A 54,017-nucleotide genomic window follows, 5' to 3' on the forward strand; every position below is an offset into this window, starting at 1 on the left:
AATAAATTGAAGGATTAAGAGAGGGGCATATTAATATGCAATCATTTAAGGCCGGAAAATATATTACATATGTTGCAATTGCTATATTACTTGTAGTCGCTATTATGTCTCCTTATGAATTACCTAAAAAGATTGGCTTTATTATAGGTGTTCTTATTTTAGGGGTATGTGCACTTGGTACTAATAAACTTTACGAACGGATATTCCTTATATGGAAGATATAACTGTAACTCAAAAAATGCACGATTTTAGTAGTATTGTAGGTTATGATGAGTATACAGCCAAGGTAGGTGCGGAATATAGTTCGCGCAAGTATGAATTGCTTTTAGAGAAAATTGATGTTCCGGATATTATTCCGTATTTCAGTGATCACGATATAACAATCCGCTTAGAATTGGGAGTAGGGACTTATGGGTATAAGCTTCACATGGGTCAAGAGAAAGGTTTTTATGCATCATACGAAGGTTTTGGAGGAGGTTTTTTCTTGAAACCTGAAAAAAAGGAGTAATCACACATGTTTAAACAAGGACGTATTTTGATGTATATTTTTACCGCGGTTTTATTTTTTTCTTCATTCTTTTTTCCGCAGCCAATGGAAAAAAGGTTTTTAACAGCTATTGCAGCATTGATTATTGGTGGAATAGGTATTGGAATTTCCTATCTATTAGAAATTTTGAGTAACAAGTCGAATATATCTAAAAAGAACGGAGAATGACGATGGAGCTTTTCCCGATTGGTTCAGTTGTGAAGCTAAAAGATCTAAACCAACCTGTTATGATTATTGGAAGAATGGTCATTTCAGCAGATAAACTTGATTTTGATTACGTAGGGGTTCTTTATCCGGTTGGTTATTTAGGCGATGAAAAAGTGTTATGCTTTAATCATGATAAGATTGTAGAGGAAATACATAGAGGGTATTTGAATGAGAGTGAATTAATTTTACGTGAGAGATTAGTAGAATTGTAAAAATATTGAAAAATACATATTGATTTTAAAAATACGATAGGGGAAACAAAATGGGAAAGATAATGAGAACTATAGTAATCATTGGCATACTTGTTCCTCCAGTGCTGCTGTGGAGTGCACCTGGTATTCCTTTAAATGATAAACTGCTGTTTACAGGTTTACAACTAACTGTAGGATTCACCACAGTAGTAGCGTTAGAGATTATATTTAAAAATCGAAAAAAGAAGAGGGCAAAATAGAGATAGATTGTATGGAATAACAGCTGAAAATATGTAACATGTATTATTAATCGTTTTACTTGGGAGGTGACCTACTGGTTGCCTCTTTTAACGTTATGCTTATAGTTTTATCTGAAAAAGAAAAAAGGAGCAATCAAGCATGTTTAAACAAGGGCATATTTTAATGTGTACTTTTACCGCAGTGCTATTTTTTCTTCCTTCTTCTTTCCACAGCCAATGGGGAAAAAGGTTTTAACAGCTATTGTTGCTCTAATTATTGGTGGAGTAGGTATTGGAATTTCCTATTTATTAGAAAATTTCAGTAGCAAGTCGAAAAATATATCTAAATAAGAAAAGAGAATAACGATAAAGCGTTCCTAATTGGTTTAGTTGAAAAGATAAAAGATTTAAATTGTTTTTTTATGTTATAGAAATTAACAAGCGTTAAGAAGTAAATACGTAGTATATCGTATAGTAACGGCAAGCGGAGTACATGTGAATAGATATTAGTTAAGAAGAGGCTACTTATAATAGGCAGCCTCTCCTGCGTGTATTATGCATTATTATCGATACATCGTCCACATCCCAATGTCTTTAAACCCTAGTCGTTTATAAATACGTCCAGCAGCTGGATTGTTATAAAACAAACAAAGCGTTCGGCCTTCATTCGTAAAGTCTTGAATCATTTTTTGTAATATGAGCGAAGCGTATCCGCTTCCGCGATAATTCGGATGTGTACATACGCCAACTACCATAGCGGATAATGAATTTTCAGCGGAAGTAGAGGCGGATGCAATAATAGCACCGTCTTTTTCAATATAATATGTGCGTCCTGTATTTGTTTTGAGAGCTTGTCTTAATATTTTCTCTGATTCATTAGCAACTGGAAATTCAGCAATGTTACCTCGCAATTGCATAATTCGCTCTACATCATCTAGTGTGGCAAGTTTAATTGTTTCTTGGATAGGCGTGCTAGGTAAGTTGTTGTCATTTAGACATTCGCAAAAATACATTTCATTTTTGGCGCCTAATTGTAGACTTGGAGAAGTTTCAAACCTTTCTACAATAGTTGACTTGCCAGAGAGTTTAAGCGGTTTATATGCGGAAAGAAGTGCCTCATAATCAAGGGTAACAAAGTCTTCTTTACTATATGGTATAAATGAATCGTGGAATCGGAGTAGAATTGATTTTAATGTCCCATTCTCTTTAAATACTCCCCATAATTCTTGGAAATCTGTGTCATAACCGAAAGCTTCAATATCTCCAATAATAAACAAGTTAATGGCTGCTTCTTCTTTTAGGTAAGCGAATACTTGTTCATGATCTTTCTTTGTTAATTTTCGCATCATAAAGAATCGACCTCTTTTTTTATTTTTCTAAATATTACAACTTAAGTTTTTTGAAATCAATATAAAATTTTATGTTTAGTTCACAAACTTTCGGAAAAACTAGGAAAGATATGACAAAGGAGGTTATGAACGGTGGATCATCCAATTCAAGGGTTAATGAAAGCAGCAATGGAAAATTTAAAAGAAATGGTTGATGTAAATACGATTGTTGGAGAGCCTGTTCAAACGGCTGACGGTGGTGTGGTGTTAACGGTTTCTAAAGTAGCGTTCGGTTTTGGAGCAGGAGGTTCTGATTTCCAAACGAATGATGGACAAAGAGCGAACGGTAACCCTGCATTTGGTGGCGGTAGCGCGGGTGGTGTTTCGATTACACCAGTAGCATTTCTTGTGGTGAATAAAGATGGAGTAAATATTCTTCATTTACAAAATGCGACACATTTAGCAGAAAAAATGATTGAATTAGCTCCACAAACAATTGATAAAATTCAATCGATGTTCCAAAAAGAAGAAAAGAAAGAGGGAAATCATCATCCTCAAAACCCTGATGAAATCCTTTAAAAACGCCTGCTTATGAGCAGGCGTTTTTTCTTGTAATCACTATGTAATAAAACACATGAAATTGTAAATAGTTTTTGAAGTTTTTTCTATGTTTCTAAAATTTTTCATGTTAAAATATGCTATAGAATTGAAACATATAAAACGAAGGTGGCTAGGTGCTTTGTCTGGAGGATCTGACCAAGTAAAGAATATGATATATATTAATGGTAATCGTCGAGGTCATTGTTTTATTACATCAGGAATTACGTTTAAAGAGTTTGCGAGTAACATCCCTTCACCGCTTCATCAAGTGTTGCTTTTGAAGCACAACTTTGAATGGACGGATTTTCATTATCATACTTTATTTGAATATGTTGAGGAAGAAAATATACATAAGTTAATTCAAGCAGAGATTGATGAATTTGATGAATTTTGTTGGGTAGATTTTGATGATGCAAGCGATTTAGATGAATTAGAGCCGAAAGAAATTGCAGAATTATTATATTTGGCTCACAAAAAAGAACCACTTGCAAGAACATTCTTTCCGTTACTGAAAAATAGATTTGTTTATTTTTCACATGATGACGGATGGTACAACAAAGTGTATTATCGTAGAATTGCCGATTTTGTAGGAATGTTAAGTAAAGTCATTCCGTATAAACTCGGTGCTTTCGGTAAGAAACGTTTTTCTTTCTTCCAAAAATCAAAAATTTTCCCAGCAATTTCAAAAGAATTGATTATGGGACTTATTCCACTAATGGAAGATGGTCTTTACATAGATCTAGCAGGGAAGATTGAGTCAAGAAGAGGTCTTGAAATTCCGGTATATGTAGTTGGTTCGTATGAAAGTACGGATGAGGTGCTAGATAATATCGATGAATTGAAAGAGGAAGCAACAGAAACAGGTTGGCTCATTTTTGATAAGAAAGAACAAGAGTGGCAATGGGTTGTTGACTAAGAAAACTTGGCGCATGAAGTCAAGTTTTCTTGTCATTTGAAAGGAGTACAAATGAAGAAATATTATACAATTGTGGGTATTGTAAGTATTATTCTCGTGGCAATATTACTTATAACTTGTCCGAAAGAATCAGATTTTAAAGTGTATGTAGAGGATAAGTATGCGTTGAATTGTAATGAGAGTAGTTTTGAATGCACGCAAAATGTAGATGGTAAAAAAGAAAAACTACAATTTGAAAGTACAGATGCACGAAATGGTGTATTCTTTATGACTGTAAAGCAAACATTTAAAACAGAAGCTGGTGTTTCAAAAGAATATAGCGGAGTAGGAATGTTTGGTACATTTCTTTTTGTTTCAGAGAAGACTTTCTAGTAATAGAAGGTCTTTTTTTTATGCTTATGTTCATATAGATGAAGTAAGACAACCATAGGAGGGATAGCGATGAAGAACACATGTATCGTTTGCGGTGGTGAGGAGTTTTTTTCCTCAACATTATATGCACGTACGAAACAAGATTGGGCATATGCACCAAACATGTATCGGTTTGAAAAAGTATTTATTGAGCATAGGGATGAAGAAAATTATCCAGTGTTTCAAGAAATTACAGCGAAACATTGTTGTGGATGCGGTCATATTATGTTGTATCATGAATGAACACACCAAGTATAACTTGGTGTGTTTTTTTAAAACGCTGACAAAGCAAGCGGATAAAGTAAAGTAAATAAAACAGAAAAACTACCAAAACCAATTGCTGTATATCCAAGTGTTCTTGCCCCGAAATTGACAGCTAATAGGCCAACTAAAATTGCTAGGGAGCCGAGCGTAACTGGATAAAAAGCAATGGAGAATAACGAAAGAAATAAAGCGACATAGCCTACCATTGCGCCGGTATTTGTACCTTCTATCTCATTTGCAATTTCTTTACGCTTATGTCTAATTGGAATGCCAGCTGGTGATATTTCAGCAGCATACTCTTCGTTTTTTTCACCACTTTTAAAATGATGATTTCTCTTTCTTCGCATGTACATCCCTCTCTTTCAATTGGGTGTACCTATAGTATCTTTCATAAAGAGAAGAACATGAGTATGAGTTAAACCCAAGTAAAGCAAAAATTGGAGAATACGTATTCCATCGTTAACATATCCATTTCCTATTGAAGATAAAGTGCGGGATTTTTTCCATCACGACTGATTATCAGCCAGCAACAATTGGATTTTTATAAGCAGTTCTCTTCCATTAACTGGTCCGCATCCATTGAATTCTGAGGTAGGTGTCTTACTGCAAGCGGGATAAAACAGGAATTTTGGAAAATGATGTAGAATGAAATGAATGATAATACGTGAAGGTAGGGGAATGTATGACAACATTTAATTGGCATGAATCAGCAGAGAAGAAATGGGATAGTAGTGCGGAGTTTTGGAATAAAAATAGTCAGGAAATGTGGGATAGCGGGAGTAGGAGCACAATTATTCCGTTTTTTGAACAATACGTAAAGAAAGAAGCACAAGTGCTCGATGTTGGTTGTGGTGATGGGTACGGTACATATAAATTAAGTAGCGCAGGCTATAAAGCAGTGGGAGTAGATTTATCGGAAGTGATGATTCAAAAAGGTAAGGAGCGCGGAGAAGGACCAAATTTATCTTTTATAAAAGGAGATTTTTCTGCATTACCATTTGAAAATGAGCAATTTGAATCAATTATGGCAATTAATTCTTTAGAATGGACGGAAGAGCCATTACGAGCGTTAAATGAAATAAAGCGTGTGTTAAAGAAAGATGGATATGCATGTATTGCAATTTTAGGACCGACAGCAAAGCCACGAGAGAACAGTTATCCTCGCTTGTATGGAAAAGACGTTGTTTGTAATACGATGATGCCTTGGGAATTTGAACAGTTAGCGAAAGAACAAGGTTTTAAAGTTATAGATGGCATCGGCGTATATAAGCGCGGAGTAAATGAGAAGATGTTAGGTCAACTACCTACAGAGTTACAACAATCGTTAACATTCTTATGGGTATTTATGTTAAAAAACGTATAAAGAAATGAAAGAATTTTTAGGAGGTAAATAAGTGCAGAAAATACAAAAAACTGATACAATATCATCAGAACCAATTAAAGGGGGACTAGGGTATATGACAACTACTACAACAGTGAAATCCGATATTGAAATCGCACAAGAAGCGAGTATGAAGAAGATTCAAGAAATTGCAGCTGATTTAAATATTTTAGAAGATGAATTAGAGCCATACGGGCATTATAAAGGTAAGTTATCTCTTGATATTTTTAAGCGCTTACAAGATGAGAAAGACGGTAAAGTTGTTTTAGTAACAGCAATTAACCCAACTCCAGCTGGAGAAGGTAAATCAACAGTAACAGTTGGTTTAGGTCAAGCTTTTAACAAAATTGGTAAGAAAACAGTAATTGCACTTCGTGAACCATCTCTTGGACCGACGATGGGATTAAAGGGTGGAGCAGCAGGTGGCGGTTTTTCACAAGTCGTACCAATGGAAGACATTAACCTTCACTTTACTGGAGATATCCATGCGATCACAACTGCCAATAACGCATTAGCAGCGTTTATTGATAATCATATCCAACAAGGAAACACACTTGGAATTGATACGCGTAAAATTGTTTGGAAACGCTGTGTTGACTTAAATGATCGTGCCCTTCGTAACGTAGTAATTGGTCTTGGTGGACCTGTACAAGGTGTACCACGTGAAGACGGTTTTGACATTACAGTCGCATCTGAAATTATGGCCGTATTCTGCCTTGCAACAGATATTCAAGACTTAAAAGCGCGTCTATCTCGCATCGTAGTTGCTTATAACTTTGCAAATCAACCTGTAACGGTTAAAGATTTAGGTGTAGAAGGTGCGTTAACGCTATTATTAAAAGACGCATTAAAACCAAACTTAGTACAAACATTAGAAAATACACCAGCTATTATTCATGGCGGACCATTTGCGAATATTGCTCACGGTTGTAACAGTGTTATCGCTACGACAATGGCAGCAAAATTAGGTGATTATGTTATTACAGAAGCTGGATTTGGTGCTGATTTAGGCGCTGAGAAGTTTTTAGATATTAAAGCTCGTGCAGCTGGCATTAAACCAGAAGCAGTTGTTATTGTTGCGACGATTCGTGCGCTTAAAATGCATGGTGGCGTAGCAAAAGATCAATTAAAAGAAGAAAATGTAGATGCATTAGCAAAAGGTATGGAAAACTTACAGAAGCATGTTGAAACAATTCAAAGCTTTGGTGTGCCTTTCGTAATTGCAATTAATAAATTCATTACAGATACAGATGCAGAAGTTACATACTTACAAGAGTGGTGTAATGAGCGTGGCTATGCAGTATCCTTAACAGAAGTTTGGGAGAAGGGTGGCCAAGGCGGAGTTGACCTTGCTGAAAAAGTACTAAAAGAAATCGAAAAAGGTGAAAACAACTACGCACCACTTTATGAATTAGAATTACCATTAGAAGAAAAAATTCGTACAATTGCTCAAAAAGTGTATGGCGCAAAAGATATTGAATTTGCTCCGAAAGCACGTAAGCAATTAGCTCAATATGAAGGAGAAGGTTGGAGTAACCTACCAGTTTGTATGGCGAAAACACAATACTCTCTTTCTGACGATGCAACAAAATTAGGTCGTCCATCTGACTTTATCGTTACAATTCGTGAGTTAAAACCATCTATCGGTGCAGGCTTTATCGTTGCGTTAACAGGTACAATGTTAACAATGCCAGGTCTTCCAAAACAACCAGCAGCACTTCAAATGGATGTAAATGAAGATGGAAAAGCAGTAGGTTTATTCTAAAAGGTTGTAATTCATCTCGTTTATCTGTAAACTATATATACATCAAGTGGCGCCTTTCCATCGAAAGGCGCCTGTTTTTTGGAGGAAATTATGTTTGATCCAACTGCTTTTGACAATTTAAAAGTAATCGTAGAAGGTGCTGTGTATGATTTTGATCTACATGGAGATATTCTTGTAACAGATCGAAAAGATATGATGGACCTTGCCTCATTAAGTCGTATATATCATATCTCATTTCAATTAACAGAACCGTTCGAACCATTAGTAGAAGCAACATTTTCATTATCTGTGGATGCAAAGAACTTGTCTGGTGAAATACTAGAAGTGCCTCAGTTTACACCAGGTTGTGAAATGAAGCTAGCATTTTCATTCCCGTTAGAACAACCAGAAGTAGGATGCGAAGAAATTGAAACTTTAATGCGTTCTATATGGGGAAAAGAAAGAATGATTATGCAGAAAGTTTCATACGAATATAATAAGCAAGCGATTTCATATCATAATAAGGTAGAGGTTCTATTTCAAAAAGCGATTACAGAAGACCATGTTGATGATTTAATAGCTGTTATTTCACACATGATAGAAACGGTGCGAACAATACAGCATTTTCTTCAAAAATAGAGATAAAGGAGAAAAACAAATGATAAAAGATATGCAACCATTTTTACAAGAAGCTTGGGAGAAGGCTGGTTTTAAAGAATTAACTGAAATTCAAAAACAAGCGATTCCAACTATTTTAGAAGGACAAGACGTTATAGCTGAATCTCCAACTGGAACAGGAAAAACATTAGCGTACTTATTACCCCTTTTACATAAAATTAATCCTGAAGTAAAACAGCCACAAGTTGTTATTTTAGCTCCAACGCGTGAACTTGTAATGCAAATTCATGAAGAGGTTCAAAAATTTACAGCAGGAACTGAAATTTCAGGTGCATCTTTAATTGGTGGTGCAGATATTAAGCGCCAAGTTGAAAAATTAAAGAAACACCCAAGAGTAATTGTCGGTTCACCAGGCCGTATTTTAGAATTAATTCGTATGAAAAAGCTAAAAATGCATGAAGTAAAAACAATTGTATTTGATGAGTTTGATCAAATTGTAAAGCAAAAAATGATGGGTGCAGTGCAAGATGTAATTAAATCAACGATGCGCGATCGTCAATTAGTATTCTTCTCGGCGACAATGACAAAAGCGGCAGAAGATGCGGCACGTGATTTAGCAGTTGAACCACAATTAGTACGTGTAACACGTGCAGAATCAAAAAGCTTAGTTGAGCATACGTATATCATTTGTGAGCGACGCGAAAAAAATGATTACGTAAGAAGAATTATGCATATGGGCGATGTAAAAGCAGTTGCTTTCTTAAACGATCCATTCCGTTTAGATGAAATTACTCAGAAATTGAAATTCCGTAAAATGAAAGCAGCGGCTCTTCATGCAGAAGCAAGTAAACAAGAGCGTGAAGCAACGATGCGTGCTTTCCGCGGTGGAAAATTAGAAATCCTACTTGCTACTGATATTGCAGCACGTGGAATCGATATTGACGATTTAACACATGTAATTCACTTAGAATTACCAGACACAGTAGACCAATACATTCACCGCTCAGGACGTACTGGACGTATGGGTAAAGAAGGAACTGTCGTATCTCTTGTAACTCCACAAGAAGAGCGCAAATTACTACAATTTGCGAAAAAACTAGGCATCGTATTTACGAAGCAAGAAATGTTCAAAGGAACATTTGTAGAATCGAAGCCACCAGCACCAAAGAAAAAGAAACCAGCATTTACTGGGAAGAAAAAGCCTAGATAAATGATGGAGAAGGCGTAACTATTTGTAGTTACGTCTTTTTTATTTGCAATTGAATAATACAAGGAGTTTTATTAATGATTATTGAAATGTATCTATTATCACTTTTTTAATCAACATATGTACAAGGAAGTAATATAAAAAAAGTCGAATATTAAACTGATGCGAAATGATAAAAAGAAGGTTCATATATGGATAGGAAATTAGGAATGTTTTTGAATACGAAACATATTGAAGTAAACGAAGGAATACAAAAAGCAAGGGAATGGGATTTAGAATATATTCAATTATATGCTATGAATAAAAACTTCAACTTAGCTAATATTCCAGTGGTAGAATGGACTGCTTTAAAGAAAAGCTTATCTTTTAATGGAATAAAGATTCCATCATTAGCAATTAGTTTTGGAGAAAATGGAATTACAGGAACAGAAGTTGACAGTGCAATAGATCAGATTAAATATATTACTGACAGAGGTTTGGAGCTGGGAGCAAAGATCATAACAGCTCATATTGGGAAAGTTCCAGATGATGAAAAAAGTGAGTGCTATGATAAAATGATACGGGTTTGTTATGAGATAGGAGAATTAGCATTCAAATTTGGGGGAGTCTTTGCTATTGAGACAGGATCTGAAAAAGCAATAGTATTAAAACGATTTTTAGAAAATGCAAACTCGAAAGGACTAGCTGTTAACTTTGACCCAGCAAATTTAATAAGTGATGTAAATGAAAATCCGTTAGAAGGTTTATTACTATTAAAAGATTATATAGTACAAACTCATATTAAAGATTGTAAAGAAGTGAAAAGTAATAGTTCAAGTAAGTATATAGAAGTAGCAGTAGGAAATGGTGAAGTGGATTTCGATATATTCTTCAAAGTATTAGATGAAATTGGATTCGACGGATATAACATGATTGAAAGAAACAATTATTTTGACGAACTGGATGGGATGAGTCAGTCGATAAATTTTGCAAAGAAGTACATACCAACTCAAAAGGAATAACGATACCAGCTGTAGAAAGCTACATAGAATGTAAAAAAACAATAGGAGGAATACAAATGATTCATAAAGTAGGACAAATTATGTTATATGTAAATAATCAAGATGAGGCAGTAAATTTTTGGACGGAAAAGGTAGGGTTTCATGTAGTTGCAGAGGAAGATAACAAGCAAGGAATGAGATGGATTGAAATTGCTCCAACTAACGGTGCTGAAACGAGCATTATATTACATAATAAAGAAGTTATTTCGAAAATGAGCCCAGAATTAAATCTTGGTACACCGTCCTTAATGTTCTTCTCAGAAAATCTGGATCAATTATATGCAGGTTTAAAAAATAAAAATGTTACTGTTGGAGAAATGGTAACTATGCCTTCTGGTAAAGTGTTTAACTTTGCTGATAGTGAAGGGAATTATTTTGCGGTTATGGAGAAGAACCAATAATAATATTGCTATGTGAAAATCCCCCTCAAATATATTGAGGGGGATTAAATCTTTGAAGTGGATTTTTCATGAGAGAGTTGTTTAATAAAAAATGCACCTTTTTCAATAGCGGTTTCAATGTAACCGACAATTTGATTAAACGTAAACACCTGTAAGTCTTCATGCAAATGTTGCTCAGGATACAACATATCTTCAAAAAGATACTTTCGAAAAGCTAAAACGTTTTCTTTAGAAACCTCTTCAATATCCACAATGTGAGCCTCTTGATTGAGAAGAGAGAAGAGCTGTTGTTCTTGATCGTAATGATGAAGCAACTTTGCATTTAACAGTTTAAAATCGTTATAGTACAGGGGTGCGATGGTTTCGTCATTCTCTATTCTATTTTTTAGCCATGGTAGAAAAAAGCCACTTAGCCAATTATCATCGGCAATGAGGTGGGTATAATAGCCTAAAATAAAGGGGGAATCTATATGTGCTTCGTATTTATGAAAGAATGAATCATAATCTATTCTTCTCGTATAGTTCTTCGTTGTACCAGCGTAAAAGTGTGAAGTACCTTTTTCTTCTGCTGAATGAACCGCATCAGGGGCTACCCCTCCAAGTAAGAAAGAAGTTTTATCTTGAATACATAGTTTCTCAGCAATACCGTTAGCGATAATAACATGCATAATTCGTGATCCCATGAATGCCACCTCTGTTTCAAGTATTCATTTCAGGAAGAAGACTGAACAGTTAGTATTACTTTCCCTGTACTTTTTCTACTTTCGACCCATTCATGTGCTTTCCCTGCATCTTGAAGGGGAAAAGATTTTGTAGCTTTCATTTGCAAACTTCCGTCACGCAAATAACGGAAAACTTCATTTGCCGTTTCTTGGAGTAGTTCAGGACGTTTTTTCCGTGTAGTGCCAAAGCTAAAGCCTAGTATAGAGCGGCAACTTGCGTGTAAATCTTTCGTTTTGAAATTGCCAATTTTACCGCTTGCATTACCGAAATGAACGAGGCGACCGTAATAAGCTAGGCAGTTTAAACTTCTTTCAGAGACAGTTCCAGAAATAGAGTCCAAAATTATATTCACTCCTTCTCCGTTTGTCAGCTCATTGACTTTCTCTACAAAATCTTCATCTTGATGACAAATAACATAATCAGCTCCAGCATCTAAAGCGATTTCTTTTTTCGTTTCACTTCCGACAGTACCGATAACTGTTCCAGCCCCTAATCGTTTTGCAAGTTGAATCGCGGTAGTACCAATTCCGCCAGCAGCTGCATGAATCAGCACGGATTCATTTTGTTGAAGCCTTGCAACATTCACGAGTAAATTATAGCTTGTGAAAGATACGATCGGACAAGCAGCTGCGGTTTGAAAGTCGACTTCATGGGGTAAAACGAAAGTGAGATTTTCATTTGAAACAACGTACTCTGCGTAAGATCCATTTTGAGGAAAAGCAATGACACGCTGTCCAGGTTGAATATTTTTCACATGAGAACCGACGCGTTCTACAATACCAGTTGCATCTATTCCTGGAATAAAAGGTAGTGCTTTATTTCCTTTTTTGCCATAACGTGATTTAATATCAGCGAAATTTACACTAGTAGCAACAACGCGAATTAAAACTTGATCTTCTGAAATAGCCGGTATATCCAAATCTGTATATTTCATCCCTTCAGGACCACCGAACGACGTTACAACGATAGCTTTCATCATATATCCTCCTAAATTTGACTATATAAATCATTTTAAATCTTTATCAGAAATTGGAAAATTATATAATAGTTATGCGTGGTTATAAGTGAAGCTTATGAACTCATCGGATCATAATATTAATTTATATAAAAAATTTTTTCGGAAAAATCGAACGAAATATGAATTACTTGCCAATATATAGTGTAAGACAAAGGAGGGCTGGAATATGAAGGCTGAAATAGATTACGCACATTTAATTCGATTAACTTTATCAGGAAATAAAGAAGCGTATAGCGAATTGTATGATGTAACGATTCAAGAAGTATATAAAACAGCACATTTTTTAATTGAAGATAAAACGGATGTAGATGATGTCGTTCAAGAAGTATACATACAGCTATATGAATCGCTTCGTAAATATGATAGCGAGAAGCCATTTCGCCCTTGGCTAATTGGGCTTGCGATTAAACAAATTCATTCTTATAGAAGAAAGAGGTGGATGCGACTACGAATTATGAAAAAAGCAGAAGAGCAAAGAAAGCCAGTGCAAATTGATTTTTCTAACGATGTTGTAAGTAAAATATCAAACCAAAAACTAATCGAACTCATTCATAAATTACCGTATAAATTGAAACAAGTTATTATCTTAAGATACTTATACGAATATTCACAAGAAGAAGTAGCACAAATATTACATATTCCAATTGGTACAGTGAAGTCTAGAATTCATGCGGCATTAAAGAAACTACGTCAAAAAGAGCAAGTAGAAGAAATCTTTTTAGGAGAGGTAGGGAATGTGAAATGAGTTTAGATTGTAGAGTTAGAGAATCTATACGAGAAGAAGCGAAGGGGATTGTTGCCCCGCCGGAGTTAAAAGAAAAAGTAATTGTTCAAATCAAAATGAATCGCGGGGGAAATAAGGTGAAGAAACGTTTTATCGCCGGAGTGCTTGCAGCAGCATTTTTAATCCCTACGACCGGTTTTGCATATCAATCTATTATGGCGGATGGTATATACGGATCTTTTGAGAATTTAAAAAAACACGCCGGAGCGATGACGTTAGCAGCGTATATGCGTTTTAATGCAAAGTTATCAGAAGCGAAAGATGAAATGGGCACGAAGGAATATGAGGAGTTTACAAAAGAACTAAAAAAATTAACAAATGCAAAGCTTGCGTACGGAGATTCGAATGGTAATATAGATTATGATGGATTATCACCAGCAAAAAGAGAAGAAATGAAAAAGGTAAGTATGGGCCTTCAACCATACTTTGATAAATTAAATGGTCATAAATCTAGTAAAGAAGTATTAACGCAAGAAGAGTTTGATCGCTATATGGAAGCTTTAATGACACATGAAATAGTACGAGTGAAGACAAAATCAACTGGTGCAATAAAAATAGAAGAAGTACCTGAGGCGTACAAAGAAAGATTTATTAAAGCGGAGCAGTTTATGGAGTATGTAGATGAAAAGGTGAGATAAGTAAAAAAGCTCAAAGCTTTAGTTTTGAGCTTTCTTTATTAAAAGAAAATAGAGCATTCAATTATATTTTTTCATCGTTGCATTGTCCTTTTGTATAAAACAATCTAAAAGGGAATAACCAGCTATTAAACTAATAATCGTAACAAAAGTTGTATTTATTAGAATAATATTAACTAAATAAGGTAGGTATTCGGCAAGTGGTGAAAAGAGTAGTGCTGGGGAAAAGGAAATGAATAGTGTAGGCACTGTAATAGCAATAAATTTATCCGGTTGAAAGCTCCAGTTTTGTTTACTCGTTTCGCGATTAATAGATTGAAGGAATCGTAATAAAATGCCAACTATAAGAGGGAAGAGTGTAAAGTAGAATAATCTTGGATAAACGTTAAAGTTCACTTGTGCATCTGTATCTAAATAAAATTGAATTTTTACTCCTACAAATAATAATAAGACGATAAATAATGTGAAGCAGAGGTATAGCATCACTTTTTGCATTATATTCCACCATCCTTTACTCAAAATATATTCAAAAAAAGAAGAGATATACAATAACTACTGTTGTATATCTCTTCTTTTACTGTTAGTTAATAGTGGAGTTTGCTTTTTCTTGCTTCGTGAAATAATCAATAATGCCCATTGCGCTAATTTCTATATCTAGATGTAAAATATTATAAACGGAATGATCTGATGGAACGTTTAACTTTGTAAGATGAGAAGAGATTTTATCCATTAACAAAGTTTGTAAAGCTTTAGTTGCTTCATCGAAATCATTATACTTTTCAAAGACTTCCTTACCAGTATGAACGAAAATAGGTAGCCAATATTCCAGTTGATTATATACTTCTGTAACATGAGAGGATGCGCCGTAATGACCGAAATAAATAGTATCTACATTCATACTTTGAATGTGATTTTTAGAAATAATCATCGCATCTGGTTGGAATTGTGAAGGGGACGTTGATGGTAGATATAACTCTACATCAACGTCTGCGAGTTCTCTATAATAAATTCCAATTGTATCGCCAGTAAAAATCCCGTTTGTTAATGAATCATGAATGCTAATATGGTGCTTCGCATGTCCTGGTGTATCATAAAATGTAAGGGTGCGGTCTTTTGCAATTTTTAACGTATCACCATGTTGTACAATATGAACACGTTCTTCTTCAATTGGAAGAATTGGATCAAAGAGTTTATCGAAATCTTCTTTGTAGACAGCTTTTGCACCTAAAATAAGTTTTGTTGGATCAATCATATGACGAGCACCACGAGAATGCACATATAACGTAGCATTTGGGCACTTTTCCATCATTAAACCAGCTGCGCCAGCGTGATCTAAATGCACATGTGTAACGATAATGTTTTTAACATCGTTTAAATCAATATGTAATTGTTGTAAGCCGTCTAAAATATACGGAAGAGAAGGGGCTGCACAAGTTTCAATTAAAGTAATATCGTCACCTAATAAAACGTACGTACCTGTTCGTTCATTATGCTGTAAATCGAAATCATCAATAAGATATAGGTGAGAAGATAATTGCTCTACTTTTTTCATAGTTACCACTCCTTATATACTGCATGTTTTTATTATACGCTAAAATAGAAAAAAGGCAGAAAACGAAGCTCGTCTTCTGCCTTTTTGTAATATTATTATTTCGTTTGTTGTTTATTAATAGACATAATGAACAGTCCAACAATCCCGCCTACTAATGGAAGCATAATCTCTCCTGCTAAATTAAAGTAGGAGCTTAAGAATAAACCATTTACATCGATTACCCAGCCAGTAACATACAATAACATCATATATAGTACGAAATAAAACTCGCGATTTGAAATCGTTTCATGTTGTGCAGTTTTCATAATGAACACCATCCTTTTCTTTTATAATGGAATATAAACTGTCACATTTTGTTCACATTTCAATTGTAAAACTTTCCATCATAAAAGTCTAGTAGTTTGTGTCGAATTTTCGAACAGAAATAAAGCGCTATCATTACAACTTATAAGTACGTAATAAGAGCTGTATATTCACGAATGTAGTATAGTATAAACATAGAATGATAGTGAAGAGAGGGGCAAAGACAATGACAGTTTATGATTTTTCAGCTAAAACAATTACAGGTGAAGAAAAATCGTTAAAAGATTACAAAGGAAAAGCACTTCTTATTGTCAATGTAGCTAGCAAATGTGGTTTCACACCACAATATAAAGGATTACAAGAGGTATATGATAAATATAAAGACCAAGGACTCGAAATACTCGGATTTCCTTGTAACCAATTCGGGGGACAAGAACCAGGTACAGAAGCGGACATTACTAGTTTTTGTGAATTAAACTACGGTGTAAACTTCCCGATGTTTGCAAAGGTTGATGTGAAAGGTGATAAGGCTCACCCTCTATATACATACATGACAGAACAAGCACCAGGTTTACTTGGTATGAAAGCAGTGAAATGGAATTTTACGAAGTTTTTAATCGGAAAAGACGGGAAAGTAGTAGGGCGTTTTGCTCCGCAGACGAAGCCGGTAGATTTAGAGGTTGAGATTGAGAAGGTGCTTGGGGAATAAGTAGGAGTTTCACTTTATTAAAAAACGTCTCAAAGAACAATGTAGTTCTTTGAGACGTTTTCTTTAAACTCAAATTTTCAAGATTAAATAACTGTATCAAAGCCATCTGATTTAGGTGGAGAAGCTGCTTTTTTCATAAGCACTTCCCATAAGTGTACGGATTTCTTCCATTCTACCGTAGCCTGCCCCTGTTGATACATAGCGTTCTCATAACTGGCAGTAAGTTGTTGCATATCGGCCGAGTTGTAAAGTGTATCGATATGGAGAGCGTATTCTCGGAATGTTTGACTTTCACCCCGTGGTATGCCAATTCTCGCAAATTGTTTTAAAAGTGCACCGTAAGCTTTTTGATAAACAGCATCCTCTTTTCGGTATTTATAGAAATGAATAATAAGAAATGTCATCCATTTCATTCTAGTGGTGAAGAGAATGTATCCTATAATACTAATTAGTATCGTAGAGAGGAATACGTACCACCAAGAAAAACTAGTTTTAGAATTTGTGACCTTTTTAGTAGAAGCTTCTTCTGTATTTTCAATTAAACTTTTAAGTTTTGCTTCATTATTTCGTTGTTGTATTTGCTCGATATTAGAATTATTTGCTTCGCTATTTTGTGAAATAGGAGCAGGCGTATTATTTATAAAATTATAGGGATTAGTAAATCCTTTTGTCGGTTCGAATGGAATCCATCCGTATTCTGGGAAATATACTTCGACCCAAGAGTGTGCGTTATCGTTCGTGATTGTATAAACATCCTCACCTTCTGCAGAGGCAAGTGTATTGTCAAGAGTTCCTTCTGTATAGCCTTTCACCCAGCGAGCTGGAATCCCGGCAGAACGAAGTAGTACAATCATAGAAGTCGAAAAATTATTACAGTAGCCGCTTTTTGTATCGAAAAGGAATTGATCTACATAATCTTGGCTTTTGGCAGGGAATGAGACATTCGTTGATTCGTATGTAAAAGAGTTGTCTGTGAAGTAATTTTCAATAGCTAATACTTTATCATATCGGTTGTCTTTATCATTTGTAAGATTGATAGCCAAGTCTTTTACGCGCTGTGGTAATGACTCGGGAAGTTGTGTGTACTTTGTCATAAAATAAGGATTTGTTTCTTGACCTTCATTTGTTTTTACAGCTTTCAAGTTTTTTATGGAAAACTCAGGGATCTCATATGTTACTTTATACGAATGTAAAGTAGTAGAAGAGTCGCCATTCATTGTATAAATTTTTTCTGAAAACGGGTCAACACTGTATGATACATCAGAAGAAGCTTCAACTGTTACTAATCCTGCTGGATAGGTAAGGTGAGGGTAACTTTTTTGCATGGTAATTGTTGCCTCTGTAGTTTTCGTTTTTGTATTTTGTTCGTACCAGCTTACGACGTCGTTTTTATTTTTAAAAGAAACCTTTTTCGGATTTTCAGAAACATCCCAGCCTTTTCCGGTATAAAAATCTTTCGTTTCGACTCTCCAATATTGTTTGTTTTGCGTTCGTGCTGTGAAAACAATTGTAGGATCCGCCTTAAAAGGACCACCTAATCGTGAGTCATCTAAACCATACCCAATTGTAGAAACTTTTTTTTCTTTACTTGCTTCAGATGTGTTGAATTTTAAAAAATCCATTGGGTTTGGCCATTGAGGGCCAAATTTTGGAGCAAAGTATGCGATGGTTGCTAATAATACAATAAATATTGTAAGTGGTCTAAGTAATTTTGAGATTTCCCGAGCATAATTTTGTAAGTGTTCACGTTCTTTTATTCGTTCTACTTGAAGAAGACTAAGCATAAAAAAGCCGATGACAACAGTACGAATAATAGCGTAGTTTGCATTGTATAAATGTAAGTTATGAAAAGTTGCGATATAAATAATAGTCAATACAAGAAATAGAAACCCACGTTTTTTATGAATAATCCAAAATGAAGTAAAAGAACTCAAAAACCAAAATGAGAGAAAAAATAAAACCGTCGGAAAAACTGGAGAAATATCTAGTAAATTCCCTTGGAAAAACAGGGAGGAATTTCGAAACATATCAGAAAAGAATGCTGTTAGCCAAGATGGATTTATAAAAGCATTTTTATAATATAGGGAATGAATGATAAATAGGACTGTGACAATTTTTATTGGAATCTGCCACCTCGTTTGAAAAAAAGAGAGAGCGAAGCAAATTCCTATAAATGTTACGAAAATATCTAATCTACCTACATTTGTAATACCTATAAGAGGTCTTAGCCATTCTAGTAAAAGCAGAAATACACATGCATGCATAAAGAATCTGTTCGTATCCCACTTGTATTTTGTTTGTAATGTTATCATTTGCTCACCTCAAAAAACACGTTTGTATACCGGTTTTCATAAACCGTGTTTACAAATATTTGTCGTTTTTTTAGAGTTTCTATTATACTGATTTCTCGGTGTGAAAGTTGATTCGCTTTTTCTTTCACGACAAAAACCATACATTTTCTATTTCTTATAGCAGCACAATCAGCCGCCTTTTGAATATCGGGAGAAAGATTACTGGTCACGAGTATAACCGTGACGGGCTCATAAATTTTTCTTAGTTCCATGTCTACACTCTGGGAGAGCGGGAATACACTGTCTGCTTGCACTTTTGCTAAATGACAAAGGATTTGTTGTAACTGCGTATCTCCATTGTCTAAAGGGAAAATAGTTTGTTCTTTTCCGATAGACACGAATGATGCTGGTGAATTTTGTTTCAAGACAGTCCTTACGATAGAGGCAGTAAATGTGACGACTGATTCGAATAGAGGAGACTCGGTTCTGTCTATGAATATCATGACATTATGGCTGCGCTGTTGTTCAAACTCTTTTGTCATAATAGTGTTTGTTCGTGCAGTTGCTTTCCAATCAATCCATGAAAAGCGATCACCAGGTTTATAGTCTCTGACACCGACAGAGATTGTAGAGTCTTTTGCTGAATTTATATTTGCTGAAAGCGCTCCTTGTTCGAAATGATTTTCCAATTGTCGATATGCTATATCTACATACTGGGGATAGACTAAAAATGTATCTGGAACTGAAAAAGTTACTTCTTTCTCTATCATGCCGAATAAATCGCCAGTTTTTACACGAACGCTTGAAAAAGTGTGCTCGCCTCTAGAGATTGTGTCAATAACATATTGAAACGAAATATTTCGTTTCAATCCTGGGAAGAGTACTACCTTATTCATCTTTGTTTGTTTACAACTTATAAATTGTGGTGGCAGTTCATCTTCTATAACTAAATAAAGTAAGGGAAAAGGAAATTTTCTTTTTATTGTAATCGTGCTTATAAATTGTTCTCCTACTACATATCCATTTTGGTTTGTTATTCGTCTTACTTCAGCGTCCCATAAAGCGTAAAAGGGGAGTAGTAGTGAATAAAGAGCAATGGGAATTGTGCTGTAAAACAAAAAACAACTTACAAACCCTCCTTGAAACATAGCGTACACAAATGTTAAGACTAGACATAAAGGGAGTAGCAATAACTTCGTAACGTGATATAGCGCTCGCAGTATTCGTTTCATCAAGGGTTCATCGTCCTTTGAGTCGGCACAGTAGTTCGTGCAACGATTTTTGCGATAACTTGTTCTCCAGTTATTCCTTCAAATTTTGCTTCCATTTTTAAAATGAGTCTATGTGCTAAAACGTAAGGAGCTAAAAATTTAACATCGTCTGGAATAACATAATTTCTGCCATGGATAAATGCATAAGCTTGTGAAGCTTTCATTAAAGCAATTGAGCCACGTGGACTTGCACCTAGCTGTATAGAACTGTACGTACGAGTCTGATTAACAAGTTTTACAATGTAATGCTTAATTGCTTTGTCCATACTTACTACCCGTACGCTTTGTTGTAAATAAATTAATTCTTCTATTGTAGTAATGGTCTGTAATTGAGAGAGTGGATTTGTTTTTTCCATCCGGTTTAAAATTTCAAATTCTTCTTCTGGTGTAGGATATCCCATTTTTAGTTTCAATAAGAAACGATCGAGCTGAGCTTCTGGTAGAGAATATGTTCCTTCATGTTCGACCGGATTTTGTGTAGCCATGACAAAGAACGGCTTTGGTAAAGGCCTTGTAATGCCATCGATTGTAATATTGCCTTCTTCCATACATTCAAGTAAAGCAGATTGTGTCTTTGGAGATGTACGATTAATTTCATCAGCAAGTACAAAATTCCCCATAATTGGTCCAGGCTTGAACTCAAATTGGAGCTCTTTCGGATTATAAATAGAAACTCCTGTTACATCTGACGGCAATAAATCAGGTGTAAATTGAATTCGCTTATAATCAGCATCAATGGATTTAGAAAGAGCACGTACTAGCATTGTTTTCCCGACACCAGGAACATCTTCTAATAGCACATGACCGTCAGCTAAGAGAGCTGTCAAAGCTAAGATCGTTTCTTTTCGTTTTCCGACCATTATTTTTTCAATATTATTGATTATTTTTTCTACAGTGGGATGTAATGAATCAAGCTGGGGCATCGTAATCCTCCTAATGTTATTATCGTTTTCTAATCTATTTAGTGGACATATTTCTAATTCTATTTGTAGATAGTAAAACTTTTACCTTAAATTCTGAGAATATTCAGATTATTTATTTCGATTACATCTAGTATAATTGTTTCCGTAACTAAGGGCAATACAGTAAATAATGATTTGTAGTTTTATGTAAAATCAGACTCGATATAAAATAATAACATTTGGAAAAAATTTTTTACATACAATTTATACTCTTTTCCTTATGGCAGTTTTGAAATAATATCAAAACTCTTTTTCTTTTGCAAAATAGTCGATACCTCAAAATACCATTCTCCTAATAATTAAGATTAACCATAATCTTCACAACGGAACACAAGATTTTCTCACAAACTTATTTTCTACTGAATTTTTGACAATCTCTTGAACTGTGCGAAATGTCACATCTGTATTTTACAACCTCTCTTATAGTAAGGGTATGTAAGAGAGACGTATTAAAGGAGTGAACAGTATGAAGAAAAAAACTTCAGCACTAATGAGACGTTTAAAATATTTTTCACCAATAGATCGTTATAACGATAATCATACACAAGAAACATATGAAGATCGCGAATGGGAAAATGTGTACAGAAAGCGTTGGCAGCATGATAAAGTAATTCGTTCTACACACGGCGTGAACTGTACTGGTTCATGTAGCTGGAATATATATGTGAAAGATGGAATTGTGACGTGGGAAGGGCAGGAGCTTAACTATCCAACGACAGGTCCTGATATGCCAGATTTTGAACCGCGAGGATGCCCACGTGGAGCAAGTTTTTCTTGGTACATTTATAGTCCACTTCGTGTGAAATATCCGTATGTACGTGGTGTTCTTTGGAGTATGTGGCAAGAGGAACTACAAAATAACGAGTCACCACTAGATGCTTGGAAAAGTATTGTGGAAAACCCTGAAAAAGCACGTAAGTATAAGCAGGCGCGTGGTAAAGGTGGATTTATTCGTGCGAATTGGGATGAAGTATTACAACTCGTTTCAGCTTCTCTACTTTATACAGTAATTAAATACGGGCCAGATCGAAATGTTGGCTTTTCACCAATTCCAGCTATGTCGATGTTAAGTCATGCTGCTGGTAGTCGTTTTATGCAACTTATGGGTGGGCCGATGCTTAGTTTCTATGATTGGTACGCAGATTTACCACCAGCTTCTCCGCAAATTTGGGGCGATCAAACAGATGTACCAGAAAGTAGTGACTGGTATAACTCTGGTTACATTATGACATGGGGTTCAAATGTACCGATGACGAGAACACCCGATGCTCACTTTTTAGCAGAGGTTCGATATAAAGGAACGAAAGTCGTTTCTGTCAGTCCTGACTTCGCTGAATCTACAAAGTTTGCGGATGATTGGATTAGTGTGAAACAAGGTACAGATGGTGCACTTGCGATGGCAATGGGGCATGTGATCTTACAAGAATTTTACGTAGATAATCAAGTGGAATATTTCACAAAGTATGCGAAGCAATATACTGATTTTCCTTTCTTTGTCACATTGAAACAAAAAGGAGATCAATTCGTTGCTGATCGTTTCTTAAACGCTGCTGATATTGGACGCGAAACGAAGTTAGGAGAATGGAAACCTGTTCTTTGGAACGAGAACACGAATGATTTTGCAACACCTCAAGGCACAATGGGCTCACGTTGGGATAACGAAAAGAAATGGAACTTGCGTTTAGAAGATGAAGAAACAGGTGAAAAGATTGATCCACGTCTTTCTTTATTTGGAATGGAAGAAACGATTGGAACGGTACAAATTCCGTACTTCTCTGATGATGGAAACAAAGTATTAGAACGTACAATTCCAGTGAAAAAGGTTATGACAGAAGAAGGCGAAGTGTTCGTTACAACTGTATACGACTTAACGTTAGCAAATTACGGGGTGAACCGAGGGTTTGGCGGACAAGAGCCGAAAGACTTCAATGATGATGTACCGTTTACACCTGCATGGCAAGAGAAAATGACAGGAGTGAAACGAGAACTAATTATTCAAATCGCTCGTGAGTTCGCACAAAATGCCGCTGATACAAATGGTCGCTCGATGATTATTGTTGGAGCTGGTATTAACCATTGGTTTAATTCTGATACGATTTATCGCGCAGTTTTAAATCTTGTTCTTCTAGTTGGGGCACAAGGAGTAAACGGCGGGGGATGGGCGCATTATGTTGGTCAAGAAAAGTTACGACCTGCAGAAGGATGGCAAACAATCGCGATGGCAAAAGATTGGCAAGGGCCACCAAAATTACAAAATGGTACGTCTTTCTTCTATTTCGTAACAGATCAATGGCGCTATGAAGATACACCTGTTGGACATTTAGCATCACCAATTGAAGGTAACTCACGTTATCAACATCACGGTGATTACAATGTATTAGCAGCACGACTCGGCTGGTTACCTTCTTATCCAACATTCGAGAAAAATGGAATTGAATTATATAAAGAAGCTGTTGCTGCTGGTGCAACAACGCAAGAAGAAATCGGAAAATATGTTGCACAAAAATTAAAAGAAAAAGAACTGAAATTTGCGATTGAAGATCCTGATAATAAAAACAACTTCCCGCGCAACTTATTCGTTTGGCGTGCGAATTTAATTTCAAGTTCTGGTAAAGGGCATGAATATTTCTTAAAACATTTATTAGGTACAACAAACGGATTAATGAATGACGATAGTGATTCATTACGACCAGAAGAAATTAAGTGGCATGAAGAAGCACCAGAAGGGAAGCTTGATTTACTCATTAATTTAGATTTCCGTATGGCTGGAACAGCGCTGTATTCTGATATCGTCTTACCTGCTTCAACTTGGTACGAAAAACATGATTTAAGTAGTACAGATATGCATCCATTTGTGCATCCATTTAATCCAGCAATCGGTTCACCGTGGGAAGCACGCTCTGACTGGGATATTTTCACTTCACTTTCTAAAGCTGTGTCAGATTTAGCGAAGAAAATAGATCTTGAACCAATGAAAGAAGTTGTTGCAACACCACTTCTTCATGATACACCGCAAGAATTAGCGCAACCACTTGGCAAGATTAAAGATTGGAGTAAAGGTGAATGTGAACCAATCCCGGGTAAAACGATGCCACAAATTCATGTTGTTGAAAGGGATTATAAAACGATTTATGACAAAATGACAGCACTTGGACCAAATGCCGGAAAACAACCGATTGGTACGAAAGGGATCTCTTGGTCAGCTGAAAAAGAGTATGAGCAATTAAAGAGCAAATTAGGAGTTGTTCGAACGGATACTATTGCGAAAGGTTGCCCAGACATAAAAGAAGCAATCAATGCTGCTGAAGCGGTATTAACGCTTTCTTCTACAACAAACGGTCATATGGCAGTAAAAGCATGGGAAGCACTTGAAAAACAAACAGATCTAAAATTACGTGATTTAGCAGAAGAACGTGAAGAAGAATGCTTTACATTCGAACAAATTACAGCACAACCGAAAACAGTAATTACTTCTCCGGCCTTTACAGGTTCAGAAAAAGGTGGACGACGTTACTCACCGTTTACAACAAATGTGGAACGTCTTATTCCTTGGAGAACGATAACTGGTCGACAATCTTTCTACTTAGACCATGACATGATGAAAGAATTTGGTGAAACGATGGCAACATTTAAACCAATTCTGCAACATAAACCGTTCCGTAAGTCACGCCCTGAAGTAGAAGGGAAAGAGATTACACTAAACTATTTAACACCGCATAATAAGTGGTCGATTCATAGTATGTATTTCGATTCATTACCGATGTTAACGCTGTTTAGAGGTGGTCCAACTGTTTGGATGAATAAAGAGGACGCTGCAGAAGCTGGCGTTGCTGATAATGATTGGATCGAGTGCTTTAACCGTAACGGTGTTGTCGTAGCGCGTGCTGTTGTAACGCACCGTATACCGAGGGGAATGGCATTTATGCACCATGCGCAAGATCGCCACATTAACGTGCCTGGTACGAAATTAACAAGCACCCGTAGGGGAACGCATAATAGTCCAACCCGTATCCATGTTAAACCAACACATATGATTGGTGGATATGGCCAATTAAGCTATGGATTTAACTATTATGGTCCGACTGGGAACCAGCGTGATTTAAATGTTGTAATCCGTAAACTGAAGGAGGTAGATTGGCTTGAAGATTAAAGCGCAAGTCGGAATGGTAATGAACCTAGATAAATGCATCGGCTGTCATACTTGTAGCGTAACGTGCAAAAACACCTGGACAAATCGTCCAGGTGCGGAATATATGTACTTCAATAACGTAGAAACGAAGCCCGGAATTGGTTATCCGAAACAATGGGAAGATCAGGAGAAATATAAAGGCGGCTGGGAATTGAAAAATGGTGAAATTCAGCTGAAATCTGGTTCGAAAATGAAACGTCTTATGAACATTTTCCACAATCCAGATCAACCAACAATTGATGATTACTTTGAACCTTGGAATTATGATTATGAAACATTAACAAATAGCCCGCAGCGTAAGCATCAACCAGTTGCTCGTCCGAAATCAGCAATTACAGGCGAATTTATCGACAAAATTGAATGGGGTCCGAACTGGGAAGATGATTTAGCTGGTGGACATATAACAGGATTACAAGATCCGAACGTAAAGAAAATGGAAGAAGAAATTAAAACAGATTTTGAAAACGTCTTTATGATGTATTTACCACGCATATGTGAACATTGTATGAATCCGTCTTGCGTATCATCTTGTCCATCTGGTGCGATGTATAAACGTGAAGAAGACGGCATTGTTCTTGTAGATCAAAATGCATGTCGTGCTTGGAGGTTCTGCGTATCATCTTGTCCATATAAAAAAGTGTATTTTAACTGGCAAACGAATAAAGCTGAAAAATGTACAATGTGTTTCCCACGTATTGAGGCTGGTATGCCAACAATTTGTTCAGAAACATGTGTGGGACGTATCAGGTATATTGGGGTAATGCTATATGACGCTGATAAAGTAAAAGAAGCAGCTTCTGTTGAAGACGAAAAAGATTTATATGAATCTCAGCTTACTGTTTTCCTAGATCCAAATGATCCAGAAATAGCAGCTGAAGCGAAAAAACAAGGCATTCCTGAAGAATGGATTAAAGCAGCACAACAGTCACCGATCTATAAAATGATTATCGATTGGAAAGTTGCTCTGCCTCTTCATCCAGAGTATCGTACAATGCCGATGGTTTGGTATATTCCGCCGCTTAGCCCAATTATGAATATGGTGGAAGGGAAAGGCAGTAACTGGCAAGCAGAAGAGATTTTCCCTGCTATCGATAATATGCGTATTCCAATTCAATATTTAGCGAATTTACTCACTGCAGGAGATGAATCACACATTCGTCTTACATTGAAGAAAATGGCTGTTATGCGAACGCATATGAGAGCGCTGCAAATTAATAAAGAGCCAAATGAAGCTGTATTAAAAGAACTTGGTTTAACAAAACAGGATGTAGAAGATATGTATCGTCTTCTTGCTATTGCGAAATATAAAGATCGTTTTGTTATCCCGACGTCTCACCGAGAACAAGTTGCAGATTTATATAGTGAACAAGGAAGCTGTGGTTTATCATTCGCAGGTGGCCCAGGCTCTTGTATGACAATTTCTTAAATAAAGGGGGCAGCAAATTATGAAACAAAGTTTACGAACTGCTTTTTCTTGTTCTTCATTCCTTCTCTCCTACCCGGAACTCGGGTGGAGGGAAGCTTTAACTGAATTACTAGAAGAGATGGAAGCGATTGAACAGGACGATGTTAAAGCTTCACTTACAACATTTATAAAACAAGCGCTACATAAAACGAACGATAAACTTATTGATGGTTACGTATATACATTTGATTTTGGTAAAAAGACGAATATGTATTTAACGTATATGAACACTGGTGAACAAAGAGAAAGAGGGATTGAATTACTAGAGTTAAAGCAGCATTATAAAAAATCGGGTTTTGAAGTAACAGATAAAGAACTACCTGATTATTTACCGCTATTACTCGAGTTTTTTGCAAATGCAAATGAGCAAGACAGTGAACCAATTATGAGTAAATACAAGGAGAATATACAAGCATTACACGTTCAGTTAAAAGAAGCAGGTAGTATGTATGAACCAATTCTTGCGGCTGTTCTACTCGCTATCGAAGCATGGGATGTACAGACAAATTAGAAAGGAGAGTTGTTAAAATGATGAATCAATTTCTATGGGTATTGTTTCCCTATATCATTTTTGTAATCTTTATCGGTGGACATATTTTTAGATACAACTATGATCAATTTGGATGGACATCAAAATCTAGTGAACTATTAGAAAAGAAAATGCTCCGAATCGGAAGTCTATTATTCCACTTTGGGATTATGTTCGTAATTGGCGGTCATGTTATGGGGATATTAATTCCAGAAGCTGTATACCGTTCGATAGGTATTTCTGAGCATACGTATCACATAATGGCAATTAGTTTCGGGCTTCCGGCAGGTGTTGCTTCTATCATCGGTTTAATTATATTAACGTACCGCCGCGTAACTGTAAAACGTATCATTGCAACGAGCACAAAGGGAGATTATATTGCGCTTATTTTATTACTTATCGTAATGTTAGCAGGACTTTCTTCAACATTTTTAAATATCGATTCAAAAGGATTTGATTATCGTACAACAATTGGCCCTTGGTTCCGAAGTCTCTTTATTTTCCAACCGAAAGTTGAATATATGACGGAAGTACCAGTATGGTTTAAAATTCATATTCTTGCAGGGATGGGTTTATTCGCAGTGTGGCCATTTACAAGACTAGTACATGTATTTAGTGCCCCAATTAAATATGTAAGCCGTAGTTATGTAATTTACAGAAGACGTATTCCTAATGAGTTGAAAAAATAATACTGCTGTAAACGGATAGGAGTTAGCAGCTAAAACGAAACGAGGTCTCATATGGCAGGCCTCGTTTTTGTTTACATAGGAAATAATCGTTAATAAGTAGTTTAAATTGAAAAAAGATTAGCATCTAAATAAGATGCTAATCAATGCTACAAACAGAAGCAGAGCAATCTTCACAAGCAATTTCACATTTTAAAAATTGTAAATCGTGGATTGTAATCTTTCCTTTATGAATCGAAATTGTACCTTGCTTTTTTAATTCATTTAACATTCGATTTACACTTTCACGTGAAGTTGCACAGAAATTAGCAAGTTCTTGATTTGTTAATGGTAAATCGATGAGAATCCCATTTTCTTTTAATACACCGTAACTATTTGTCATTCGTATAAGAGTAGAGTACAGGGCACCTTTTTTGCCGTGTAATACTAAATCTCGGAACTTCGTTTGCATTCTTCTTAAATGTTCACTAATCCATTTCATAAATTCAAATACAAGTGCTGGTTTTTGGAGTAATGCTTTTTCTAACGCTTCACGCTTTATAACTCCTACTTCAACATCTTCAAGGCATTTTGAATTTAATAAGTATTTCGCATTGTCCGTGAATAATGTTAGTTCTCCAATAATGTCATATTCCGAACAAATTCGAAGTGTCAATTCTTGTCCGTCAGCACTTAATTTACTAATTTGTACTTTTCCTGAGTGGATGATATAGAGCTCTGTTGCCTCCATACCTTCTTGAAAAATAAAACTACCTTTTTTAATTTGCATTTTATATTCAACAGATGCAAGTAATTCTTTTAAATCTTGAGATAATGTCATACTGTTTGCCACAGTGATCACCTTTCTTCTTATAAGCAATACATTTCCTATTTTGAGTGTAAGTATGATGAAAATGCAAGAGCTATTTTAAAAATAAATTGAAATTTCAATGACCGTAAGGGGAAGAAATCTTCAGTTTTTAGTTTGAAAAATTCAATAGACAAAGTGGATGAGATTAAAGATGTGAACAAAATTCGAACGGATTTGTGAAGAATTTTTGAATGGGGAAAGTAATGTGAGAAAAGTCACATTGAATATGTAGCTTCTTTTTTATAATGAAGGCAAATAAAAAAATTGAAAGCTTACTAAGGATTGCAGCAGAAAAGAAGGGATATAGATGCATGAGAACATGAAAGATTCTTTAGAACGGCCACTTCAAGATTTACGTATTTCAGTTATTGATCGTTGTAATTTTAGGTGTACATACTGTATGCCTGCTGAAGTGTTCGGACCTGATTACGCTTTTTTAAAGGAAGAGCTTTTATTAACGTTCGATGAAATAGAAAGATTAGCGAGATTATTTATAAGTATGGGAGTCAATAAAATTAGGCTTATTGGCGGTGAACCTTTATTGCGTAAAGACTTACCGACGTTAATTGCAAGACTTGCAAAGCTAGAAGGCTTAAAAGATATTGGACTCACAACAAACGGTATTCATTTAGCAAAACAAGCAAAGGCGTTAAAAGAAGCGGGATTAAAACGTGTAAATATTAGTTTAGATGCGATAGAGGATTATGTCTTCAAAAAAATTAATGGACGAAATGTAAGCACAAAACCTGTATTAAAAGGAATTGAAGAAGCGAAGAACGCAGGGTTAGAAGTAAAGGTAAATATGGTCGTAAAAAAAGGAATGAATGATAGTCAAATTCTTCATATGGCTCGTTACTTTAAAGAACAAGAAATTCAGCTCCGTTTTATAGAGTTTATGGATGTGGGCAGTACAAACGGCTGGAACTTTGAACAAGTTATTACGAAGGAACAATTAATAGAGAAGATTAATCGTGTATATCCGATTGAGCCTGTTAAACCTCGTTACTTTGGAGAGGTTGCGAAAATGTATCGATATGTAGGGAGCGATGCAGAAGTTGGATTTATTACTTCTGTTTCTGAGTCATTTTGTTCTTCTTGTACGAGAGCCCGTATTTCGGCAGACGGTAAGTTTTTTACATGTTTATTTGGAACAAAAGGAACGGATTTGCGAACGCTTCTTCGAGAAAATATTTCTGACGCCTCATTATTAAAAATTTTACAACATACATGGCGATATAGAACAGATCGATATTCAGATGAAAGAACAGTTGAAAGTACAAGTAAACGTCCAAAAGTTGAAATGTCTTACATTGGTGGATAGTGAAAGGCGGAGTTCTTATGCAAGAGCGTTATGCAAGACAAGTATTGTTTTCTAGAATTGGTGAAATGGGACAAAGAAAAATAAGAGAAAAGCATGTGCTCCTAATCGGTGCGGGTGCACTAGGAGCTGCAAATGCAGAAGCTCTTGTTAGAATGGGAATTGGGAAATTGACAATTGCTGACCGTGACTACGTCGAATGGAGTAATTTACAACGGCAACAGTTATATACAGAAGAAGATGCACAGCAGTGCAAACCGAAAGCAATTGCAGCGGCAGAGCATTTAAGAAAGATTAATTCTGAAGTGGAAATTGTACCAGTAGTATCGGATGTCACACTGCAAGAAATAAAAGAGTTAACAAAAGAAGTGGATCTCATATTAGATGCGACTGACAATTTTGATACGCGCCTACTTATAAATGACATTTCACAAAAAGAAAATATACCTTGGATATACGGTGGATGTATTGGAAGTTACGGTGTAACGTATACAATTCTTCCAGGGAAAACACCATGTTTTCGCTGCTTAATGGATCATCCTATGGGCAGTGCAACATGCGATACAGCAGGAATCATTCAACCAGCTGTACAAATGGTCGTTGCTCATCAAGTAACAGAGGCGATGAAAATATTGGTGGATGATTTCGAGGCGCTAAGAGGAACAATGTTATCATTTGATATTTGGAACAATCAATATCTCTCATTAAAAGTAAATAGACAGAAGAAAAATACATGTCCATCTTGTGGAAATACACGCACGTACCCAAGTTTAACATTTGAAGCACAGATGAAAATGGAAGTGCTATGCGGACGGAATACGGTTCAAATCCGTTCAGGGGTAAAACGTGTTCTTCATTTAGAGGAAGTTCAAAAACGATTACAAAAAAGTGTACTTGTCCAAAAAACGCCTTACTTACTATCATTTCTAATTGATGAATATCGTTTCGTTTTATTTACAGACGGTAGGGCATTTATTCATGGAACAAATGATGTGAAAATAGCAAAACGTTTATACGCAAAATATATAGGATGAACAGAAAGAGAGTTGTCCCTTATTAAAACGAGGTGAAAAAGAATGTTAGAAAAACGTATACCAATTCCAGTGGCAGAAGCAGTTGCACGTGTAATGGAATATGCTTACCAAGGTGAAATAGAAAAGGTTTCTTTTATAGAAAGCTACGGTAGAACACTTGGAGAAGATGTTATTGCAGATCATGATGTCCCGCATTTCAATCGTTCTCCATACGACGGATTTGCGATTCGAGCAGAAGACACAAAAGAAGCAAGTAGCAGTAATCCCATTCTGTTTGAAGTGATTGGTGAAATTGGAGCAGGTTTTGTTTTTACAGAAGATGTGAAAGCATTTCAAGCTGTCCGTATTATGACAGGTGCGGCAATTCCTGCGGGGTGTAATGCAGTAGTTATGTTAGAGCTAACGGAAGGATTTGAAGAAAACGAAAAGACTTATATGAAATTGAAACGCTCCTTTGTTGCTGGGGATAACATTTCTTTTAAAGGAGAAGATGTAAAACAAAATAGCATTCTGGTGAAAAAAGGGACTGTTATTAATCCTGGAGTTGCAGCACTTCTTGCTACGTTTGGTTATAGTACGGTATATGTTGTAAAACAGCCAGTCATTGGAATTGTAACGACAGGAAGTGAACTGCTCGAAGTACATGAACAATTAAAGCCAGGGAAGATTCGAAATAGTAACTCTTATATGATAGCTGCGCAAATTGAACGAGCGGGCGGAGTTGTACGGTATTATGGACAATTCGTTGACGATTTTGAGACGTGTTATAACACTGTAAAAAAAGCGATAAAAGAAGTTGATATATTAATTACAACTGGTGGCGTTTCAGTAGGAGACTATGATTATTTACCGGCTATTTATGAGAGATTACAAGCTAATGTACTTTTTAACAAAATAGCGATGCGACCAGGAAGTGTGACAACTGTAGCTGAGTTAGAGGGAAAACTATTATTTGGTCTATCTGGTAATCCTTCTGCTTGTTATGTCGGATGTGAATTGTATGTTCGACCTGTCATTGGAACATACTTGCATAGGAAAGATCCGCACATATATCGTGCAGAGGCAATTTTACAGAAAGACATTTCGAAAGCAAATCCGTTTACTCGTTTTGTAAGAGGGAGAGTAGAAATTGTAGATGGGCAATTGCAAGTTACACCAGTCGGTTTAGATAAATCTAGCGCAATTTCTTCAATTGCAGAAGCGAATGCATTTATCGTTCTGCCGGGAGGAACGAGAGGATTTGAAACAGGAATAACCGTTTCGGTACTGTTATTAGAATCGAACGTCGGAAGTGAGTGGCCGTGGGAAGAGCCGCTTCGATCATACAAGTAATAGAAAAAGAGATTGCTAACTTATATAAGGATCAGAGGTGCAAGATGACACATACGTATTATGAAGTAATTGATACACCTATTTCAATTGAAGAAGTTACAAACAAAGTAATTCGTCGTGAGTGTGGTGCGGTTACTACTTTTATTGGTACTGTTAGAGAATTTACGAAAGGTCGACGTACACTTTGTTTAGAGTATGTAGCTTATAAGACAATGGCGGAGAACCAGCTTGAGAGAATTGGCACTGAAGTAGGAGAGAAGTGGCCAGGGACATATGTCGCTATTACACATCGCATTGGTACATTACAAATTTCTGATCTTGCTGTTGTTGTCGCTGTTTCTACACCACACCGGAAAGCTGCATATGAGGCGAACGAATATATTATGGAGCGTATTAAACAAATTGTTCCAATTTGGAAGAAAGAGTTTTGGGAAGATGGTGAGTCATGGATAGGTGATCAGTTAGAGAAGGTAACATATGCAAATGGTGAGCCTGGAAAGGAGAGGAGTATATGATTGAAGTACTATTATTTGCACATTTACAAGAAGAAGTAAGTAAGCCGGCATTACACATAGATTGTGAAAATATTACAGTTGCGAAGCTGAAGGAAGTTCTGATTAAGGAATATAATGTAGCAATTTCAAACGAAATTATGGTCGCGATAAATGAAGAGTATGCAAATGAGGATGACATCATTCAAGTTGGCGATGTCGTAGCAATGATTCCGCCAGTAAGTGGTGGTTGATTCTTTTCAGCCTAATCATGTTAGGACGTGATTAGGCTGGAGAGAATGAATATAACTATGCATACATAGGAGGGAACAGGATGAAAAGTCCTAATTTTCAATTAAGTTTACAAACTTCTAATCTAGTTATCGGTTTTATGGTATGGGTCATTTTATCATCATTAATGCCTTATATTAAAGCGGATATTCCATTAACTGCGGGACAAATTTCTATAGTAACAGCAGTACCGGTTATTTTAGGTTCTGTTCTTCGCATTCCAATTGGTTATTGGACAAATCGTTTCGGAGCAAGAAAATTATTCTTTATTAGTTTTATTTTATTATTATTTCCTGTCTTTTATATTAGTGTTGCCAATTCTATGATGGATTTAATTATTGGTGGATTATTTGTCGGAATCGGTGGTGCTGTATTCTCTGTAGGGGTAACTTCTTTACCAAAATACTTTCCGAAAGAGAGTCACGGTTTTGTAAATGGTATTTACGGTGTAGGTAATGCCGGAACAGCCATTACTTCATTTTTAGCGCCTGTTATCGCAACTTCAGTTGGCTGGAGAGCGACAGTACAATGTTATTTGGTTTTACTTGCAGCATTTGCACTTATGAATTTTTTATTAGGCGATCGTAAAGAGAAAAAGGTGAATACACCATTAATGGAACAAATAAAAGGTGTATATAAAAATGAAAAACTTTGGTTTTTATGTATCTTTTACTTTTTAACATTCGGATCATTTGTCGCATTTACCGTATACTTACCAAACTTTTTAGTATCTCACTTCGGATTAGAGAAAGTAGATGCAGGTATGCGGACAGCTGGATTCATCGTACTCGCAACAATTATGCGCCCAATTGGTGGTTGGCTCGGTGATAAGTTTAATCCATTTAAAATATTAATCTTTGTATTTATCGGTTTAACACTTTCAGGTATTATTTTATCATTTATGCCTAGCATGAACGTGTATACATTTGGTTGCCTACTAGTCGCATTTTGTGCAGGTATAGGTAATGGTACAATCTTTAAACTCGTTCCAATGTATTTCTCAGAACAAGCTGGTATTGTAAATGGTCTCGTATCAGCTTTAGGTGGACTAGGAGGATTCTTCCCACCGCTAATTTTAACGTTACTATTCCAATTAACAGGTCATTATGCAATTGGATTTATGGCGTTATCAGAAGTCGCACTTGCTTGTTTAATCATTACAGTATGGATGTATAGCCAAGAGAAATTGTTAGTGATGTTAAAGAATCATTAATAAGGAAAAAGAACTGTCCCAAAGTATTTTGGGATGGTTCTTTTTGTAATAGGCTTCAACATGTTTTTATTGCTATCTCAACAAACGCTCGTTTTCTAAAAGAGTGTGTTTTTAAAATGAAAAACAGAAGGTTTATGGAATTTTATTTTAAAATATAGAAGTCAAAAGTTATTCAATTAAAGGGTAGATTAGTGAAGGAAATCTTAAATCTATTCTAAAGATCGAACTCATTTTTAGAATGCAAATATTTAATTGAATCGGGATGTTTAGATGAAAAAAATATAAGTCCACTCAAGATAAACAAGTATCAAGTATGTTAGGTGTTTTAAGCGACAAGTATGGAATTGATGTAAGTATTCTTCGCATAGTAACTGCAGTATCAGATTTTTCTAGGGCCAGATTTTTTGGTAAGGCTAATGGATATTGTGAAAAAGAATACTTAAAATAAAAAATACCGTTTAGGTTGATAAGATAAAATTATGAATTTGTATAAACAATCCATAATTTTCTTTATGAGTTATATTTGATATGTTAAAGAAAAGAGAGGGGAGGGAAATGAAATAAGAATTTTTGATGAGCATTTTCATATTATTGATTTCAGTTTTCTGATTATTAAGAACTGAGGGTGTTTTCCGATGAATAAAATGTGGTCCATATTTAGTAAAGAGTTTAATCCAACTATAATATATTTGGAATGAGGTTTTACATGTTTGTTTTTATTATATTAGACGTGATATTACCAATATTAATATTGATGCTAATTGGTGCAATCTTACAAAGAAAGTTTCAATTTAACTTAAAGCAGCTATCTACACTTATTACTTATTGCTTGATGCCAGCGGCTGTATTTGTGAATATATATGATATTCGTATAGAAACAGGTTTGTTGCTCCAGATAATATACTATTTAATGCTTTATAGTCTGAGTCTGATCATAGTAAGTCATTTCATTTCAAAAATATTAAAGTTAGAAAAAGGAGAAAGTGCAGCTCTAAAAAATAGCATTTCGTTAATGAATTCCGGTAATTATGGGTTACCAGTAAGTCAATTGATTTTCAGTCACAATCCAGTGGGGGTTTCCATTCAAATTTTTATTGTTATTTTCCAGAATCTTTTAACTTATTCATATGGGATATATAACTTACTATCAGCAACAAAAACAATCGGAGGTATTATTCAATCATTTCTAAGACTGCCTGTATTTCATGCACTCGTATTAGGGGTTTTCTTTCAATCTTTTACAATTCAAATACCTAATTCTATCTTTATTCCTCTTAATCAGCTTGCGAATGGTTTTGTTGCAATAGCACTCATATTGCTAGGGGCACAATTATCCAACATTAAGCTTAATTTTTTCCATCGAGTCATAACATGGGCTTTAATTGGAAGGTTACTGATGGGACCATTATTAGCACTTGCTATGATATATCTACTAAACATGGATGGTATTGTTGCACAATCATTATTTATTGCAAGTTCTTTTCCTACTTCAAGAAATACATCAACCATTGCTATGGAGTATCAAATAGAACCTGAATTACATGCACAAATCGTTTTATTTTCAACACTTTTCAGCATTATTACAGTAACTGTCGTTATTTATTTGTCATATATTTTGTTTTGAATGTACGTGCAAAAAACGAATAGATTTGAGGTGGTAAATGATGGACGGAAATCCCATCGATATGAGAAGAAAACAGTCTTAAATATATTGAGTGCCGTTTACAATTGTACTATGTCTGATAATCAAGTGGCTTAATTCAAAAAAAGGAAACTCATTAGGGGTTATTTCGTATGTAAATCTTTAAAGCATCTACATATAGATTTGCGAAAAAAGACACAATCTCGCTTATAATTGACGTTACATGAGCTTAGGTTGATAGTGATGGGGGAGCGTCAAGTAAGAATTTTATCTTTATTGATTCCATGTAGTTTTTCCGTATTATTGTAAATAAGGGGGATGATTCTAAGTTGAGTAAACAGAATATTAGCACAACGGTTTCGGGAGATATAATTGTTACCCATCTAGTTGGTAATATAAAAACAGATGATGTGTATGAATGGTTTAATGGTTTCGAGCAGGTTTGTCAGCAATTCATTTCCGAAGGGCGGAAATACAAATTGTTGGTGGATAGAAAAGGATACACGCCAAATCATTTTTCTGTTCAAAAAGTATGGAAAGAGAAGTTTTTCAATGAAACCATTTTGAATCACAGTAAGGCAATTGCATTTCTCCTTGAAGAGGGGGAGATAATGGATTATTTACAACAATCTAATACGAAAGAATCTGTGAGATTTTTTGATGAGTATGAATATGCGCTAATTTGGTTGAATGAATATCCAATATAAAACCTGTATTGAAGCAGTTGCTCTCAAGCAACTGTTTTTTATGTCCGTAATTGTTGCCGTTATTTTTCTTCACAGATTCTTATCCAATTGCTTGTCTGAGCCTAAAAAACGAAACTAAAGCAAAAAGAACAAACGCCTCTAAAAACGTTTGTTCAAAGTTAATTACTATTTTAGCTGAGTGATAGATTACAATTTGCGAGTATGAGAAAGTTTTTTTATAAGTTTAGGAAGTATAGATGTTAATTCTTGCTTCATGCGCTTCGTAAACGATGGGTCCTTACCTGAAGTTGAAATAGTGACAACATATTCATCATTTCGAATGACACCAGGTGTGTGAAAAGATGATGCTGTACTACCACTTACAACGTTAACCCACTGGAAATCATGAGCGGCCTGTTTGACCATCATATTTACAGCATGTTGATTTGTAGCTGCATAAATAAGATGAGCATCTTTAATATCATCATTACTAAAAGTTTTTTGCTTCCAAGTAATATAAGAAAGTTCCTTCATTTCCTCGCAAATTTCTGGGCTGACAACAGTGACGAAAGCACCTGTATTTTTTAATCCAGACGCTTTTCGATATGCAATTTTACCTCCACCAATGATAACGACCACTTTATTTTGTAGATTAAACATAAGAGGGTACATGTTATACATATATGCATTCCTCCATTCGTTCTAATAATGTTAACTTCATGTATGTATCAAACTGAAGACAGTTACAAGTCGTAACGTGATCATATTTTTTTGTATGCAATTTAATTTTTTGAAGTAATAATCCGGTAAAGAGAAGGTACGGCATGACATATACATGGGACGCAGTCGATGTTATAGCCTTGAGCTCAGCAGCAAAAGAGGGAGTTCCTTTCGTTAAAAAGGAACAGGATACTGGCATACCAAGTTTTCGTTCGACAGCTGCTCTGATTTGTTGTAATTCATGTATCGGTTGTGGATCACTACTGCCTCGTCCTACGAGTAAAATACTACTATTTTGCATTGACATAGCTTCACGTATTCTTTTCACTACAAGTTCCACCATATGTGGATGTGTACTAAAAGGAGGTACAACTGAAAATGTTATTTGTGGATATTTCTTTTGTAGTTGCTCTATTTCAAAAGGAATATCACGTTTATAGTGAGCTGCTGCAAATAATAAAACAGGTACAATCATTATTTCAGTTACTCCCTCTATTATCGTTTCTGTAACTGCATCCGAAATAGTAGGTGTCGTTAGTTCTAGAAAAGCTATTTTTTGAATTCTTTCGTTTCGCTCTTTCATAACAGATTGAATAAATTGAATGAATTGTTCATTACCTTCTTGTAGCCGGCTCCCATGTCCAACATATACAATTCCTTTCATTGTCTCACCATGTCTTTCTTCATAAGAGTTTCTTGTAATTGATGATCTACGTTATGAAACCCAACTTTATTTGCATAGTGTAAAGTTGGAACGTCGGTATACGAGAATGGGAGAGTAAGAATATTGATAAAGCCAAGGCGTTTTATTTCTGCTAGAAACGTATCAATAGAAGCACGACCTTCAAATACAATGCTATCCCATGAGAATTCAGAAAGAATACGTGAATGAATTTCATCGAAGCGATGATCAATTGTGTACTCATGAGTCATCATATAGGAACCAGCACCAATTTTTTCTTGAATAACAGCAATTCGGTTAATGTTTCGTCCTAAATAAATCGTTGAATTCGAAGAAAATTGCGCAGGTTTACTGAACAATCCATATTGCATGAGCTTTTCTTGAATAGAAAGGTTCATATAGTGAAGTTCTGCCTGTAAGGAACGAATATCTTTATGATATTTACTGCATGATTGCATTAAGATGTCTACACTGTCAGCGGAACAAAATACAAGACGATCAACGTTAAAAATCTTATTGATTTGTTCAGAGGTTAATGTGTATTCTTTCTTTTTGAAAGTTGGAATTTGATATATTTCTGCACCGGACTCTTGTAACATTTGCTTTATTGCGCTTTTTTTATTTGTTGCAGATGCAAATAAAACTTTCTTGCTGTGCAATGGCTTGCGTTCTTTCCAAGAGATTTGATTACGTAAGGAAACGACATCACCAACAATTGTCATAGAAGGATTAGAAATATTTTCGTTTTTGACAATAGAAACAATGGTAGACAGTGTCCCTGTGACAACGCGCTGTTTACCAGTTGTACCCCATTCAATGACTGCTACTGGCGTATCTTCTTTTTTTCCTGCTTGTAGTAAGTTTTCACAAATTGTAGGTAAGTTTTTTATACCCATGTAGTAGGCAATCGTGTCGCTATTGTAAGATGAATTATATTTTCCATGATCGCTTAAAGGACCTTTTGCATGTCCAGTTAATAAAGTGACACTATTACTGTAGTCACGGTGGGTGAGGGGAATACCTGCATAGATACTAGCGGCGATGCTAGATGTAATACCTGGTACAATTTCATATGGAATATTTGCTGATGCTAAAGTTTCTGCTTCTTCACCAACACGGCCAAAAATAGATGGATCTCCGCCTTTTAAGCGGACTACGATTTTTCCTTCTTTCGCAAATTGAAGGAGGTGTGAGTTAATCATTTCTTGACGCATAGTATGATTCTTTGGCATTTTTCCGCAATAAATAAGTTCACATGTTTCTTTTGTATAATTAAGAAAGGAAGGGTTTAATAAGCGGTCATATAAGACGATATCTGCACGATTTAAGCACTCTATCGCTTTTTTTGTAATAAGCCCTTCATCACCTGGTCCTGCACCAACTAAATATACATATCCGTTCATATTCGCACCTCGTCTATTTTTATTTAAAAGGAAGCCAGGGGAGGCTTCCTTTTGTAAATTACATGTATATATAAATATCTCCGTCAATAACTTCTACTTCATACGTTTGAATACAACCGTCATCAGGTTTTTGAACTTCACCTGTTAGTAGTGAAATTTTCCAATCATGTAGTGGACAAAAGACGAATTCTCCAGATACAATACCTTCCGCTAATGGCCCGTTTTTATGAGGACAACGATTTTCTACAGCTCGAATATCGCCATTTGAAAGGCGGAATAGGGCGAAAGACATACCTTTCATTTGCACCTCTTTACGGATTTGAATAGGAAGGTCTTCTGCACGCATAACTTTTATTTTTTCTTTCGTTTGTATCATATAGGTCACAGCTCCTTATTTCACAGTTTCTACTTCATACATCGCTTTTAATGATTTCGTTTCTAGTGCTTGTCCCCATGCTTCTTTATATGTGCCACGAGTTTTTTGGAAACGTTCATTTAACGTAGTAATCATATTTGCATCTTGCAGTATTTCTTTTATGTGATCGAAGCCTAAACGTTCTGTCCAGTAGGCAGTACGCTCTCCGTAAATACCAGTTTCACGATAATATTGCATGTAAGCTGTAGCGATGCGAAGGACATCATCTTCAGTAGGGACAATCATTACAAAATCAGCTTCACGTACTTCTGTACCACCATTTCCGCCAATATAAAGTTGATATCCATTTTCGACACAAACAACGCCAAAATCTTTCGTCAGTACTTCCGCACAGTTACGCGGACAACCAGTTACACCCATTTTCATTTTATGAGGTGTATCTACCATTTCTAATGATTGTTCAAGCAACATACCAAGTCCTAATGAATCTTTCGTACCGAAACGGCAAAAACGAGAGCCAACACATGATTTTACATTACGAAGAGATTTTGAATACGCATATCCAGAAGTCATATTTAAGTCAGCCCATACGTTAGGTAAATCTTGTTTCTTGACACCGTATAAGCCAATTCGGCTTGCACCGGTAATTTTCACAAGTGGAACATCATACTTCTTCGCAACTTCAGCAATTTTCATTAAATCATCTGCTGTTGTAACGCCTCCGTACATACGTGGAATAACAGAGAATGTACCATCGTGCTGGATGTTACCATTCATTCTTTCATTAACGAAACGGGACGATTTATCATCTTCATATTCTTCTGGAATCGCCATACGTAAATAGTAGTTTAAAGCAGGGCGGCATTTCGAACAGCCGTCTTCATGTGCAAAACCAAGAACATTTCGTACTTCTTTTGGAGATTTTAAGCCTTTCTCGTAAATGGCCGCTACGACTTCATCACGGGATAAAGGTGTACATCCACACATACCGGCAGATTGCGCTGAGGCATCAAAAGCATCTCCAAGTGTATGAGATAAAACTTGTTCCACAAGCGGACGACATTTACCACAAGACCCTGCGGCTTTCGTACAGCCTTTAACTTCTTCAAAAGTCGTTAACTCTTGTTCTAAAATGGCGTGAACGATTGTACCTTTCGTAACACCATTACATCCGCAAATCGTGTCATCAGCACTCATAGTAGCAACGTTAAGTTCACTTTCTTCACCAGCTTTGTGAAGAAGAGAAGCGGCTGTATATTCTTGTATATCTTCTTCTTTCTTTAACATGCTAAAGAGGCGTGTTCCGTCAGCTGTGTCACCATATAAAACGATACCGATGACTTTATTGTCACGAATTAATACTTTTTTATAGGAACGTTTACATTCATCAAAGATTGATATTGCTTTCGTTTGAGCATCTTCATAAATTTGACCAGCAGAGAATAAATCACAACCTGCAACTTTTAATTGCGTACCGACGATACTGCCCGAATATCCATCAGTTTGTAAATTTGTTATATGTTTTGCTAATATCGCACCTTGTTCATAAAGAGGAGCAACAAGTCCATATGCGATACCGTCATGCTCTGCACATTCTCCAACTGCATAAATGGACTCGTCATTTGTTAGCATATAGTCATTGACTACAATACCGCGATTTACAATTAAACCAGCATCTTTTGCTATTTGCGTATTTGGGCGTATTCCGACAGCCATTACGACTAAATCACAATCTACAACTTCACCATCTTCAAATTGAATGCCCTCAACATGGTCTGTACCAAGAATTTTTACAGTTTTCTTTTCCATTAGAAATTGTATGCCTTGCGCTTCCAAATCTTCGCGTAATAGAGAAGCTGCTTTCGTATCTAGTTGCTGCTCCATTAAGTTTGGCATTAAATGAACAACATGTACGTCCATCTCTAAGTCAATAAGACCTCTTGCAGCTTCTAAACCAAGTAACCCACCACCAATAACAACGGCCTTTTTCTTTTCTTTAGCGGTGTCTATCATAAATTGTGTATCTTCAATTGTTCGAAATCCTGTTACACCAGGAAGAGTAGAACCTTCAACAGGTAAAATAAAAGCACTAGAACCTGTTGCGATAATGAGTTTGTCATATGTAAGAGTACGATTTTTTTCTGTGATAATGATTTTTGCTTCTCGGTTAATACTTTGAACTCTTTCGTTTGTATATAAAGTTATTTCGTTTTCTTCATACCAACTGTATTCATTCATAATGATATCTTGCATATTTGTTTTGCCTTGTAAAACGTGAGAGAGCATAATGCGATTGTAGTTTGGATGCGGTTCATCTCCCAAAATAGTAATCTCATATGAATCACTATTATGTTTTAATATTTCTTCCATACAGCGTATTCCAGCCATACCATTTCCGATCATAACTAAACGTTTTTTCATTTTCGTTTCCCCTTTTTCTGTGAAATGTTGAACAAAGGATTATATTTCTATTATAGAAAATCCAAAAAAGGGGAGATGTGATATTTATCACATTTTTATAATGATTCACAAATTGTTAAAATTCGGATTTATTCGAGAGGGATGTGTATATTCTTTACCAAATGAAAAAACAGGACATAAGTATGTATACTCATGTCCTGCACTTGATTTATACTCTCGTAATTGCACGTGGAAATAAAATGTTATTTTCTAAATGAATATGCTCAAATAAATCAGACTCTAGTGCTTCAAGGCGTTGGTAAACAAGTCGATAAGTGCCGCAAGCTCCTTCTGGAGGAGTAAAGTCATTTGTAACTTTACGAAGCTCTTTAATAATGTTGCCTGCGTGGTTATGTTCATTTTCCAACTTATCTACTACTTTACGTAAATTCACATAGTTTTCTTCATTTGGATTTTGTTCAAATTCTAAAATTAATGGAAAATCTTCTGTTTCTTCTTTAATTAAATGTTGTTCTAATTCCATCTTTAATTCGTGAAATAGCTTATGAATTTGAGCTAAGTGAGGCTGACTTGCTCCGTGGACGCGTAATACTTTCGTCACATACGGACTTAATTGTGGTAATTCTTCATTTAAATAGCGATGATGCTTATTTATAACATAATCAATCAATTCACGATAAGAAGCATTTTTCCAATCAATTTCAGATTCATTTAATCGTTTCGTATTATTATAAAGTGTATTTAATTCTGTAAGTACTTCTGTTGCTGATAAATTTCTTTCATGAATTGCATCAATAAGTGGTTTATTACCACCACAACAAAAGTCTATTCTATATGATTTAAAAAGATCGCTAGCTTTCGGAAATTGTGTAACGATCTCACCGACAATAGAAGTTTCAGTAAATGCATGTTTCATATGAACGCCTCCATAAAGTTTGAATGTAATAACTAAATTAAGAATAGCGATAAATTAACATCTATGTAGTGATTGAAATCACTTATTCTGTGTCGTTTTTGAGAATAATAAGAAGAATGTTATTAAAATAAGGGGGAAAGTAATAAGTGGTAATATTTTGCGTTAATAAAAAAGAAGCTTAGTAGAAGCTTCTTTTTTATTGCTATTTTTCACATGCAATTCCATCGCCATCACGATCAAGATGAGAGCTATAACCTGGTTGCCCTTTATGTAAAGGGGCTTTCCCAGCTGCTCTAACTGCAGCACAATTTTTGTAGTATGCACTACTAGTATTTTCTGAAGCGTGTTGTGTTTGAGTTTGCTATGCTTTTTGCTCTTCTTGTTGTTTACGAGCCTGTTCGTCAGCCTTACGTTTTTGTTCTTCTTGTTGTTTACGAGCTTGTTCCTCGGCTTGACGCTTCTCATCTTCTTGCTTTTGAGTTTTTTCGTCCGCCTCTTTCTTTTCTAGCTCTTTTTTCTGTTCACTATCTTTTTGTTCTTCATTGTTATATGCCACTTTTGTACTAGTTGCTGTCGTTTTTTCAGAAGAAGGAGCTGAAATACCTAATAGCGCAACAAAAATGACAAATAATACGGCTGTAATAATAAATTGTTTTTTCGCTACACCTGTTTTCTTAATTACAGATAAGATTGCTATAACAAGGAAGAATATAAATAGAATGAAACTTAAAGTAGAAAAAAACTCGACGACGGGGTGTTCCGATTTTGTTGTATCGGTCGTTATTAATATAATAGAAATCATAAAAAGAATAACGGTAGGACGTCCATATTGTTTTGCTTTTCCATTTTTCTTAAAGAATGAAATGATACATAAGATTAAAAGAATAAAAGCAATAGAAAATAAAGCTGCACCAATATTACTCAAAATCGCCATTTTCATACCTGTATTTGTAAGATTTTTCTTATTGATTATATAGGAACTTATTGGATATTACACGTTTTATATAAATTTAGAAAATTAATATTTTTACTAGACTTATAAACGATTATTTTATATATAGAGAAAAATAGATATATTTCCTATTACTTTTTGAAAGATATTTCATAAATTATAGTATATCGATTGAAAGGAGGAGATTTGAATGGAATTTCAATTGTTAGTAACTTGTATATTACAAGAAGGTAATGCTTACTTTTTAGTAACGAAGGTAGACGATGTTATTACGTTAAAAGTACCGATTACTGCGGGAGTAGCAGGTTTATTTTTAGCTTTAGGTGTACCAAGATGTTCTTAATTTAAATCTCTATAGTAGAAGGGGGAGGGACATGCCTTCCTTTTCTGCTATTACATAATATAATTATGTAAGCTTAAATATCATATTTGTGATAGCACGTTTGAAATGGACATGCATATACTATAATGTTTCATTGGCTGTTAGCGGTGAAAGGTAGTTTTAATAAGTGCATCCAGTGATGTTTTTAAGCTATGAAAATAAAAGAGGTGCTATTATATATGAAAAGAAAAACATTGGATATTCCAGTTACATTGCGAAGAGAGTGGTTTTTAATAGAGTTAGCTCATTTAACGAAAAAATATGGAATTGAAATTGCAACTAGCAAAATGGATGCTGCACCGTTTTTAAGAGATCAAGTTACAGAATCAAAGATAGGGAAAGGGTTACAATACGATAAATATGATGATGAATATATAATTGAAAATTAAAGGGTAACAACAAAATTAAATTAATTTATAACAAAATATAAAATAAAGCAGATTCTAAATATAGAATCTGCTTTATTATGAAATACTTGTAGTCAACTAACCTCTTTCTAGTGTTTTTCCTACATATTTCTCTTGCGTTATTCCAAAAGATTCACGAAGAATGCGAGCGTAATCTTTAGATTCTATTGGTCGTTTATTTTTAGTGCCTTTAAAGGTTTCTGTATAATTTTTATTTGTTAATGATATGTGACCATAAGTAGTTAATTTACAAGTGATAGCCCCTTTATTAAAAGGAGATTCTTTATGCTCTACAATCACTTTTTGAATGTTATTCACTTTTTTCTCATCTATTGGATCTACAGTGAAAGCATAGCCTATTTTCCATTCATTTGAAGGTTCAGATTGTAAGAAACTTGTAGATTCTCCGTTAGCTCCTTTTCTCATTTCTAAAATATGCGTACCTTTTCGAGTATTTCGCTTACGAATTCGATATTCTCCTGTTTGAGAGGAGATGACATCTCCGTTAAAAGGGACTGGATGTAAAGGGAGATGAGATGCAAAACCTGCATCCACAACATAATCTTTATCCTCATGACTTAATATGATAATGACATGACCATCATCGGGTTTCCATTTATTATCGTACAGATCATAAACAGTACCGGCTACTTTGTATACTTGAAACCCACAATCAATTAAAAAATAATACAATAAGGAGTTTAATTCATAACAAAGTCCACCTCGTTTTTGAATAAGTAACTTTTCTATTAAGTTATCTTTTGAGATATTTTTAATAGTGCCAGCCATAATATCAAGATTTTCATAGGGGAGAATCATTCCCATTTTTAAGAGAATTTCATCTAAATCATCAAATGTTATTTCTTTTGCAGGAATTTTTAAGCGTTTAAAAAACTCCTTTTGTAAATTGGTCATCATAAAGTATTCTCCTTTCTTTTTACAGAATTTTCTTCTGCTCACCGATAGGTTAGTACTTCTAAAAAGTTAATTCAAGTGCACGAAAATTATCATAATATATGTTTCTGGAAATATAACTGTCTATTCGGAAATTTCAGTTTAAATTTTAATCGTAGGAAAGTCTTATAATATAAGCTCCTTTAAAATTAGTTTGTATTTAATGAAAAGAAAGTACATATCTTTATTATATTTTTAAATAACTAACTAGTAATAAAATGTTTTTTTACTAAAATTTTTTCAAGATTTGTATGCTTTATATAAACAATAATGATTAAAAAAATATCTGGGTGTAGCGAAGTTAACAATTATTGAGAAACTTTTTTGTCGTATTCTATCAAAAGGAAGAGGTAGAAACAAAGAGAATAACGAGAGTTAAGGAAGAGGGTATACAACTAGTAACCTTCTAAAAATAGGGCTAACATCTTTTTAAAATAAAAGATTAGCTATTATTAAGGAAGGGAAAATATAAAATATTATAAAGAACACCTTCTTTCAAAAAAATAGGGGGAGTAATATGCGACTGATGAGAAGATGTGTGGCCTTACTAATTGTATTTTTTATCATGGCTCCAACGATTAGCACAAATGTACAGGCAGAAGTTGTAAAAGAGCTTGGAAAGGGGTTTCCTGATACAGAAGTATTCACACCTGGAGAATGGTTTTTAGGCCAAAAACCTACTAATTATGATGAGAATAAACCGCCAATTCTCTTTGTACAAGGAAGAAATGGTAATGCTGATAGTTGGTATGGAAAGACAGTATATCATGATATAAATGATATGTATGATTATGCTTTAAAAGCAGGCTATCAAACAGTGTTTATACAATTGTATGATGCTGCTGGGAAAGGTTCGGCTAGTCAGTGGGATAACGGAAAATTGTTAGCACAAAAACTTGAAGAAATATATAATCATTTCGGTAAAAAAGTTAATATTGTAGCACATAGTAAAGGTGGTATTGATACACAAGCTGCATTAGTTGAATATGGTGCGAATCGATTTGTTGGAAATGTTATTACACTTGCTACACCGCATCACGGCTCAAATTTAGCAGATTTATCATATAGTTGGTGGGCAGGGTGGCTTGCTTCTATATTAGGTCAAAAAGATGATGGTACGTATTCGTTACAAATAGGTGAAATGGCAAAGTTTCGTTCAACAATAGATAACAACCCAGCAGCTAAATTAAACCGTTACTATACGGCTACTGGGACTAGCTGGGGGCCAACATTTTCTGCATTATCTATGGGCGGGTTATATTTATCGTCGTACGGTTCAAATGATGGACTAGTAAATGAATGGAGTGCGAAGCTATCGTACGGTACACATTTATTTACAGATTCAAGATTTGATCATGACAATATAAGAAAAGGATCAGCTGTTTTTGCACGAATTGAACCATATTTACGTACGACAAATGTGGGGTTACCAGCTTTAGTAGCATCCAGCACTAGTTCAAATGAAAATCTAGAACAATTAAATACAACTTCAAATCAAAATATTTTAGGAGGCGAATTACCACAAAATCAGTGGATAGAGCAAAGTATTTCTGTTGATAAAAAGGCTGAAGGAATAGTTTCTGTACTAACTGCTTCTTCTGATGTAGAAGTACAAATGGTATCTCCAAAAGGAAAAATCTATGCAAACAAAGATAGCGCTATAACTACTGGTGAAGGCGAATCTTTCTTTAATGGGGCGACAATTAGAACATTCAAGTTTGATAAATTGGAAGTAGGCGAATGGAAAATCAAAATGATGGCGAAGCAGTCGAAAGATGCATATTTAGTTGTAAGCGATTACAAGAATGACGCGCCATTTGTTCTTCAAATGCCTACAAAGGTTAAAGTAAATAAACCTGAGTATAAACTGAAAAAATCACCAGTGGCACCTGAAATGAAAGGGGATCTTTCCATAACAGTAAGAGTCGTTAATAAAGAAGGTAAGTTAGTCTCTGAATTTAATGAATTACAAAATGTTAATACGAATACATTTACAGGTGCTTTGAAAGATATAAAACAACCGGGAGTATATAACGTTACGATGGATATAAAAGGGATGAATAAAGAAGGAAAACCATATAATCGTACGATTGTTAAGTCGGTTTATGTAGAGAAATAAGGAAGAATAAATAAGCATAATATAAAAGTGCAGAAATCTTGAGTTAGAAAGAATTCTGCACTTTTTTTGCGTGATGAGAGATAATAAAAGTCGAAGAAAACTGTTATTCAATAAAAAAAGATGCTGAAATAGTATCTGAATGTGAAGAAATAATATTAACTTAGTTTTGTAACTGTTAATTCAACTGAATTTATACCATTGTCACAAGTTACAATACTTTGACGATTAAAGCCACTATTATTTCTAAGTTGAAGAGTTGAATTAGCTGGCACTGTAACAATCGTTTCGCCAACGAGTTGAAGACATTCGTTATTTGATGAAGTATTCATTTGAATAGCGAAGTCACCTTGACTATTAGCAAGTGGATTGTTATTTAAAAATATAGTTATGACTGGGATATGTGGAAATACAGGATTTAAAGTAGTATTAATACTGGAAATGAACGAGACTCTATAATCACCAGCTTGTCTAAATTGTATAGTAGTAGGGTTTAGTAAGGAAACGCCTCCTGCTAAAGGTCCAACGTGATTAAATGGAAAAGGGTTGCCAAAAGGAACAGTTATAAATTCAGTTTGCCAAAAAGTTCCGTATGCAGGACAGCTTCGTTTATGTGAATGGTCACATGAACATTTTTTATTTGAACTGGAAGAAGATTTGCATGAGCATTTTTTATACGAGTTTGAAGAATGATAGTATGAACCCAATATATTACCTCCTATTCTTAATAAATGTAAAACACATAATAGTTTATGAAAATGAATCACAATTGGCGTGTATGCTTGTACTATAAAAGGAGATAGATTTGGAATATAAAGTGCTCAAATGATGAAATATAGTATTGGGGTATTACCTGTAACACTTTTTGAAGATGATAAGGTTCATAATTTGATAGAAAAATGAATGGGATTTCTAAATGGATTAAAGTAACGAGGAAACGTTTATACCGCTATTTTCCGAGCAGTAAGACCCCACCTCAAAATTCAGTGAAAGCAAAGAAGTTAGTTGGGGGATGAACAAAACCCCCACTCATTAAAGTTTCACTTTACTATATTAATTTCGTCTGACAAACAGCAATATTATCTTTTGCTGTATGGATGTTATCGTTTGGTGAAGTTAGGATATTTAATCGTATGTATATTAGATTATTTAGTTTATTTTTTTATTTTATTTGTGTAGCTGGGCAGGAAGAAGTCAGAAAATATAGAATAAATGTACATATGAAGCATCGTTTGTTTTTGGTGTGAATAGTAATTAAAGATACGCTAAAATATTTAAAATTGTAACGAAAGAGAGATTAAATAATAGAGGGAGCAACTTACATGGAAAATATATTAAAGGTATCTTCAAAATCAAGCCCAAATTCAGTCGCGGGTGCAATAGCGGGTGTACTAAGAACAAGTGGTAATGTGGAAATTCAAGCGATTGGGGCTGGAGCTATAAATCAAGCGATTAAAGCAATTGCGATTGCAAGAGGGTTCGTCGCTCCAAGTGGTATTGACTTAGCTTTTGTTCCAGCGTTTCAAGAGATCTCTATCAATAATGAAGAAAGAACAGCGATTAAATTAATTGTAGGCCCTAGGAAGAAAAGGTCTTAGTAGAAGAGAGTGTTACTATAAGGGGAAAAGACCAATAGACTTCCCATGTTAGATACGTTATTTTATGTAACCGATCCTTGGGTGTGGACATGGCATTATGCCGGACGCATGTCTGTTAAGTTCTCCTTAAACTTAGCGAGTGTTCTAGATACTTAAAAATGCCAAATCCTTTGTGATATAAGGGAGTTGGCATTTTTGATGTTTTAAAAATAAACACCCTTAAAACTGCTCATTCTTTTCCCAAGATTCTAATAGACCACCTGTAATAGGTGGTCTATTTTTATTTATTTACAATTAATATACTTTGAAAGGAATTGTTAATTTTCATTTAGCATAGTCTCTAATTTATCTAATTCAATAAGTAGAGGGTCGTCAAAGCTTTTTACGAGACCGGTATCAGTATAGGCTCTCACTGCGCCTTTAATTCGACGAGATTCTAATCCGTCATTAGTATAATCGTTACTTTGCAGATAATTAGCTAAACGATTTAATCGTTTTAGTAAATCTTCATAGAATGGATCTTCTTTTTCTTTTTGTTTATTTTTTGTAATTTCAATTACTATCTTGATTTGACTTAATAGTACATTTGCATTTTTAGACATATATATATTTTCCTCCTATTTACCTGGAATTTCTCTAACTTCTTTGATCCATTCTGATGGATATCCGAATGGTAATAATACTTGGTCTTCATCACCTTTAAATATTGTTCCAGACCTAGTTGTTTGTTTTTCAGCTCGTCCTATTTGTAATATTGTACCTTCCGGGGCTTGTATTACCGCTTCATATTGTCGAGTGTTTTTCCATTCAGGTAATAACGCTAAATCTATTTTTGCTTGAATTTTGTTCGGCGCAGGAACTGTAGTAACAAATGTTCCGTTTGGTTTAGCTTGTCCACCATATGCTCGGTAAAAATTGATATCTTCTGTTGTTTTTACTGTTCTATAATTACCATCTTTAAATGTTGCACCAAGAGTTCCAGGTAGGTTTTGTTTTTCAACCGCTATTACTTTATCTTCAATACGAGTGGAGTATTGTGTAGCATTTCTTAGCTTTTCAGCTTTTTTAACAGTATTAGCAGCTTCAACTGCATTTGCAGTCATTTTTACCCCTTTTCCAATTGGTGTAAGACCAGCTACAGCCATCCCTCCAGCGAAAATATAGGACTCCTCATTCAAGGAGATACCCCAGCGAAAAACTCTTTCTTTTTATAAAAGTAGTATGTTTGTAACTCAGTTATAACAAAGGAAGAGATACTAATGCTTCTATTAGAAGTTTTAGTTTTAGTAGCAGCTTTAAATAGTCCTTCTTCAGTTTTTACAAGTGATTTAAACGATTTGTACATGTAGAGTTATGCGAAACAGCGGACTATACAAAATTCAAACGCAGCTATGACAAATAAGTTAAGTTACTAGCTAAAATCTTACGTGACCGTGGGTTATCTGTAGAAAAAGGATTATGGACACATAGCGATGTAACTCATTACCTTGGCGGTACAGATTATGAAGATAATTGATTACTTAAGTCTTATGGCGTTTCAGAAGCTCAATTTAGAGCAGATGTACAACGAACATACAATAATTCCAGTGTTGATGTTTCTGTACCTGAAAAACCATCTTAACCAGCAGAAGTGCCAACAGCAGTAACGGATGGTATTGCATATATTGAAGGCTATAACGTTAACTTACGTAAAGGACCAGGTACAAGCTATTCTAAGATTCGTCAGTTAAACAAACCAGAATCTTATATTGTGTGGGCTGAAAAAGACGGGTGGTTAAATCTTGGTGGGGATCAGTGGATTAAGAACGATTCATCTTGTGTGAAGTTTAATAAGAAAAGTACAGTAGATTCATCTATTGTAGGAAAGCGTGTTGTTTCAAAAGTTAACAATCTACGTTTCTATGATGCTCCATCTTGGCAGGATAAAGATGTTGCTGGCTCTGTAGTTGCAGGATTAGGATTTACGATTGATGTGAAAGTAAGTGTAAATGGTTCGTCACAATATAAAGTACACAATAGCAAAGGCAAAACATACTATGTAACAGCTAATGAAGCTTATGTGTATGTGAGGTAAGGTGAAAAAAGGTTCTTTTAACTGAGAAACTTTTTTATTTATCTCCAACGCCATTCTATTTCATGTGAATCAAAGTAGACGGCAGGTATTCCAATTCCCTCTAATTGATTATTTTTAGTTACATACCAATTGTTTTCATCCAGTAGGATTGGATTTACATCATCTAAAGGCGGATTATTTTCATCAACCATTTTGTTAAGAAACTCTTTGAAATCAGAAATATTATTAGTGAAATTAATATTCCCATACATCCAAAAAACATCACCATTTGCATTTGAAATGTCACCTAAATGTATGTCTTTAAAGTATAGCTTCATAGCGAATATCCTCTCATTTCTTAATGTTAAAGTAGTTACTAGGAAATTCCCTTCTAATAAGGTATTCAGTATCCCTTTTAGTCCAATTTAAAGCGAGATTTTTCCAGTGATCTGTAGTTGCGGAATCTTGCTTTGTTAAACGCTCTATTTGCTTAGGGCTTAAATATGTACATGTGAATTGAGAATAACAGCCGACTCGATATAAATGAGTTGGCTGTTATTACTTTAACTAAGACAACAATTCCTCTACTCCGACACCATCTATTAACAAAGCTTTTAATGAAGGAGCTATTTTAATTGTTTCTTCAATATCTAAATCTCCAAAATCCACTGTATATAATCCGAATCCTTCTTTTCCATCTACATATAATAATGCTTTTCCGCCTTCATCATCACCAATTGCCAGTGAATTTGGTATATATTTTTGAATATCATGCGCTTCATTCATCTCTATGCAATCAGCAGGGCTCCAAATACGTATGTAAAGTTCATTTTGTACATTAATCTCTGCATTTGTACAATGTTGGATTACTTCTAAATAATCTAATGGTACATCTATTGATGAGAACTTTTGTAATTCTTGAATGGCTTCTTTCCTCGCTGGTGATTCCTGAGCTTCTAATGTGAAGGCCTCATATAAATTTTCTAGAATATTCATTAATAATCAATCCTTTCATAATTTACTTTTAATTTATCAAGCATTTTATATTGCTGTTCTAAAGTTTCTGAAATGTTTTCTTTAGAGAATCCTGCGCGTTCAAAATCAGATACAAGATTTTTTAATTCATCTTGTAAAGTAGAGCTCCATTTTCCATTGCCTGAACTTAAACGCTCATCACGTCTTAGATTCTGTGCATTAGAAATAATGGTGTGAGGTAATCCTTTTCCTGTCTCAATAGTCACTGTTGGTGCGAGCTTCGGGTCATATCCATACTTACCTAAATTTTCTTTTGCCCATTGTTGCTGTAAGCCATGATGTGATTGTAAATTATCGCCGTTTGGTCCTCGACCCTTAGGCTTAGGCATTGAATCACGATGTGTTTTATTAAATAATACATAATTTGGTTTTGCGCTGGTTACAGCTTTAGTAGCCTCAACGGCCTCAGTGGTCATTTTTACCCCTTTACCCACTTTAGCAAGTTTCCCGATTGGTGTAAGACCAGCTACGGCCATTCCACCTGCAAAAATTCTATCCCAGGTTGACAGTTTTTCTCCAGTAGAAGGGTCAACTCCATCCCACGCTCTTCTAATATCATACTCACCAGTTAATTCACCAGTAATATCTCGAGCTAGTTTACCGCCATCAAATTCTTTTTCTTCAGAAGAGGGTTTACCACACATTGCATCGTCTTCTATTGTAACATCGTGATTATCTGTGTTGCGGAATTTTTCGGCAATGCGTTTCAAATCTTCTTCTACTTGTACAATAGAATTGATAGATGAAAAAGCATTTGGTTTGGCATCATTGAACATTTGAACGAAATGTTGATTTGAAGCACCGATCCATTGAGAACACAAATAATCAATTTGATTACACAAATTATTATGTATGGATTCTAAGAACCTGTTTAAAATCTTTTTAATAAAATCGCTACACCTGCCAATAAGCAACTCTGTCTGCTATTTTCAAG

At 35.1% G+C, this 54,017-nt stretch carries 57 protein-coding genes and 4 pseudogenes; 36 read left to right on the forward strand and 25 right to left on the reverse strand.

Translation table 11 applies throughout. The features are described from left to right. The first annotated feature begins 35 nt into the window (after positions 1-35). The 6 genes and pseudogenes from ACQRBL_RS10090 to ACQRBL_RS10115 all read left to right on the forward strand — a co-directional run bounded on the left by ACQRBL_RS10090 (position 36) and on the right by ACQRBL_RS10115 (position 1,535). Positions 36-224 carry a hypothetical protein gene (locus ACQRBL_RS10090; RefSeq protein WP_003270359.1) on the forward strand — a complete coding sequence of 63 codons (189 nt, stop codon included), beginning with the start codon at positions 36-38 and terminating at the stop codon, positions 222-224. Beyond that, a complete protein-coding gene (locus ACQRBL_RS10095) occupies positions 212-508 on the forward strand; it encodes a hypothetical protein (protein WP_002093967.1) in 297 nt (98 codons plus the stop codon). Before ACQRBL_RS10090 ends, ACQRBL_RS10095 begins: the two co-directional genes overlap by 13 nt. A 6-nt stretch (positions 509-514) precedes the next feature. After that, positions 515-715, forward strand: a complete 201-nt coding sequence (locus ACQRBL_RS10100; protein WP_000476183.1) for a hypothetical protein — start codon at positions 515-517, stop codon at positions 713-715. 2 nt (positions 716-717) lie between these two features. Further along, complete coding sequence (locus ACQRBL_RS10105; protein ID WP_000418713.1) at positions 718-966, forward strand: DUF4176 domain-containing protein; 249 nt, start codon at positions 718-720, stop codon at positions 964-966. Between the two features lie 50 nt (positions 967-1,016). Next, positions 1,017-1,205: a hypothetical protein gene (locus ACQRBL_RS10110; RefSeq protein ID WP_000516417.1), complete on the forward strand. Its 189-nt coding sequence runs from the start codon at positions 1,017-1,019 to the stop codon at positions 1,203-1,205. A 139-nt stretch (positions 1,206-1,344) separates the two neighbouring features. Further along, positions 1,345-1,535 (forward strand): annotated as a pseudogene (locus tag ACQRBL_RS10115) (hypothetical protein). Between the two features lie 212 nt (positions 1,536-1,747). Here the strand turns inward: ACQRBL_RS10115 and ACQRBL_RS10120 are convergent. Further along, positions 1,748-2,533, reverse strand: a complete 786-nt coding sequence (locus tag ACQRBL_RS10120) for a GNAT family N-acetyltransferase (RefSeq protein WP_000984746.1) — start codon at positions 2,531-2,533, stop codon at positions 1,748-1,750. Positions 2,534-2,665: 132 nt separating this feature from the next. Between ACQRBL_RS10120 and ytfJ the strand changes: the two genes are divergently transcribed. From ytfJ to ACQRBL_RS10140, 4 genes are all read left to right on the forward strand, one after another. Further along, on the forward strand, positions 2,666-3,091 hold the full coding sequence (gene ytfJ, locus ACQRBL_RS10125; protein WP_000349991.1) for a GerW family sporulation protein: 426 nt from the start codon (positions 2,666-2,668) through the stop codon (positions 3,089-3,091). A 160-nt stretch (positions 3,092-3,251) separates the two neighbouring features. Further along, complete coding sequence (locus tag ACQRBL_RS10130) at positions 3,252-4,028, forward strand: oxalate:formate antiporter (RefSeq protein ID WP_000014087.1); 777 nt, start codon at positions 3,252-3,254, stop codon at positions 4,026-4,028. Positions 4,029-4,079: 51 nt separating this feature from the next. After that, positions 4,080-4,400 (forward strand): hypothetical protein, encoded by a 321-nt coding sequence (locus ACQRBL_RS10135; RefSeq protein WP_000761184.1) that lies wholly within the window; start codon positions 4,080-4,082, stop codon positions 4,398-4,400. Positions 4,401-4,469: 69 nt separating this feature from the next. Further along, positions 4,470-4,682, forward strand: a complete 213-nt coding sequence (locus ACQRBL_RS10140) for a hypothetical protein (protein ID WP_000798747.1) — start codon at positions 4,470-4,472, stop codon at positions 4,680-4,682. A 29-nt stretch (positions 4,683-4,711) separates the two neighbouring features. Here ACQRBL_RS10140 and ACQRBL_RS10145 read toward each other — a convergent pair whose 3' ends face one another. Then, positions 4,712-5,050: a hypothetical protein gene (locus ACQRBL_RS10145; RefSeq protein ID WP_001253201.1), complete on the reverse strand. Its 339-nt coding sequence runs from the start codon at positions 5,048-5,050 to the stop codon at positions 4,712-4,714. A 335-nt stretch (positions 5,051-5,385) separates the two neighbouring features. On the opposite strand from ACQRBL_RS10145, the gene ACQRBL_RS10150 reads away from it, so the two are divergent. The 6 genes from ACQRBL_RS10150 (at position 5,386) to ACQRBL_RS10175 (ending at position 11,094) form a co-directional block, all read left to right on the forward strand. After that, positions 5,386-6,066: a class I SAM-dependent methyltransferase gene (locus ACQRBL_RS10150; protein ID WP_000206576.1), complete on the forward strand. Its 681-nt coding sequence runs from the start codon at positions 5,386-5,388 to the stop codon at positions 6,064-6,066. Positions 6,067-6,160: 94 nt separating this feature from the next. Continuing rightward, the gene (locus tag ACQRBL_RS10155) at positions 6,161-7,849 is read left to right on the forward strand and encodes a formate--tetrahydrofolate ligase (protein ID WP_014482011.1); all 1,689 of its coding nucleotides are present in this window, start codon (positions 6,161-6,163) and stop codon (positions 7,847-7,849) included. Between the two features lie 90 nt (positions 7,850-7,939). Further along, complete coding sequence (locus ACQRBL_RS10160) at positions 7,940-8,467, forward strand: hypothetical protein (RefSeq protein WP_000460216.1); 528 nt, start codon at positions 7,940-7,942, stop codon at positions 8,465-8,467. A gap of 19 nt (positions 8,468-8,486) precedes the next feature. After that, positions 8,487-9,656 (forward strand): DEAD/DEAH box helicase, encoded by a 1,170-nt coding sequence (locus ACQRBL_RS10165; protein WP_000588597.1) that lies wholly within the window; start codon positions 8,487-8,489, stop codon positions 9,654-9,656. A gap of 188 nt (positions 9,657-9,844) precedes the next feature. After that, positions 9,845-10,654 (forward strand): sugar phosphate isomerase/epimerase family protein, encoded by an 810-nt coding sequence (locus ACQRBL_RS10170; RefSeq protein WP_000375200.1) that lies wholly within the window; start codon positions 9,845-9,847, stop codon positions 10,652-10,654. Between the two features lie 56 nt (positions 10,655-10,710). After that, complete coding sequence (locus ACQRBL_RS10175; protein ID WP_000581475.1) at positions 10,711-11,094, forward strand: VOC family protein; 384 nt, start codon at positions 10,711-10,713, stop codon at positions 11,092-11,094. 44 nt (positions 11,095-11,138) lie between these two features. Here the strand turns inward: ACQRBL_RS10175 and ACQRBL_RS10180 are convergent, their stop codons facing one another. Together ACQRBL_RS10180 and ACQRBL_RS10185 are read right to left on the reverse strand one after the other, a co-directional pair. Then, a complete protein-coding gene (locus ACQRBL_RS10180) occupies positions 11,139-11,777 on the reverse strand; it encodes a hypothetical protein (protein ID WP_023521770.1) in 639 nt (212 codons plus the stop codon). Between the two features lie 29 nt (positions 11,778-11,806). After that, on the reverse strand, positions 11,807-12,793 hold the full coding sequence (locus ACQRBL_RS10185; protein ID WP_023521771.1) for a quinone oxidoreductase family protein: 987 nt from the start codon (positions 12,791-12,793) through the stop codon (positions 11,807-11,809). Between the two features lie 208 nt (positions 12,794-13,001). Between ACQRBL_RS10185 and ACQRBL_RS10190 the strand changes: the two genes are divergently transcribed. Both ACQRBL_RS10190 and ACQRBL_RS10195 read left to right on the forward strand, forming a co-directional pair. Beyond that, positions 13,002-13,580, forward strand: a complete 579-nt coding sequence (locus ACQRBL_RS10190; RefSeq protein WP_000642664.1) for a sigma-70 family RNA polymerase sigma factor — start codon at positions 13,002-13,004, stop codon at positions 13,578-13,580. Continuing rightward, positions 13,577-14,257, forward strand: coding sequence for a DUF3600 domain-containing protein (locus ACQRBL_RS10195; protein WP_023521772.1), 681 nt, complete (start codon positions 13,577-13,579; stop codon positions 14,255-14,257). The genes ACQRBL_RS10190 and ACQRBL_RS10195 overlap by 4 nt, the downstream gene beginning before the upstream one ends. Before the next feature lie 57 nt (positions 14,258-14,314). Here ACQRBL_RS10195 and ACQRBL_RS10200 read toward each other — a convergent pair whose 3' ends face one another. The 3 genes from ACQRBL_RS10200 to ACQRBL_RS10210 all read right to left on the reverse strand — a co-directional run bounded on the left by ACQRBL_RS10200 (position 14,315) and on the right by ACQRBL_RS10210 (position 16,111). Continuing rightward, on the reverse strand, positions 14,315-14,749 hold the full coding sequence (locus tag ACQRBL_RS10200) for a hypothetical protein (protein WP_001174535.1): 435 nt from the start codon (positions 14,747-14,749) through the stop codon (positions 14,315-14,317). Between the two features lie 85 nt (positions 14,750-14,834). After that, positions 14,835-15,806 carry an MBL fold metallo-hydrolase gene (locus ACQRBL_RS10205; RefSeq protein ID WP_411996367.1) on the reverse strand — a complete coding sequence of 324 codons (972 nt, stop codon included), beginning with the start codon at positions 15,804-15,806 and terminating at the stop codon, positions 14,835-14,837. Between the two features lie 95 nt (positions 15,807-15,901). Then, positions 15,902-16,111 (reverse strand): DUF3925 domain-containing protein, encoded by a 210-nt coding sequence (locus ACQRBL_RS10210; RefSeq protein WP_000844984.1) that lies wholly within the window; start codon positions 16,109-16,111, stop codon positions 15,902-15,904. 224 nt (positions 16,112-16,335) lie between these two features. Between ACQRBL_RS10210 and bsaA the strand changes: the two genes are divergently transcribed. Further along, positions 16,336-16,818, forward strand: a complete 483-nt coding sequence (gene bsaA / locus ACQRBL_RS10215) for a glutathione peroxidase (protein ID WP_000219440.1) — start codon at positions 16,336-16,338, stop codon at positions 16,816-16,818. 83 nt (positions 16,819-16,901) lie between these two features. Here the strand turns inward: bsaA and ACQRBL_RS10220 are convergent, their stop codons facing one another. Genes ACQRBL_RS10220 through ACQRBL_RS10230 form a run of 3 tightly spaced genes read right to left on the reverse strand, consistent with a single transcriptional unit; the run spans position 16,902 to position 21,303 of the window. Beyond that, positions 16,902-19,130 carry a transglutaminase TgpA family protein gene (locus ACQRBL_RS10220; protein ID WP_023521773.1) on the reverse strand — a complete coding sequence of 743 codons (2,229 nt, stop codon included), beginning with the start codon at positions 19,128-19,130 and terminating at the stop codon, positions 16,902-16,904. Continuing rightward, a complete protein-coding gene (locus tag ACQRBL_RS10225) occupies positions 19,127-20,341 on the reverse strand; it encodes a DUF58 domain-containing protein (RefSeq protein WP_411996366.1) in 1,215 nt (404 codons plus the stop codon). Before ACQRBL_RS10225 ends, ACQRBL_RS10220 begins: the two co-directional genes overlap by 4 nt. Continuing rightward, entirely contained in the window at positions 20,341-21,303 is a 963-nt protein-coding gene (locus ACQRBL_RS10230) for an AAA family ATPase (protein WP_001135797.1), read from the reverse strand. Before ACQRBL_RS10230 ends, ACQRBL_RS10225 begins: the two co-directional genes overlap by 1 nt. 505 nt (positions 21,304-21,808) lie before the next feature. Here ACQRBL_RS10230 and ACQRBL_RS10235 point away from each other — a divergent pair. Genes ACQRBL_RS10235 through narI form a run of 4 tightly spaced genes read left to right on the forward strand, consistent with a single transcriptional unit; the run spans position 21,809 to position 28,214 of the window. Beyond that, on the forward strand, positions 21,809-25,492 hold the full coding sequence (locus ACQRBL_RS10235) for a nitrate reductase subunit alpha (protein ID WP_411996365.1): 3,684 nt from the start codon (positions 21,809-21,811) through the stop codon (positions 25,490-25,492). Then, positions 25,482-26,957, forward strand: coding sequence for a nitrate reductase subunit beta (narH, locus tag ACQRBL_RS10240; RefSeq protein ID WP_065483369.1), 1,476 nt, complete (start codon positions 25,482-25,484; stop codon positions 26,955-26,957). Before ACQRBL_RS10235 ends, narH begins: the two co-directional genes overlap by 11 nt. Before the next feature lie 19 nt (positions 26,958-26,976). Continuing rightward, positions 26,977-27,507 carry a nitrate reductase molybdenum cofactor assembly chaperone gene (narJ, locus tag ACQRBL_RS10245; protein WP_023521778.1) on the forward strand — a complete coding sequence of 177 codons (531 nt, stop codon included), beginning with the start codon at positions 26,977-26,979 and terminating at the stop codon, positions 27,505-27,507. A gap of 17 nt (positions 27,508-27,524) precedes the next feature. Beyond that, complete coding sequence (gene narI, locus ACQRBL_RS10250) at positions 27,525-28,214, forward strand: respiratory nitrate reductase subunit gamma (protein ID WP_023521779.1); 690 nt, start codon at positions 27,525-27,527, stop codon at positions 28,212-28,214. A 136-nt stretch (positions 28,215-28,350) separates the two neighbouring features. Here narI and ACQRBL_RS10255 read toward each other — a convergent pair whose 3' ends face one another. Continuing rightward, a complete protein-coding gene (locus tag ACQRBL_RS10255; RefSeq protein ID WP_000013866.1) occupies positions 28,351-29,043 on the reverse strand; it encodes a Crp/Fnr family transcriptional regulator in 693 nt (230 codons plus the stop codon). 325 nt (positions 29,044-29,368) lie between these two features. On the opposite strand from ACQRBL_RS10255, the gene moaA reads away from it, so the two are divergent. The 8 genes from moaA (at position 29,369) to ACQRBL_RS10295 (ending at position 37,089) form a co-directional block, all read left to right on the forward strand. After that, a complete protein-coding gene (moaA, locus tag ACQRBL_RS10260; RefSeq protein ID WP_411996364.1) occupies positions 29,369-30,382 on the forward strand; it encodes a GTP 3',8-cyclase MoaA in 1,014 nt (337 codons plus the stop codon). Positions 30,383-30,399: 17 nt separating this feature from the next. Continuing rightward, the gene (locus ACQRBL_RS10265; protein ID WP_001158064.1) at positions 30,400-31,413 is read left to right on the forward strand and encodes a molybdopterin-synthase adenylyltransferase MoeB; all 1,014 of its coding nucleotides are present in this window, start codon (positions 30,400-30,402) and stop codon (positions 31,411-31,413) included. A 42-nt stretch (positions 31,414-31,455) separates the two neighbouring features. Then, positions 31,456-32,745, forward strand: coding sequence for a molybdopterin molybdotransferase MoeA (locus ACQRBL_RS10270; protein WP_023521782.1), 1,290 nt, complete (start codon positions 31,456-31,458; stop codon positions 32,743-32,745). Between the two features lie 44 nt (positions 32,746-32,789). Continuing rightward, a complete protein-coding gene (locus ACQRBL_RS10275) occupies positions 32,790-33,260 on the forward strand; it encodes a molybdenum cofactor biosynthesis protein MoaE (RefSeq protein ID WP_000149965.1) in 471 nt (156 codons plus the stop codon). Then, positions 33,257-33,490: a molybdopterin converting factor subunit 1 gene (gene moaD / locus ACQRBL_RS10280; RefSeq protein WP_000573676.1), complete on the forward strand. Its 234-nt coding sequence runs from the start codon at positions 33,257-33,259 to the stop codon at positions 33,488-33,490. The genes ACQRBL_RS10275 and moaD overlap by 4 nt, the downstream gene beginning before the upstream one ends. 80 nt (positions 33,491-33,570) lie before the next feature. Continuing rightward, positions 33,571-34,740 carry a nitrate transporter NarK gene (narK, locus tag ACQRBL_RS10285; RefSeq protein WP_000841859.1) on the forward strand — a complete coding sequence of 390 codons (1,170 nt, stop codon included), beginning with the start codon at positions 33,571-33,573 and terminating at the stop codon, positions 34,738-34,740. A 706-nt stretch (positions 34,741-35,446) separates the two neighbouring features. After that, entirely contained in the window at positions 35,447-36,364 is a 918-nt protein-coding gene (locus ACQRBL_RS10290) for an AEC family transporter (RefSeq protein WP_000497496.1), read from the forward strand. Between the two features lie 317 nt (positions 36,365-36,681). After that, complete coding sequence (locus ACQRBL_RS10295) at positions 36,682-37,089, forward strand: STAS/SEC14 domain-containing protein (protein ID WP_232357456.1); 408 nt, start codon at positions 36,682-36,684, stop codon at positions 37,087-37,089. Positions 37,090-37,275: 186 nt separating this feature from the next. Here ACQRBL_RS10295 and ACQRBL_RS10300 read toward each other — a convergent pair whose 3' ends face one another. The 7 genes and pseudogenes from ACQRBL_RS10300 to ACQRBL_RS10330 form a co-directional block, all read right to left on the reverse strand. Next, positions 37,276-37,749 carry a precorrin-2 dehydrogenase gene (locus ACQRBL_RS10300; RefSeq protein ID WP_000282601.1) on the reverse strand — a complete coding sequence of 158 codons (474 nt, stop codon included), beginning with the start codon at positions 37,747-37,749 and terminating at the stop codon, positions 37,276-37,278. Continuing rightward, positions 37,742-38,452: a sirohydrochlorin chelatase gene (locus tag ACQRBL_RS10305; RefSeq protein WP_000676477.1), complete on the reverse strand. Its 711-nt coding sequence runs from the start codon at positions 38,450-38,452 to the stop codon at positions 37,742-37,744. The genes ACQRBL_RS10300 and ACQRBL_RS10305 overlap by 8 nt, the downstream gene beginning before the upstream one ends. Continuing rightward, positions 38,449-39,873 (reverse strand): uroporphyrin-III C-methyltransferase, encoded by a 1,425-nt coding sequence (locus tag ACQRBL_RS10310; RefSeq protein WP_023521786.1) that lies wholly within the window; start codon positions 39,871-39,873, stop codon positions 38,449-38,451. Before ACQRBL_RS10310 ends, ACQRBL_RS10305 begins: the two co-directional genes overlap by 4 nt. A gap of 58 nt (positions 39,874-39,931) precedes the next feature. Beyond that, entirely contained in the window at positions 39,932-40,249 is a 318-nt protein-coding gene (nirD, locus tag ACQRBL_RS10315) for a nitrite reductase small subunit NirD (RefSeq protein WP_411996363.1), read from the reverse strand. A 15-nt stretch (positions 40,250-40,264) separates the two neighbouring features. Next, positions 40,265-42,670 carry an NADPH-nitrite reductase large subunit gene (gene nirB, locus ACQRBL_RS10320; protein WP_411996362.1) on the reverse strand — a complete coding sequence of 802 codons (2,406 nt, stop codon included), beginning with the start codon at positions 42,668-42,670 and terminating at the stop codon, positions 40,265-40,267. A 208-nt stretch (positions 42,671-42,878) separates the two neighbouring features. Further along, positions 42,879-43,586, reverse strand: a complete 708-nt coding sequence (gene ric / locus ACQRBL_RS10325; RefSeq protein WP_000679632.1) for an iron-sulfur cluster repair di-iron protein — start codon at positions 43,584-43,586, stop codon at positions 42,879-42,881. Between the two features lie 202 nt (positions 43,587-43,788). Next, positions 43,789-44,520, reverse strand: a pseudogene (locus ACQRBL_RS10330) (excalibur calcium-binding domain-containing protein). A gap of 208 nt (positions 44,521-44,728) precedes the next feature. Between ACQRBL_RS10330 and exsG the strand changes: the two are divergent. Then, a complete protein-coding gene (exsG, locus tag ACQRBL_RS10335) occupies positions 44,729-44,881 on the forward strand; it encodes an exosporium protein ExsG (protein WP_000395679.1) in 153 nt (50 codons plus the stop codon). 218 nt (positions 44,882-45,099) lie between these two features. Further along, a complete protein-coding gene (locus tag ACQRBL_RS10340) occupies positions 45,100-45,309 on the forward strand; it encodes a hypothetical protein (RefSeq protein WP_000824207.1) in 210 nt (69 codons plus the stop codon). A gap of 96 nt (positions 45,310-45,405) precedes the next feature. Here ACQRBL_RS10340 and ACQRBL_RS10345 read toward each other — a convergent pair whose 3' ends face one another. Beyond that, on the reverse strand, positions 45,406-46,245 hold the full coding sequence (locus ACQRBL_RS10345) for an arylamine N-acetyltransferase family protein (protein WP_000988898.1): 840 nt from the start codon (positions 46,243-46,245) through the stop codon (positions 45,406-45,408). A gap of 553 nt (positions 46,246-46,798) precedes the next feature. Between ACQRBL_RS10345 and ACQRBL_RS10350 the strand changes: the two genes are divergently transcribed. After that, complete coding sequence (locus ACQRBL_RS10350) at positions 46,799-48,400, forward strand: esterase/lipase family protein (RefSeq protein WP_023521789.1); 1,602 nt, start codon at positions 46,799-46,801, stop codon at positions 48,398-48,400. Positions 48,401-48,555: 155 nt separating this feature from the next. On the opposite strand, the gene ACQRBL_RS10355 is transcribed toward ACQRBL_RS10350, so the two are convergent. Then, complete coding sequence (locus ACQRBL_RS10355; RefSeq protein ID WP_000536156.1) at positions 48,556-49,104, reverse strand: hypothetical protein; 549 nt, start codon at positions 49,102-49,104, stop codon at positions 48,556-48,558. A 615-nt stretch (positions 49,105-49,719) separates the two neighbouring features. Here ACQRBL_RS10355 and ACQRBL_RS10360 point away from each other — a divergent pair. Beyond that, entirely contained in the window at positions 49,720-49,995 is a 276-nt protein-coding gene (locus tag ACQRBL_RS10360) for a stage V sporulation protein S (RefSeq protein WP_000427801.1), read from the forward strand. 317 nt (positions 49,996-50,312) lie between these two features. Here ACQRBL_RS10360 and ACQRBL_RS10365 read toward each other — a convergent pair whose 3' ends face one another. Together ACQRBL_RS10365 and ACQRBL_RS10370 are read right to left on the reverse strand one after the other, a co-directional pair. After that, positions 50,313-50,597 (reverse strand): hypothetical protein, encoded by a 285-nt coding sequence (locus ACQRBL_RS10365; protein WP_023521790.1) that lies wholly within the window; start codon positions 50,595-50,597, stop codon positions 50,313-50,315. Between the two features lie 15 nt (positions 50,598-50,612). Further along, a pseudogene (locus tag ACQRBL_RS10370) lies at positions 50,613-51,325 on the reverse strand (hypothetical protein); the annotation flags it as partial. On the opposite strand from ACQRBL_RS10370, the pseudogene ACQRBL_RS10375 reads away from it, so the two are divergent. Continuing rightward, a pseudogene (locus ACQRBL_RS10375) lies at positions 51,326-52,069 on the forward strand (N-acetylmuramoyl-L-alanine amidase); the annotation flags it as partial. Positions 52,070-52,107: 38 nt separating this feature from the next. Here the strand turns inward: ACQRBL_RS10375 and ACQRBL_RS10380 are convergent. The 3 genes from ACQRBL_RS10380 to ACQRBL_RS10390 form a co-directional block, all read right to left on the reverse strand. Continuing rightward, positions 52,108-52,386 carry a hypothetical protein gene (locus ACQRBL_RS10380; protein WP_097920546.1) on the reverse strand — a complete coding sequence of 93 codons (279 nt, stop codon included), beginning with the start codon at positions 52,384-52,386 and terminating at the stop codon, positions 52,108-52,110. Between the two features lie 229 nt (positions 52,387-52,615). Beyond that, positions 52,616-53,044, reverse strand: a complete 429-nt coding sequence (locus ACQRBL_RS10385) for an SMI1/KNR4 family protein (RefSeq protein ID WP_023521794.1) — start codon at positions 53,042-53,044, stop codon at positions 52,616-52,618. Then, positions 53,044-53,997 (reverse strand): WXG100 family type VII secretion target, encoded by a 954-nt coding sequence (locus ACQRBL_RS10390; protein ID WP_411996361.1) that lies wholly within the window; start codon positions 53,995-53,997, stop codon positions 53,044-53,046. Before ACQRBL_RS10390 ends, ACQRBL_RS10385 begins: the two co-directional genes overlap by 1 nt. Positions 53,998-54,017 lie beyond the last annotated feature (20 nt).

The organism is Bacillus sp. AF62 (assembly GCF_050312695.1).
Lineage (GTDB): Bacteria > Bacillota > Bacilli > Bacillales > Bacillaceae_G > Bacillus_A > Bacillus_A cereus.

Excerpts from the sequence above, each read along its gene's own strand:
- ACQRBL_RS10090 (WP_003270359.1), top strand. The coding sequence starts at position 36 with ATGCAATCATTTAAGGCCGGAAAATATATTACATATGTTGCAATTGCT.
- ACQRBL_RS10095 (WP_002093967.1), top strand. The coding sequence starts at position 212 with ATGGAAGATATAACTGTAACTCAAAAAATGCACGATTTTAGTAGTATT.
- ACQRBL_RS10100 (WP_000476183.1), top strand. The coding sequence starts at position 515 with ATGTTTAAACAAGGACGTATTTTGATGTATATTTTTACCGCGGTTTTA.
- ACQRBL_RS10105 (WP_000418713.1), top strand. The coding sequence starts at position 718 with ATGGAGCTTTTCCCGATTGGTTCAGTTGTGAAGCTAAAAGATCTAAAC.
- ACQRBL_RS10110 (WP_000516417.1), top strand. The coding sequence starts at position 1,017 with ATGGGAAAGATAATGAGAACTATAGTAATCATTGGCATACTTGTTCCT.
- ACQRBL_RS10120 (WP_000984746.1), bottom strand. The coding sequence starts at position 2,533 with ATGATGCGAAAATTAACAAAGAAAGATCATGAACAAGTATTCGCTTAC.
- ACQRBL_RS10135 (WP_000761184.1), top strand. The coding sequence starts at position 4,080 with ATGAAGAAATATTATACAATTGTGGGTATTGTAAGTATTATTCTCGTG.
- ACQRBL_RS10140 (WP_000798747.1), top strand. The coding sequence starts at position 4,470 with ATGAAGAACACATGTATCGTTTGCGGTGGTGAGGAGTTTTTTTCCTCA.
- ACQRBL_RS10145 (WP_001253201.1), bottom strand. The coding sequence starts at position 5,050 with ATGCGAAGAAAGAGAAATCATCATTTTAAAAGTGGTGAAAAAAACGAA.
- ACQRBL_RS10150 (WP_000206576.1), top strand. The coding sequence starts at position 5,386 with ATGACAACATTTAATTGGCATGAATCAGCAGAGAAGAAATGGGATAGT.
- ACQRBL_RS10155 (WP_014482011.1), top strand. The coding sequence starts at position 6,161 with ATGACAACTACTACAACAGTGAAATCCGATATTGAAATCGCACAAGAA.
- ACQRBL_RS10160 (WP_000460216.1), top strand. The coding sequence starts at position 7,940 with ATGTTTGATCCAACTGCTTTTGACAATTTAAAAGTAATCGTAGAAGGT.
- ACQRBL_RS10165 (WP_000588597.1), top strand. The coding sequence starts at position 8,487 with ATGATAAAAGATATGCAACCATTTTTACAAGAAGCTTGGGAGAAGGCT.
- ACQRBL_RS10170 (WP_000375200.1), top strand. The coding sequence starts at position 9,845 with ATGGATAGGAAATTAGGAATGTTTTTGAATACGAAACATATTGAAGTA.
- ACQRBL_RS10175 (WP_000581475.1), top strand. The coding sequence starts at position 10,711 with ATGATTCATAAAGTAGGACAAATTATGTTATATGTAAATAATCAAGAT.
- ACQRBL_RS10180 (WP_023521770.1), bottom strand. The coding sequence starts at position 11,777 with ATGGGATCACGAATTATGCATGTTATTATCGCTAACGGTATTGCTGAG.
- ACQRBL_RS10185 (WP_023521771.1), bottom strand. The coding sequence starts at position 12,793 with ATGAAAGCTATCGTTGTAACGTCGTTCGGTGGTCCTGAAGGGATGAAA.
- ACQRBL_RS10190 (WP_000642664.1), top strand. The coding sequence starts at position 13,002 with ATGAAGGCTGAAATAGATTACGCACATTTAATTCGATTAACTTTATCA.
- ACQRBL_RS10195 (WP_023521772.1), top strand. The coding sequence starts at position 13,577 with ATGAGTTTAGATTGTAGAGTTAGAGAATCTATACGAGAAGAAGCGAAG.
- ACQRBL_RS10200 (WP_001174535.1), bottom strand. The coding sequence starts at position 14,749 with ATGCAAAAAGTGATGCTATACCTCTGCTTCACATTATTTATCGTCTTA.
- ACQRBL_RS10205 (WP_411996367.1), bottom strand. The coding sequence starts at position 15,806 with ATGAAAAAAGTAGAGCAATTATCTTCTCACCTATATCTTATTGATGAT.
- ACQRBL_RS10210 (WP_000844984.1), bottom strand. The coding sequence starts at position 16,111 with ATGAAAACTGCACAACATGAAACGATTTCAAATCGCGAGTTTTATTTC.
- bsaA (WP_000219440.1), top strand. The coding sequence starts at position 16,336 with ATGACAGTTTATGATTTTTCAGCTAAAACAATTACAGGTGAAGAAAAA.
- ACQRBL_RS10220 (WP_023521773.1), bottom strand. The coding sequence starts at position 19,130 with ATGATAACATTACAAACAAAATACAAGTGGGATACGAACAGATTCTTT.
- ACQRBL_RS10225 (WP_411996366.1), bottom strand. The coding sequence starts at position 20,341 with ATGAAACGAATACTGCGAGCGCTATATCACGTTACGAAGTTATTGCTA.
- ACQRBL_RS10230 (WP_001135797.1), bottom strand. The coding sequence starts at position 21,303 with ATGCCCCAGCTTGATTCATTACATCCCACTGTAGAAAAAATAATCAAT.
- ACQRBL_RS10235 (WP_411996365.1), top strand. The coding sequence starts at position 21,809 with ATGAAGAAAAAAACTTCAGCACTAATGAGACGTTTAAAATATTTTTCA.
- narJ (WP_023521778.1), top strand. The coding sequence starts at position 26,977 with ATGAAACAAAGTTTACGAACTGCTTTTTCTTGTTCTTCATTCCTTCTC.
- narI (WP_023521779.1), top strand. The coding sequence starts at position 27,525 with ATGATGAATCAATTTCTATGGGTATTGTTTCCCTATATCATTTTTGTA.
- moaA (WP_411996364.1), top strand. The coding sequence starts at position 29,369 with ATGCATGAGAACATGAAAGATTCTTTAGAACGGCCACTTCAAGATTTA.
- ACQRBL_RS10265 (WP_001158064.1), top strand. The coding sequence starts at position 30,400 with ATGCAAGAGCGTTATGCAAGACAAGTATTGTTTTCTAGAATTGGTGAA.
- ACQRBL_RS10270 (WP_023521782.1), top strand. The coding sequence starts at position 31,456 with ATGTTAGAAAAACGTATACCAATTCCAGTGGCAGAAGCAGTTGCACGT.
- ACQRBL_RS10275 (WP_000149965.1), top strand. The coding sequence starts at position 32,790 with ATGACACATACGTATTATGAAGTAATTGATACACCTATTTCAATTGAA.
- moaD (WP_000573676.1), top strand. The coding sequence starts at position 33,257 with ATGATTGAAGTACTATTATTTGCACATTTACAAGAAGAAGTAAGTAAG.
- narK (WP_000841859.1), top strand. The coding sequence starts at position 33,571 with ATGAAAAGTCCTAATTTTCAATTAAGTTTACAAACTTCTAATCTAGTT.
- ACQRBL_RS10290 (WP_000497496.1), top strand. The coding sequence starts at position 35,447 with ATGTTTGTTTTTATTATATTAGACGTGATATTACCAATATTAATATTG.
- ACQRBL_RS10300 (WP_000282601.1), bottom strand. The coding sequence starts at position 37,749 with ATGTATAACATGTACCCTCTTATGTTTAATCTACAAAATAAAGTGGTC.
- ACQRBL_RS10305 (WP_000676477.1), bottom strand. The coding sequence starts at position 38,452 with ATGAAAGGAATTGTATATGTTGGACATGGGAGCCGGCTACAAGAAGGT.
- ACQRBL_RS10310 (WP_023521786.1), bottom strand. The coding sequence starts at position 39,873 with ATGAACGGATATGTATATTTAGTTGGTGCAGGACCAGGTGATGAAGGG.
- nirD (WP_411996363.1), bottom strand. The coding sequence starts at position 40,249 with ATGATACAAACGAAAGAAAAAATAAAAGTTATGCGTGCAGAAGACCTT.
- nirB (WP_411996362.1), bottom strand. The coding sequence starts at position 42,670 with ATGAAAAAACGTTTAGTTATGATCGGAAATGGTATGGCTGGAATACGC.
- ric (WP_000679632.1), bottom strand. The coding sequence starts at position 43,586 with ATGAAACATGCATTTACTGAAACTTCTATTGTCGGTGAGATCGTTACA.
- exsG (WP_000395679.1), top strand. The coding sequence starts at position 44,729 with ATGGAATTTCAATTGTTAGTAACTTGTATATTACAAGAAGGTAATGCT.
- ACQRBL_RS10340 (WP_000824207.1), top strand. The coding sequence starts at position 45,100 with ATGAAAAGAAAAACATTGGATATTCCAGTTACATTGCGAAGAGAGTGG.
- ACQRBL_RS10345 (WP_000988898.1), bottom strand. The coding sequence starts at position 46,245 with ATGATGACCAATTTACAAAAGGAGTTTTTTAAACGCTTAAAAATTCCT.
- ACQRBL_RS10350 (WP_023521789.1), top strand. The coding sequence starts at position 46,799 with ATGCGACTGATGAGAAGATGTGTGGCCTTACTAATTGTATTTTTTATC.
- ACQRBL_RS10360 (WP_000427801.1), top strand. The coding sequence starts at position 49,720 with ATGGAAAATATATTAAAGGTATCTTCAAAATCAAGCCCAAATTCAGTC.
- ACQRBL_RS10365 (WP_023521790.1), bottom strand. The coding sequence starts at position 50,597 with ATGTCTAAAAATGCAAATGTACTATTAAGTCAAATCAAGATAGTAATT.
- ACQRBL_RS10380 (WP_097920546.1), bottom strand. The coding sequence starts at position 52,386 with ATGAAGCTATACTTTAAAGACATACATTTAGGTGACATTTCAAATGCA.
- ACQRBL_RS10385 (WP_023521794.1), bottom strand. The coding sequence starts at position 53,044 with ATGAATATTCTAGAAAATTTATATGAGGCCTTCACATTAGAAGCTCAG.